This is a genomic window from Candidatus Hartigia pinicola, from assembly GCA_020541205.1.
Lineage (GTDB): Bacteria > Pseudomonadota > Gammaproteobacteria > Enterobacterales > Enterobacteriaceae > Hartigia > Hartigia pinicola.
Genome location: CP048208.1, coordinates 519,043 through 576,713, shown reverse-complemented (window position 1 = coordinate 576,713; position 57,671 = coordinate 519,043). Strand labels below are relative to the sequence as shown.

Annotated in this window: 14 protein-coding genes; 8 read left to right on the top strand and 6 right to left on the bottom strand. The window is 25.1% G+C overall.

Going from position 1 to position 57,671, the window contains the following annotated elements:
- The first annotated feature begins 4,440 nt into the window (after positions 1–4,440).
- The gene (locus GFV14_RS01200) at positions 4,441–4,851 is read left to right on the top strand and encodes an H-NS family histone-like protein (RefSeq protein WP_457914522.1); all 411 of its coding nucleotides are present in this window, start codon (positions 4,441–4,443) and stop codon (positions 4,849–4,851) included.
- Between the two features lie 497 nt (positions 4,852–5,348).
- On the opposite strand, the gene galU is transcribed toward GFV14_RS01200, so the two are convergent.
- Complete coding sequence (gene galU / locus GFV14_RS01195; RefSeq protein ID WP_457914521.1) at positions 5,349–6,281, bottom strand: UTP--glucose-1-phosphate uridylyltransferase GalU; 933 nt, start codon at positions 6,279–6,281, stop codon at positions 5,349–5,351.
- Positions 6,282–7,630: 1,349 nt separating this feature from the next.
- Between galU and tkt the strand changes: the two genes are divergently transcribed.
- Positions 7,631–9,634 carry a transketolase gene (tkt, locus tag GFV14_RS01190; RefSeq protein ID WP_457914520.1) on the top strand — a complete coding sequence of 668 codons (2,004 nt, stop codon included), beginning with the start codon at positions 7,631–7,633 and terminating at the stop codon, positions 9,632–9,634.
- Positions 9,635–10,837: 1,203 nt separating this feature from the next.
- On the opposite strand, the gene mltC is transcribed toward tkt, so the two are convergent.
- The 3 genes from mltC to mutY all read right to left on the bottom strand — a co-directional run bounded on the left by mltC (position 10,838) and on the right by mutY (position 13,422).
- Positions 10,838–11,905: a membrane-bound lytic murein transglycosylase MltC gene (gene mltC, locus GFV14_RS01185; protein WP_457914665.1), complete on the bottom strand. Its 1,068-nt coding sequence runs from the start codon at positions 11,903–11,905 to the stop codon at positions 10,838–10,840.
- Between the two features lie 181 nt (positions 11,906–12,086).
- Positions 12,087–12,359, bottom strand: coding sequence for an oxidative damage protection protein (locus tag GFV14_RS01180; RefSeq protein ID WP_457914519.1), 273 nt, complete (start codon positions 12,357–12,359; stop codon positions 12,087–12,089).
- On the bottom strand, positions 12,352–13,422 hold the full coding sequence (gene mutY, locus GFV14_RS01175; protein WP_457914518.1) for an A/G-specific adenine glycosylase: 1,071 nt from the start codon (positions 13,420–13,422) through the stop codon (positions 12,352–12,354). The genes GFV14_RS01180 and mutY overlap by 8 nt, the downstream gene beginning before the upstream one ends.
- A gap of 354 nt (positions 13,423–13,776) precedes the next feature.
- Between mutY and trmB the strand changes: the two genes are divergently transcribed.
- Positions 13,777–14,496, top strand: a complete 720-nt coding sequence (gene trmB, locus GFV14_RS01170; RefSeq protein WP_457914517.1) for a tRNA (guanosine(46)-N7)-methyltransferase TrmB — start codon at positions 13,777–13,779, stop codon at positions 14,494–14,496.
- 11,260 nt (positions 14,497–25,756) lie between these two features.
- On the opposite strand, the gene prmB is transcribed toward trmB, so the two are convergent.
- Complete coding sequence (gene prmB, locus GFV14_RS01165) at positions 25,757–26,686, bottom strand: 50S ribosomal protein L3 N(5)-glutamine methyltransferase (RefSeq protein ID WP_457914516.1); 930 nt, start codon at positions 26,684–26,686, stop codon at positions 25,757–25,759.
- 5,502 nt (positions 26,687–32,188) lie between these two features.
- On the opposite strand from prmB, the gene infA reads away from it, so the two are divergent.
- Positions 32,189–32,407: a translation initiation factor IF-1 gene (gene infA, locus GFV14_RS01160; RefSeq protein WP_457914515.1), complete on the top strand. Its 219-nt coding sequence runs from the start codon at positions 32,189–32,191 to the stop codon at positions 32,405–32,407.
- Between the two features lie 6,727 nt (positions 32,408–39,134).
- Here the strand turns inward: infA and mfd are convergent.
- The gene (gene mfd / locus GFV14_RS01155; RefSeq protein ID WP_457914514.1) at positions 39,135–42,584 is read right to left on the bottom strand and encodes a transcription-repair coupling factor; all 3,450 of its coding nucleotides are present in this window, start codon (positions 42,582–42,584) and stop codon (positions 39,135–39,137) included.
- Between the two features lie 334 nt (positions 42,585–42,918).
- Between mfd and lolC the strand changes: the two genes are divergently transcribed.
- From lolC to GFV14_RS01135, 4 genes are all read left to right on the top strand, one after another.
- Positions 42,919–44,121 carry a lipoprotein-releasing ABC transporter permease subunit LolC gene (gene lolC, locus GFV14_RS01150; RefSeq protein ID WP_457914513.1) on the top strand — a complete coding sequence of 401 codons (1,203 nt, stop codon included), beginning with the start codon at positions 42,919–42,921 and terminating at the stop codon, positions 44,119–44,121.
- Positions 44,114–44,815, top strand: coding sequence for a lipoprotein-releasing ABC transporter ATP-binding protein LolD (lolD, locus tag GFV14_RS01145; RefSeq protein WP_457914512.1), 702 nt, complete (start codon positions 44,114–44,116; stop codon positions 44,813–44,815). Before lolC ends, lolD begins: the two co-directional genes overlap by 8 nt.
- Positions 44,815–46,062 (top strand): lipoprotein-releasing ABC transporter permease subunit LolE, encoded by a 1,248-nt coding sequence (lolE, locus tag GFV14_RS01140; protein WP_457914664.1) that lies wholly within the window; start codon positions 44,815–44,817, stop codon positions 46,060–46,062. The genes lolD and lolE overlap by 1 nt, the downstream gene beginning before the upstream one ends.
- Positions 46,063–49,146: 3,084 nt before the next feature.
- A complete protein-coding gene (locus GFV14_RS01135; RefSeq protein WP_457914511.1) occupies positions 49,147–50,433 on the top strand; it encodes a NupC/NupG family nucleoside CNT transporter in 1,287 nt (428 codons plus the stop codon).
- Positions 50,434–57,671 lie beyond the last annotated feature (7,238 nt).

Here is a 57,671-nt window from a genome sequence, read left to right as displayed (position 1 = left end):
CTATAAAAACTAAATTAAATTTCTTTAGAATGTTCATAAAAAAGTAAATAACTTGTAACTCATATTTCAAATAAATATAATATAATGATTATACTGACAAGTATATCGCATACACTCAAAAATTTTAAAAATTTCTACGGCTACTTTCCAGTCTTCCACTCTCAATTCAAAGTGAAAATAGTGTAGAACATAATATCTTTCATAATATTAATTATTATCTCTAATTGTATTTATTGTAGATGCCATGAAATTAGTGAAACTTTTCTAGATAGAATTATGACTTCCTTAATACTTGCATTGACATATGACACAATCAAAGAATTATCTTATCAAGAGAACATATAAATATATGGCCATAACATACTTTATTTTTTATTATCATTATAAGAAAAATTCTTTTATTATGATTATAGAATTTGCCATTATGTATAAACTGCCAATTACTAAAGTATAACAAGCATCGCAGAATCATTTATTATATTATGAAAATTCTTATCCATTACGTATTATAATTAATATTATTATATGTATTACTATTAAAACAATTAAGGATATATCAGTTCTGCTAAAAAAATATTTTACAAAAAACAAATGAAACCTTAATGTACTGTAAATTATCTATTATTGTGTTTTTATACAAATCTTAATCATCAAAAGTTTAAAATTGTTCTATAAACTATATCAATAATACATCAATACACAACCGTCAACGTTTCCAAGACCGTTCTAAATAAAATCGTTGACTATTTTTTACTAAACATTAACATCACTAAACCACGATTAGTAATAATCGTTGAAATATAGATCACAAATGTTTCTAAAAAGATACTTATCTTTTACTGCTATGCGAAAAATCAGATATTATTCCCAATCATTATAAACACTCTTTCAAACGATACTTAATATGATATAATCACAATATTCTGGAAAAGAATATAAACTTCTAACATACAATTGCGTTATCTGTTTAGCTAAATTGTTATGGAAAATACAGAATTAATGATTTAAATAATTTTTTGACCTAAAATACCATATGCAATTCAGTTCAATGAGACGATACTACATTATTTAGTACTAAAGTGCAAAATAATAAAATAAATATCTCTTACATACTATCATAAAATATACAGTAAATTTATATATGATCTGTAATAAATACATAAAATAGTTACTTTTTGATTGTTATTCCTTTCATACACATAGCAATATATAAATTTTAATGTCCTTTTATATTAAAACATTATTTTAATGATGTAAAAAATATAATAAATACTAACAATAGTAAAACTATACTCTTAAAACAAGATGATAGCTAATATAAAAGCTCTACATCTAAGATGTATGATATAGTCTAATGCAATTATTTTTATGACATATAAACATTAAATCAATTAACACATCGAAACATATAAAATTAATGTATCAATTAAATTGAATAAGCTAATAACTTATATAATTTGTTTATAAAATAATACAACATTTATAATCATATAAACAAAAAATAGAATAAATTCAAAAATATAAAATAAAATATATTTTAAGATCATATTTAATATTTTTCTAAAAAAAAGACCTAAATAATTAATACTAAACTAACAAAATAAAACCAAGAATTAAAATAACTTTTACAATTTGTTAAAAATTCTGTAAGATTTTTTACTTAACTTAATGTATAATAAATATATTGTTACTTTAAGATAACTTCATAAATATAAAGATATATAATCTGGAACTATTTTACTTAAATTATTAATATATGCTGATATATCTTTGAATGAACATTAGGATTTTCGCCAGTAAAAGATTATCAAAACATGTTGTCTATTTATGAAATTACTCATCATCACTGCAATAGTATTAAGTCATCCTTAAATTTTATCAGATCGTGTTTTTATATGCTAAATACTTTTACTAAAATAATAAACTCTTATAATCTATATCTGTGTTTTTACGATTTTTCATATTAAGAACTAAACATTAGTATGTTTTTTAACTAATGCTAATATTTTAGTTCGCTACATTAATACTTCAATCTTTTTCCATTACGCATTCTCTTTCTGTAGATTTTTATTTTTAAATTTCATAATAATATATATTTCTTTTTCTAAAAAATTTCTTAGAATAATACCAATTCTGAAATCACGTAATAAAGTAGAGAAATTAATAAATATTTTATACATGAACATCTTAAGATTTGTATAATTTTTCTCATAAGCAATAAGCATGTAATTTATTAAAATGTTTCTTGAGTATTATTCAATATTTTAAAATCTTATAATAATAAGATATACAAGATAATTGCATTTAAAAAATTCTATACAAACTTTTTCAAAGGTTAAAGTCATATCAATTCATTCTGGTTTAAAACTATTTACTTCAACAATTTTGTAATTACATTCACTCTATAATATTCCCGAAAATAATAGGAAATGATAAATTATTTAAATGATGTTAAACAATTAATAATATTTAACTTCAGATGAATTAAAAATTAGTTTATTAGATTAATATTGTATTACTTCACTAAAATAATATAGTTTAAACTTCATATCAGTTTTTTATTTTTTTAACTTTACCTTATTGTTAGCTTATTAAAATAAGTATTTGTCCTAGCAAAATACATGAGTCACGAGAAGCGCATGAAAATGGGTAAATAATACAATATATTAATTGTAATCTTTCAATTTAGTATAATAAAATCGATAAATTATTTTGTGACAATTTTGCAACTAAAATTTAAATACATACCTCAAATACGACTCTCTATACTTATTCACTTATCTTCTACATAAATTTCTCGCCTCATCTCGTAAGGATGAAAATGACTTTTTAAAAAATCATGCTGATACGTCATGAATATACAAATATAACTACTATTACTTCTGTTAATATATAAATAAAACTTGAGAAAAAATACTCATGATGCACACCAGGTATTATCATTTTAAAATGCTTAATAGCTAAAATTTTAAACTGTAGATATCATAAAATATATCAACATATTATTTTTCTATTGTAAGTAGCAATGATAAAAGTATCATAATCTTGTACTCAACTGTGATACTTTTTACCATAATCAGTACAAAAATTTAAGACATAAAATAATTGTAAATTAGATCAAAGACCATGTCTGATATAACCTGTTATTTTATAACAATATATATAATACCAATATTTACTTAACCTAATTAAATATTAAATATCAATTATAAATGCAAGCATACATTACAGGGGTAATTTTATTTCATACTATCATTATCTATAATTACTAAATGCATTGTCAAAATTGTTATATCTAGTAAATTGTACGTACATAATTAAAATCATTGACTTCTTGATAGCTATATGACTTATCATACCTTAATATTGCTCATGAAATTATCATCTTATATAGATGTGCATTAGAAATGTATGAAATAAAAAAATTCTAAGATATATAATAAAGATAGTACGATATTTAATTAAATAATAAAAAACTGCAATTCAGAAGATCATAAATAATTACAACAACAAAATCTTACTTTTTATGCACGATAAGCTAAGTTACTAAATATTTAAAACTAAGTTGTTAATATTGCAAAAATTAGATACAGCCTTAATTGTTTTTCATCAATCACATGACACTAATGAGATGAATAATTTATATCAGTCATCATTTAAGTGAATGCCAATTAAAGTTTTCCTAACAAGACATATACTTTTACTAAAAATTAAAATTTTATTTTTTAAAGTTATTAGAAAATCAGAAGCTTTAATTTTAACGACTACATCATAACCTCTCACCCAAATAATGTTAACCTTACTATTACTACTGTTATTTTTGAAGTGTTTTTAAAACTAACGATAAATTACGATCTTTATACTTTCTGCTTCCAAAAAGAAAATTTTAAAACCAAGTTACTCAACTTTTCATTAAATAATTCAGCTCTTACTGTATTATAGTTATAATAACAAATTATTTATTATCTTTACATTAATAATATATCATAAAAATCTCATTAAATTAACATTCTCCTATCTAAATCATGATAAGACTAGCTGATGTCCTTATTTTTTATTTAATATCAAAAATTTTTTTAACACTAAATAAAATAACTTATTTTTATTTTCTATAAATAGAATTTTATCTTTACATATATAGTTTTTTATTTTTTAATAAATACTTTTAAACTAAATTTATTATAAAAAATTATTAAATAATAATGCATTCTTAAATATTTTTATATTTTAAATTATAATATATAAAATTTTCACATAATTTAATTCATGTTTATTAGTTCGAATCTTTTTATGTATATCAATAAATAGTTAATATTTTATAAAATTTTACTCGATCATGATCAATATTAAACTAATATTGCAATTTAGCTATTGCAGAAAATAGAATAGCATTCTAATATTAGAATAAATTGGCCAATAATTAAATTTGAGATCAAGAAAATGAGCGAATATTTAAAATCATTAAATAACATCCGTACTCTTCGCGCTCAAGCAAGAGAAATTTCTTTAGATGCACTAGAAGAGATATTAGAAAAACTTACTGTCGTTGTGGATGAACGACGTGAAGAAGAAACTAAAATTCGCGCGGAATTAGAAGAACGCAACCGTAAATTAGAAAAAGTTCGTGAAATCATTCTAGAACAAGGGGTTGATCTAAAGGAACTTCTACAAAAAATGGATACAAATAAGGGTGTAAATACACGCATCAAACGTGCTGCTCGCCCTGCTAAATATAAATATATTGATGAAAATGGCGAAGCTAAAACATGGACTGGTCAAGGTCGTACTCCAGCTGTCATAAAAGTTGCTATCGAAAAAAAAGGTAATTCTTTAGATCATTTTTTAATCTAAAATCTTTCATTTATAGAAACGCTCATTTATAATGGCGTTTTTATATTTATCATTTATATCAATTAATCTTCAATCTTCTTTAAAATAAAAATAAAAAATATTCTTATTTAAATTAAAATATTTTTATCTCGAGAGATTTTAATTATTAAAACTAGTATTAGAAAATAGATAATATAATTATATTCATAGATAGAATTTAACACTAATTATTTATTATTTTATATAAATACTTATTTATCTTTTATTAATTCACTATTTTAGTAAACTTAAATATTAAAAAGAAAAGTGTTTTAAACTTATTTATTATCAATTGCTTGATAAAATTTAAATACATACATCTTATAAAGATGATATATGTATTTAAAAATATATAACTAAAATCAAAAAATATATTCATTAATGGACATTTAATGATTTGATAACATTAATTATTAAAATAAATCTAATTTATTTAAGTTTATCTTTTATTAATTATTTATAATAACCAAGAAATAATTTTATGCATTACAATTATTTATTTTAATAGAAAGATTTTTTATCCACTGAGTAAAATCTTCACCTAATATATCATGTTGCAAGCCATATTCTACAAAAGCTTTCATGTAACCTAATTTATTACCACAATCATAACTTTTACCATGTAAGTGATATGCTTCTACTGGCTCAGTATTTTCTATCATTATTGCGATAGCATCTGTTAGTTGAATTTCATCACTAGTGCCTGGAGCAGTTCTTGATAATGCCTCCCAAATTTTTTCTGATAGTACATAGCGACCAACAATAGAAAGATTTGATGGTGCTTCTTCTTGATTAGGCTTTTCAACCATACGTATAATACGTTTACTATCACCTGGCAATAAAGACTGCCCATTGCAATCAACAATACCATAATTTGATACTTTATTTTTAGGAATAGGTTTAACTAATATTTGACTTGCGCCTGTTGCCTTAAAATGATCTAACATTTCACTCAAATTATATTTTGTTAAATCTGTACTGTAATGATCTAAAATAACGTCAGGTAAAATCACAGCGCATGGTTCATCCCCTACCAGGGGTTTGGCACATAAGATTGCATGCCCTAAACCTTTAGCGATCCCCTGACGCGTTTGCATTAAAGTAACATGTCTAGGACAAATAGACTGAACTTCATCAAGTAACTGACGCTTAACTCTCGTTTCTAAAATTGCCTCAAGCTCAAAGCTAGTATCAAAATGATTCTCAATAGAATTCTTAGAGGAATGAGTTACCAATACTATCTCATTAATTCCAGCAGCGATACACTCATTCACAACATATTGAATTAAGGGTTTATCAACTATTGGCAACATTTCTTTAGGAATAGCCTTAGTCGCAGGCAACATTCGCGTACCAAGACCTGCTACAGGAATTACAGCTTTCCTTACTGTTTTACTTATTATCTTGATCATAAATTTAGAATCCTTCTAAAAATCTATGCAGTATTTTTTTTCTTCATCACAGCAAATCATCAATAGTAGCTTGAAAACTCAAGTCGGATATTAAATACCTTTCATAGTTTCCATGTTTAGTAATATTTTTCTTGTTAATCAATAGAAATTCCAACACTTTAAGATTATTAGTCAACTTAAAATATAAAGTTAATTGTTTTCACTATTTCAATAATTAAGAATGGCATATGATGTATATTACTTATAAGACATTTTTATTATTATTACCAAACGTTTGAATATATTATTTTATACATAACAGTTTTTTTTCTGCAAGCTTAGAGGGATTCCAAGGGCCTTAATTATCCATACTATTATTATTTAACTATCATTTTATAATAACGATCTTAAATATTGATGATAATACTTAGCTTAATATTAATAAAAATTAATACCTGAATGATTGCCTTTTTACGAGTTATATTTATAATCTTAAGACTTTCGCACTTACATCATTATAAAAAAGAGTCTGAATATTTTTTTCAAACTACTTAAATAAAGATCATGAAACATATTTCAATTTCGCCCTACTCAGCTATAATCTTTTTTATATTAGTTGATTTTTTAAAGTTTCAGATATTAATATAAATATACAGTAATCTTGCTGAAAACATCACTATAGAATATACTTCATCTAGCAATGAATTTTTAGGCAATAGATTTTTAGAATACATAATAATGCAAAAACACCTAGTACCGATCGACTTCACAAAGTTTATTACATTTCACTACTGAGCAATATTTAATGTTTAAAAATATTTTCAGCTATTATCACTGATAATACTAAAATTTCTTATTTTGATAGCGAATATAAAATAATAACATTATAAAAACTATTAATATTTTTATTATTTTCTATATTTTATAGTAAAATAAGTTAATTATTACTAATATCTCTAGATTTTAAGATTTATCAACAATCTTGTTCTCTAATATTATATCAGGTTTAGTCTGAGTAATAAATAGCGTCACAACTATTTTTAATGATCTTATTATATAATAGAAAGTCTTTCGTACTATAATATGCTAATTATGTTTTAAATATACAATTGTCTACTTATGCAAAACATTTTATGTGAAGTACATAGTAATCGATATAAATTATAAATTTCTTTGAATAAATAGTCTCATTCTTCAATTAAGTGAAACTACACTTTCTGAATTACCACTTAATTTATGAGCCATTCTCAGTAGCTAATACTGTTTGTACAAAACAAATTTCGGTAGTTTTAAGCTTAATAATGCTAATCATTGTTCTTACATTATGAACATTAACCTAAGCATATTTTATTTAACCTGGAGTTACACTAATGAAAGCTCGTAAAACACTTGCTAATGCTATCCGATTTCTCAGTATAGATGCAATTCAACAAGCAAAATCAGGACATCCTGGCGCACCTATGGGCATGGCTGATATTGCTGAAGTTCTGTGGCGTGAGTACATGAATCATAACCCTGCTAATCCAATCTGGATAAACCGTGATCGTTTTGTCTTATCAAATGGTCATGGATCAATGCTTCTGTATAGCATACTACATTTAACTGGTTATGACTTATCTTTAGATGAGTTAAAAAATTTTCGTCAACTTAACTTTAAAACACCAGGCCATCCTGAATACAACCATACTTTAGGGGTTGAAACGACTACTGGCCCATTAGGACAAGGTATTGCAAACGCAGTGGGTTTTGCTATTGCAGAGCGTACATTAGCAGCACAATTTAATCGTCCTGGTCACTCTATTATCGATCATCATACTTATGTATTTATGGGTGATGGTTGTATGATGGAAGGCATTTCCCATGAAGTGTGTTCACTAGCAGGTACATTACAACTTAATAAACTCATTGTTTTTTATGATGATAACGGTATTTCTATCGATGGCCATGTACAAGGTTGGTTTACTGATGATACCGCAACACGCTTTGAAGCTTATGGTTGGCATGTGATCCGTAATATTGACGGTCATAATACAGATCAGATCCATGAAGCAGTTACTACAGCACATAATGAAATAAATAAACCAACACTAATTATATGCAAAACCATTATTGGCTTTGGTTCACCAAATAAATCAGGTACAGAGTCTATACATGGAGCACCTTTAGGTGATTCTGAAATTATAGCTACTCGTGAAGCATTAGGTTGGAAGTTTAGTCCATTTGAAATACCACAAGAAATTTATCAAGCATGGTCTGCACGCGAAACAGGAAAAGAAAAAGAAAAGAAATGGAATGAAAAATTTGCAGTATATACTAAAACATTTCCTGACTTATCTAAAGAATTTACACGCCGTATATTAAGAAAATTACCTAGCAATTTTGATAAACAATCGAAAAAATTTATTCAGTATTTACAAGAAAATCCAACGAATATTTCTAGCCGTCAAGCATCACAAAATACATTAGAAGTTTTTGGGAAGATATTACCTGAGCTTATGGGAGGCTCAGCTGACTTATCACCAAGTAATTTAACTATGTGGTCGGGATCTAAACCTATAAATCAAAATAAAATAGGTAACTACATCCATTATGGTGTTCGTGAGTTTGGAATGTCCGCTATCATGAATGGCCTTGCATTATATGGTGGTTTTATACCTTACGGTGCAACTTTCCTAATTTTTCTTGAATATGCACGTAACGCAGTGCGCATGGCAGCCATAATGAACATTCGTAGCATCTTTGTTTATACACATGACTCTATTGGTTTAGGTGAAGATGGTCCAACTCACCAACCTGTTGAGCAATTAGCAAGTTTGCGAACAACACCAAATATACACACATGGCGTCCTTGTGACCAAGTCGAATCTGCGATAGCATGGAAATCTGCTATTGAGCGTAAAGATGGCCCAACTGCACTGATTTTCTCTCGTCAAAATCTCGAACAACAACCACGTACTACTCAACAAATAACAGACATTTATAAAGGAGCTTATATTTTAAAAGACTGTGAAAATGAGCCAGAACTTATTTATATTGCAACAGGCTCAGAAGTGACATTAGCTATAAAATCAGCAGAAAAATTATCTGCAGAAGGTTATAAAGTTCGTGTGATTTCTATGCCATCAACTGAAGTTTTTGATACACAAGATGAGATATATCGTGAAACTGTTTTACCTTCACAAGTTACTAAACGTATTGCAATTGAAGCAAGTATTACAGATTATTGGTTTAAATATACTGGATTACATGGAGTGATCATTGGTATGAACTCATTTGGTAAGTCAGCACCAGCTGAAGATTTATTTATAGAGTTTGGTATTACTGTTGAAAATATCGTCTTAGCAGCAAAATTGTTACTAAAATCATCTAACTAACAGCTATTTCTACCTAAAATTATTAAGATGTATATCAATATCAAGTAAATTTTTTTATAAGTACAAAACTCTCTTTTAAAAGAGATTTTGAGCCTTCATTATGCTAATAAGAGAAGATAAGAATAATATTTATACTAAGATTATTAATGATAACTAATATGAAATAAACACACATAAATTTTATGTGTTAAGACTTATTTTCTGTATAGTTTCTATTTTATTATTGTATTGTATACATATACAACTTCACCTAATACTCAATCAGTTGAATTATTTGGTTTTTATTTTAAGTTATATAAACATTTTAACTACTCAGTGAAACACGTTATTTCTTTAATAATTACAACATGCTAAGTATGTCTTTTAATCAATAGCAACTTAGTAAATTTTACACTAAATAGTTGAAGTGCATATTTAAATTTTTTCTTACAATTAGCTATACTAATGACATTTTTAACTCAGATAATACTGTTCAACTTTTTCAGTTTGAAAAATAAAATCAAAATATAGCATGTGTTGGATAAACATTATCTCAAATTATCGTTATTATTTTATGAAAATTACCTCATAATACTTCATGTTAATCATTATCTATTGCTAATAACTCTTTATGCATGTAAATCATTTTAATACAAACTAACAGATATTAAAAAATATTTTTATTTATGCGGTGAGTGACTGTGACTGCAGTAACATAAAGTAAATTTTAAATATCTACCGTAATGCATTGTATAAAATCAAAAATCTCTTACCTTCTTGATAGGTTTTACAAGACCCAATTCTTTCTATTAATACTAATTTTATCAATTATCATAAATTTTTGAAATGCTTATCTCTATTGATGGAAAATTTAAAATGTTCGTTGTTAACGCTATTTCTGATATACTAGGCTATAACTTTAGAAGTTTTTCTTTCTAATATTTTCAAAAAAAATATATATTACTTTACTACAACACAATTAGTTAGGATGTATTACAAAAAATAATTTGTAGAATGGATAGAATCGCAAAAATGTTTTATACACATACACTGTTTAAAGTGTATACATTTATCAGCTGAAAAGCATTACGTTGTAATGTATTAACAATTTTTTATACTAGTATTATTATTAATTTCTAATTCTAAAAGAATATATGAATTCATTAAGTGTAAAAAAATTACATAAGATTAATAATAAATATTTAAAATTTTTAAAATCTCATTTTAATGAAGATAATGTTTTTGAGCTTTATTAACTTTAACAAGATAATTACGAGACTCAGAAACTGGGTGCTTGCTTAATAACATTTCATAAACTTGTCGAGAATTTAATTGATTAATCTTCTTCACAGCATATTTTTTATCACTATGAAAAATGCGTAATACACGACTTGCTCCACTATTATATGCAGTGATTACAGCATAACGACGTGAGGCTTGATTTTGAATATCGCCCAGATAGTTATTTTGTAAAATAGCAAGATAAGCTGTACCCATATCAATATTTTTTTCAGGATTAAAAAGATAGTTGCGACTAGGTACGCCAGATATACCTTGAGAGAGAAAAACATCTTTTCCTGCAGTATGTTGCATAATTTGCATTAAACCCAATGCATTAGAACGACTTACTGCGTAAGGGTTAAAGCTCGATTCAGTTTGCATGATAGCAAGAATCAAAGACTCATCAATACCATATTTAACTGAAGCCTGTTTAATATAAGATAGATATTTACGTGCACGCGTATCAAGATGATGAGGAACTAATCGCATAGTAACACGCCAAATAATATGCATTCCTGACCGCCTTCTCTGTATTTTATTGTTCACTAAATAATCTGCATATTTCATCGCATGCCCCTCCCAATGAATAAGTTGAGAATTATTATCTAATACTTGTTCAAATAAAAAAGGCTTTTTACTATGAGTAGTAGCATTAGTATAAGAATATAAGTCTATAGAGTTCGGATTGCCACTCATTAATAAAGTCGTGATAATAGCTTTTTTTAGATATTTTTTGGGTTCTATAGAAGAAATAGTTTCTATTGTGATGATCCCTGCATCAAAGTTAATATGACTACGAGTACGATATGCATCAGTATACTTTAGATAATCCTCAGAACCTGCAACAAGAACCTCTTTGATTCCCCAAATATTTTCAATATTATGAGCGAATTGACCCATAAGGACATTAAAACTATTAGTATCTTTTAGATAATTAAGACTAAACCCTTGTTGTCTAGAGCAGGATATAAGAAGAGGTACTAGCAATGTTAAAACTAACAATCTTTTCATACTTATCCATAGCATTAAAGAAAAATCTATATTCGTCATACTTCGAACTGCACTATTGTGAATGTACATTCAAGTTCCTTGAGTAATATAGAGTTTACCTACGATTCCCTTTGATACATTTACTTCTCGTCTGTATAAAGCTCAAATTATTTAAAAGTATATTTGCTTATAAGGAGATTAATCAATTATTTTTAGGTATGTAGGCATTAATATTAACCCCCCTTTTTTTAAATAAAAATTTTATCATCTCTTCTTCTAACATTTTAAGATGTTTTGAGTTCAGAGTATTCAGTTTTTTATCATTAATCAGCATGGTTTGCCTTGTCATCCATTGACTCCATGCTACTTTTGAGATTTCATTAAAAATACGCTCCCCCAACTCACCAGGATAAATCTGAAAATCTTGCCCATCAGTATTACATTGTAAAAAAGTGCAAAAAATTTTTCTACTCATGGTTTGTCCTCAGAATATTTAATGGTATAGCAAGCTGTTGTAATAAATTTTTAATCGGTGATGCCAGGCCAATTGTTGCACCACGATTTAAATCGTACCATAATCCTTTGTCATTATTAATAAATGAAGTCAATGTCTGAATACTAACTTTTATAGGAATAATATCTAAATGAAAATGGCTAAAAGTATGACGAAAAATCATTAATTTTTTTAATGTATCATGATGAATAACTGAATTAGTCAGCCATTCATTCATTAATTCTTGTGTATCAAATTGTGGAAATGAAAACAGCCCCCCCCATATACCAGATAACGGACGTTGTTCAAGCCAAACTTGATCGTTATATTGTACAATTAATACCCAAGATGTTTTTTTTGGAAGCTTTTTTTTTAGTTTTTTTTCTGGATAGAATAAGAATGAATGATTAGTATAAGCCACACAGACTAAGTTTAATGGACATAATTCGCATTTTGGTTTACTACGAGTACATACTATTGCTCCTAAATCCATCATCGCTTGATTAAAGAACTCTACATCTTTTTCTGGTGTGATATGAGTACTAAGCTCCCAAAGATAATTTTCAACATTTTTCTTACCAGACCACCCTTCTACTCCATAACATCGAGACAGGATTCGCTTCACGTTTCCATCAAGTATTGGATAGTGCTGCTGTTGTGATAAAGACAAAATAGCCCCTGCTGTTGAACGACCAATACCTGGTAGGGATACTACATCTTTAAATGCCGTAGGAAATTTTCCTTGATAACGTTCCGTTATTTCTTTTGCTGCTTTATGAAGATTCCGTGCGCGTGCATAATAGCCAAGCCCAGTCCATAAATGCAATACTTCATCAAGAGGCGCATTTGCAAGAACTTTTATATCCTGAAAACGTCGAATAAATTTTTCAAAATAAGGAATGACTATGCTAACTTGAGTTTGCTGTAACATAATCTCGGAAATCCAAACATGATAAGATGTTTTTTCTTTTTGCCATGGTAAAGCTTTACGACCGTGTTTGTTGTACCAACTAAGTACTACGTGAGAAAATTGTTGCGCTTCCATTGATTGTATTTTTATTCATATATTTAAAATTGATAAACCTTAATGATCAGTATTATTATAGATTGCAACATAAATTTCAGTAACTGTACATTAATTATTGTATAATCAAATATAAACTTATAATTTTTACTAGTAATTTTCTTGGAGTTTTGAAAAACCTTCTATTATTTTATCATAAAACTTATAATAAACTTTTCATTAATAATTTTACTGATATATTAAAATAATTAATACACCTAAAATTATTCGAGTTATCTATAAGCGTAATTAACAATAGATTGAAATATAAAATATTACTTTTAAACTAACTATATTAACTTAATTATACACTAGATTCTTAAAATATTTCTTATAATGTTTAACAATGTCATCTCCCCTAAATATAATAAAAAAGGACGGATTATACGACGAATTTGTAGTTTTGTCCGCCGTTCAGGATATTTAACTCAACGTCAAGACAATGCACTAAAAAATATATGGGCAGAAATGGGTATTGATTTTATTGCAGAACCTTTTGACTTGACTACTATGTTTAATAATCAAAACCCTATTGTATTAGAGATTGGTTTTGGTATGGGTACTTCTTTAGTTATGATGGCATCTAAAAATCGAGATAAAAACTTCTTAGGAATTGAAGTGTATACACCCGGTGTTGGGGCATGTCTCGCTTTAGGAAAAGAAGAAGAAGTAACAAATTTACGTATCATATGCCATGATGCAATTGAAGTACTTGATTATATGATCCCAAATGAAAGCATATCAATAATTCAGCTATTTTTTCCAGATCCATGGCATAAAGTGAAACATAATAAACGTCGTATTGTTCAAATGCATTTTGCTAATAAAATCCGTCATAAACTTGTGATCGGTGGTGTTGTCCATATGGCAACAGACTGGGAACCTTATGCGAAGCATATGCTTTCAGTTATGAATAATTCTATAGGCTATAAAAATGTATCATCATCCGGGAATTATCTGCCTCGCCCAAAAACACGACCAGAAACAAAATTTGAACAGCGTGGTCTTCGATTAGGTCACAATATATGGGATTTAATGTTTGAAAGGACTAAATAATTATTAAAGCAAAAACGTAATTTTAGTCTATGTAAAACATTACATATTAATATACTCAAAAAGATAAACATTATCATACCATATAGTTTTGAAGAATATACATGAATCCGAAAAAGTTGATCCGGAAAATCATACTTTAATTGTAGCAATTATTCAAGTAAATAAATTTGATTTTAAAATGAGAAAATACTATAGCCAGGCTATATCATGTATTTACAAAATTAGAAATATATAAAAAAATATTTCATTATAGTGAAATATTAACTAATATAAAACATAAATGATATCGTGATTTCAGAAATATTTAATATTTTATAAATATAAGCTGTCACCCATTTTAATCTATATAAAATAATTAAAATATACATCTAAGAGATACAGTAAGCTATAAAGATAAAAATTAATAGCAATATAGAAATTATATCATTGAATAGTTCAACTAATAAACTGTATTTAAAAAACACAATTTATACCCTAATTTCTATTATTACAACATAGTAAATATCTTATTTTTTAAAAATTCAACTCAATCGAGTTAATTTTAATATTTCGTTTAAATATCATGCTTCTTTTTCCTAGAATTATCATGACATCTAATATAAAAAATATTCATCCAGTAGAGATGATTGAATAAATACTAACGAAGCTAATAAATGATAGTTATTTCATCTTTTAAATTACATCTCAATTAGTCATTCTTACGAATGATAAAACTTAATAATGTTACACTATGTTATAAACACGTTGTTGTAACTTTGAAAATAATAACATTATTTTATATAGTAAAGCTTTTAAACTTATTGATAATCTTTAAACTGCATTATTCTAATATCTACTATTAGAATAAAAAATAACCATACCAACATTATTTAAATAACATTTTACATATCAAATACTTGTTACTTAACAAAAAAAATAAACATTCAAGATGGTTATTATTCATGGAAAGATTTAGATTCTTTTTACATATTTTTTAAGAAGTTTCTGATAGAATATTCCACGTAAATGTTTTAGAATAAAAATTATATTTATTACCACTTCAACTTTACAAAACAAAAAACTAAAAAATAATAGAGTGGTCATTTAAAAAATATGCTTAAATAAATTTTTATCATCAATACTCAGAAATACTGATTACAGTTTTCTTACATAGAACAATATATCAATGTAAATAATCAAGATTTTATTAATGCAATTATAATCAAGATAGATTATATTACGGACAAAACTCTGTAATAATTGTTTATCTCACACAATAGTTCATGAATATACGTACAAAATTTGTTAAAAATAATATTTATATAAATTAATTTTTTTTGGATGAGACATGTTATATATTACTTTATGTTATTAAAATAACATAAAGTAATATATTCTATATCTTTCATGTCATCTCTAATTTTGATATATTCATACACACTTTAAAAAGTTCCTTAAAATTAACATCAATACAAAAAACAGTAACAATGTTTAAAGGCTTGACTCTAGTTTACAAATTTAGTATTTACTGTCTTATTCTTTCATACGAAATACTAAATATTGTTTGAAATCAACTATATTTTTAATTAATTTTGAAAAATTTTAAATATACATGTGTATTTAACATTTTTTTATAACAACAATAAAGTATGCTCACTTATGTCATGATCACTACGTAAATCACCAAAATCAACACGCAATAATTAGCAAACACAACGATCTAAAAAACTTCAGTTATTAAATAATTAACATCGATAAAGTTAAAAATTGAAAAACACTACTACATAGAGCTAGATATTAAAATTATTTTATTTTTTACTAGTGAGTATAGTACTGTATTGTGGTTGTATACACACAGATAATTGACTCTATTAGTAAATAACATGTTATTCACTCCACAACAATTAACTCATTTCTCAATCTTTACACATAAATTAGTATATATACTACAGAGTAATTATAATATTACTAAACCTTCGAATATTAAGTTAAAATATAGAGAATATGTATTTCATATATTTGAAAGTAATTACAATAATCAAGGCTTATAAATTGCAAAATTTTTAAGAATCATACTTAAATATATTTACCTATTATAAATATTTTTCCATGAAGTACTACATTCTTATAGTGACACAAGACATGTTGATGCACGTAAAACATTTCAAAGTATTACTTACAAAGCTATTACAACTCTTCCGATTTTTCACCTATAATCAAGATAAAATATGCAAACTACAGTTAGATATATATAAAATATACGTTTTAAATACAAATTAAAATTATTAAAGAAAGATTGATTAACTTTTAGTAGTAATGAGTTCAATATTACAAACAGGCTATGTTGCTCTTTTTTTCTTGAAAGTATCTTTTAAAGCTTTTCAATTTACCTAAAACAATAAGATTTAATAAGATAATATTATTAAATTTGCATTTAATATTGATTTTTAGTACTATTATCTTTTTAAATAAAAAATTAATATCATGATTTATATACTATTTTTTAATAAATCTAAATAGCATCGCTTTCAGTTATTAAGTATTTTTTAAAAAAATCTATAATTACTTATTATTCTGATTAATATAAAGGCATCAGTTTAAAAGGTAATATTTTAAGAAATATTGCCATTATTTATTTTCAATATTTAGTTTTAATAAGAAGTAATAAAACTGAAGATTTAGTGATTCTGCATACTATAATCTTGTTCAATCTAGTCAGTGTTGCACTATCTTTTAAAAAATACAATGATAAAAGTAAAACCTATTTTTATTCTTAAATATCTTTTATTAAAAAAAGTTTTTAAAACATTAATTACGCTTCACTAAATGAAATAATTTAATGAATATAAATAGAAATCAGAGAAAATCTATTAATGCATTCGTACATTCTATCACCATCATAAATAAAATCAACCTCCAATCTCGACATTAATATTAGAATGATTTCACTTATTTTTAGTGAGTAATGTAGAAAACTCTAAAAATCACCGGAAAAATCCTCAAAGATTTTTTTACAATAACAACTGAACCATTTAAATTCAAATTATAATTTTTAACATCATAAAAATACTCACCAAAAGATTAAGAATCATTAATATTTGATTATCATATGTAAAAGTTATTAACTGAAATATGATTGATAAATTACAATCACAACTATTTAAATTTTTAATTTATTAGTACAATTTTAAAAGATATGCTTAATATTAATTTTTTTGTAATTAAAATCATATATCTTCTAGTAAAAAAACATTATAAAACAAAAACAAATAATTAAAAAATTTTATTTAATTACTAATTAATATCCTTACAGTTAAAAATATAAAAATATGTATTTTATTTATATACAATGTTAAAATAGATATTTAAATATATTTAAATATATGGATAGAAAATTTTCATTCATGAAATATATATATTAAAAATATATTATATGATCTTTTCGTAATCTATACAATAAAAATAAAATATAATCTTTATTATTTTATTGAATAAACACAAAAGATATGTTATACTTATTTTAAGTAACAGCTTATCAGCTTTATCTTTAAATTTTTATATTCATTATTTTCTCAATTATATTACTACTAAAATATATTACTGTATTATACAATTTAATTTAAATAATTTTTAATTTTTTATATTTGTAACCAAGAGAGTAAAACTAGTAATAGTATATTTACTATCATAATTATTAAATTCTTACTTTTTTATTAATTATTATATAATATATTATAAAATATTTAATGAAATTTAAATTGATTTTTAAAATAATTCATTTAAAAACGCCTTAATTTATGCATGATCATGATTCATTAATTAAGTTTCATGCTAAAATTACTTATTTATTATCAATCTTATTACAAGCTTTTTTTAGAATAATTTATTATTATTTTCCTAGAAAATAATTGAAATAACTTTAATTTTTTATACTTTTTATAATTATGTAATACTTGGCCATAAAGTATAAATATCTTAACCTTATAGTATTTTTTTAAATATTTTAATCTTAACAAGATTAGATGTAAATTTTATGAAATCATTGTATATGATGACTATTTTAATTAACACTTATTAAATACGTTAAATATGTAGTTAAATCACTGTTTTACTTTTATTTTATTGATCAATACAAAATAAAATTTTAAAATTTATTAAAATAAATATATTAAATATAATATTTTATTATATTATAAAATAAGTAATGACAATTGACATGATGCATATTAAATATTATTCATTTAAATTACAAATAAAAATAATTCAGATCATATCAATAGATATTTATATTAATTATATATAAAATATATATACATCAATATTTATTTTTTATTATTTTTTATATGATTTTTTATTAACTTTCAATTAAATTTAATAAAAAATTTATATAAAAAATATTAATATCTTAAAGATTTTTTTTTATATCTAATCATCTTGAAAAAATTTTAATATTGTATACGTATAATCTTAAAATTTATTTATCATATTGATACATAATTAATAAATTAATTATAGTGAATCTCTTTGATATTTAAAATAATTAAAATTAAATCTCAAAAGATAAAAAATAAAAAAGATAGAAATTATAAATACAATTATAATTGTAATAACTAAGCTAAACTAAACTAAAACATCTAAAAATTACAATCTAATAAAAATGAAGTTATTTTTATTTTCATTGAATTAATAAGTAAAAATTAAATTGACATTTTATATTTATCTATAATTAATTTCTACAAAAAAATAAAATTACGCCTAAGTAATTATACTGTCTCACAGAGATTTCTATTTTTTTATTTCAATTTCGGGGATATGATAAATTCCGCATCAGTCAATTTCTCAGTAAAAATATTACCAATTAATAATATTCATATTTGTCTTACAACTGACGCTGTCAGGATACTAAGATTCTATGGAACGACTATTAGTATAAGTGTTTTATTTTTAGCTATTCATGCTTGTATAGGTAGCTTAATTATTCATGTTAATATTAAATTTTTCAATGATTTTTTTTATCACTGTTTACTTATTTTATGTTTTTAGTTTCAAACCTAACAGCGGTTTTACTTAAATAATTAAAAAATTTTTAGTAATGTAAGAATAGCTAAATGATTTTTTGTATTTTCACTATGTATTTAACTTTTTTAGTTCTTTGAACTGTTTTACTAACAATATGTAGATTTTTACGAAACTAATAAATTTTAATGCATGACCTCAGTAGATGTTAATATTCATATTAATTAAAAAGATTATGGTAATCATTTCCTTTTTCTAAAAATATATTATGAAAGTCATGAGCATACTAGCGTTACTTTGTTTGTCCTGCTAACTTTTTGTTTATATAAGATGCTATACTGGAGTGATAATATGTTAAATACATTAACCGTGAGAATATTTTTACAACCATAAAATACTAACAGACAACGTCTGTGACTGATACTCTGGTTAATGATTTCAGTAATAGTGTTTTTGTTAACGATTCCTATCACATTTACATTTTTTATTACTAAATGCAAAGAGTGTAACGAGATACAGCAGAATAACAATGTGCATGCATATTAGCATTCTCACATATTTAACAGTATGCACTGTTATTTTTTTGTATTAGGCTATGTATTGTACTTAAACTCTGTATTACACTTTATGATTAGACGATCTTGCAACAGAAAAATACAACATCAGTATGATAACTATATTTAGAATATTTTGATCAATTTTCATCTAATTTTTTGCTGTTATCATTGCTTCTATTACTATAATTAAATCATTTCTTAGACTTTCTTTAGGTAAAAGAGAAAATTTAAACAGCTTACTTGAACGTACTTAGTATTCAAAATACAAACATTAGTATTCACGCATTAAATGCGTATTACAATTATTTTTATTCTACTAACAATTTGATTAATGTTAAAATCAAAATCCAAGTTTCATTAAATATTAGAGAAAGTCTTGGAGCTCAAATTATTATAAGTGATTATTCTTCATAGCAATTAACGCGATGAATAAAATGTCTTAAATGCGGAAATACTCTAATAAAATAAGCAATATTTTATTGTAAGCATAAATCTTGTTAGTATTTCAACAAAAATTTATAAAATACTCTTCTAAGAAAGATTTATAGGCTGATAATTTCAGTGACAAGTAACTCTAGCAGTTAATTAAAATATAAAAACTACATAAAGAATAAAATTTTACACTGGTACATACTTACCCTGCCTCCCAAAACTATCAAAATATAAAATATCAATGACTAAGATGTTCAACACCTAAAAAGAAATGCTAAATATAATTAGCATATATCATATCTTTTCAATTAATATCAATTCACCTCTCTCGTCAATCGCAAAACCACTGAAAGAAAGTTAAAACTCTCTAAAAAACTAATTTTATAACATTTACTTATGTCCATAACTTTTATGTCTGTCAACATTTATGATTTATTATTTTAATTGAGATAAGACATAGAATAAATATCGTTATTATTATCATTGACACTACTCATCTATATTAGTGCTATTAATGTTTATGTTATTTTTTTAATTACCGTGGAAATAATCAATATTTTTTACTTATCAAAAAATTAAGTAAAATAAATTACTTTTTATAAACGAGTATTATTTTTTTACTCAACCTATATCTACTTCTATATAAAAATAAAATGACTTTTTCTAAATTTAATATAGTAAAGATAATCTATAAAAGCGTATTACTCTCTCAAAAGGTGCATGTATTATAAATAAAGATTATTCAGTCAATCAAAAAAGTATCTAATTCAAGTCTATTATCTATATAAACATGTAGTTAATGTATAAGTAACGCTATAAAAAAACTAAATGATCTATTTTTCTTTCTTAATGTAAAAACGCATTAGTCTTATTTAGTATAATAGAGATTTGCTAATATTGTAGCGCCATATAAGATGTTATGACATAAAGGGTAGAGAAAGGTCTTATAAACTAAAAGTGTATTATTGAGACCACTACATCTTCCTTAGTGTATTACTATTATATACCCAAGTAATTTGTGATAATGACAATATAAATATCTAACTTATAAGTATAATTGATTAAATTAATATGTATGTATGAGCTATAAATAAGGATCCCATGCTGTACAGCTGTATGATAACGGTACTAAATAACAGCACTGACAAGATCAAACATGCTGTTGTTATAATATATGATGATAAATATAAATGTCTTATAAATAAAATAAATATATTATTATTTTAATAACTGGCGTCATCATTGCTCTTTATAAAATGAATATATCTATTTTAAATACTACGGTTGATTATCAATCAGACATTGGTTACAATCTTTGATTGCTCTTGCAGATCTTACAGATTTAAGAACAATAAGTTCTGAAAGAATCTTTATTACCAATTAAAATTTCTATCAAATATAAATCTTCTTTTAACTTGCAACCATGTTAATGAACCAATGCAACTCACTTGCATTGAATACAATACCCATAGATTCACTAAAAAAATCATACAATGCATGTAAGTTTACATCATATAATGACTTCAGAACTTTACTTAGATAAAGTCATTGAAACTATACACGAAACAAATAAAGATCTCCATACTAAATAACGTCAAAAATCTCAAAATGATGTCACTATTAAATTAATATACAGAAACAATTGCGTTATTATTTAATATTACAATTATTTTAAAATAAAGGATTCATTTTTTCGTTTTTATTATTTATATTCATGCTTAATTTTTAAATAACAATATACTTTTTAACTATTTTTAAATTTTATTCATATCATTTCACAATATGGCTAAAATAAAAATTAAATACATTTAGTTCAGCCCTACTCAAGCGCTGCTCTTAAATTATCATAAAAGAACAAATCATTCTCATGATTTTTAGGTGTTGACTATAATTTTTCTTTAAGAAAACAAAAAAAATAATTAATATTGATGTTATTAACGCTGAACATCAGAAGATTATAAAAATATTATAAAATTGACATAATTTATTATTAATTTTGTAAATCAATGATTTATTTAATTTTAAAGTTTTTAATAAAACAAAAATATCCTTATATAATAATATTTTTAAATACTTATTTAATCATTGTTAATATAAATTATTAATTTTAAATATTAGTAAAGTAAATAATAAACATACTTATTCTAAGGAAATTTCAAGAATAATAAGAACATACTGTAAAATAATTATTGATATAGTGAATATACTAACAATTACAATCGATATTGCCGTAATTATTATTGAGCTTCTCAATAAAAATGTCACCTTAGTCTCATCAAAAGTATCCTAAAATACTTTAATATAATACATGTATTTTTTTAACCCCGACTTAGTTTTGATTAAGATAATTAAAATTTAATAAATTTTGAGGAATCTATGCTAAATCTTACTCTAACGTAATAGATATTGAGGTATTCTGATTCAAAAAACTATTGATAAGTATATATTATAATTACCTACAAATCTCTAGAGACAATAACGAGAAAAACTAATTTAGTCATGCTAACAATTAAAAATAAATTTTATATTTTTTCTAAAATACATTTTTAAAACTTACTTTTTATTTTACACGTATTATTTAATATAAATAGTCTGTTTAAAGAAAGTCTTAGAGAATTCAACAACATCATCCTTATTTTAAAATAATCGATCAATCTTTCTATCTATACACATAAATTCTATCAAGCATTGTGTCATGATCAAACTTTCAAACATCAAGTCACAAAACATAAAGTAATAATACTTTAGAAAATTTCAAATAACTATATTAATTAAAACTGATAGATTTTTCTCAATGTTTTAACAAGCACATTTAGATCTTTAACTGTTGTTAAGTATGTTACTATAAAACCCCTGCATTCTTCTATTGATAAAAAGAATCTTTTATATGCTAATAACGATCTTGATCGTTGACTCTATATTAAAATATGTATAACCAAAACAATCAAACACATACAAAACATTTGTTTTAAATTCAAATTCAAATTATTTTAAAAAAATTAATAGCACTGAGATAACGATAAATGAAAATTATAGGGTAGTTATTTTATTATGTACACTTACTTACAGTACCTTTCAAAACTTCTCACGTTTCATGAAAAAACTAAGATTTAGTAAAAAAATTCTATTTCACTGAAAATTGATATCTATCTTTAACACTATCATTTTTCTATTTCATGATTCAAACTCACTGAAATAGTGGATTTTCTGCATTCATCTGGAATAGAATCATTATAAATTATTTAATATCATTAAAACTATGACTATACATATAGTTAATATTATACTAAAATATCTCACAGAAAAAAATGAGATACACAGTATTATATTTTATATAAATCGTTATAGTATTTATCTTTCAAGTCCTAATATAACTATGTCAGTTTAAATCAAGTCTTAATTATAACTAATAAAATTTAACTTTATTTATATGTTACATAAAACACATAATTTCAGTAATTTTAAAGCATTTAAACTATTTGATAATTTATAATGTTATAAATGATGACTCTTTCTATTTTAAAAACTTTGTACTCTTATCGTTATTCTCATTATTAAAAGATAAGTTAATATTTCATAAATAAATCTATTATGAGAAAATTAAAGATAATTAGAAAACTTATCTATGAATTTGTATACTTTAGTATAATCACCACTGAAGTTAATCACCAGGATTAAGATGAAGATAATAACTCATTCAATTCATTTATTACAATGAGAGTAGAAGCTCTTCAGACAATGAAACGAGCACTCCAGAAAATACATTTAATTTCACAACTTAATTTTATAAAACGAACTATTTTTTACAAAAAGCATGAAAACACTTTTTAAAAAATGAACATAGTTAAGATTTTCTTACTGATAGCTAAGATTGACTAACTGAGATGTAATTTTGAAATAAAAACTGTCACCATGAAGCTGGTGTATTTATATTTTTTTAAAATATGCCTAAGTATTCTTATCTCTTATTTAAGATAAAATACTTCTACGTAAAAAATCCTTATGATCTCAAGTGAATTTTATAAGCCAGTAAAGTAATTCAGGTTTGATAATACTAATTATGTGTCTTTGATCTAAAAAAAATCTAGGAAAACAAGATTACTCATAAAAATTATGATCAGTGTTCACAATTTCTCGTGTTAAATTAAACCATGTATTATGATAAATTCTTAAATTTCTAATACAATTCCATTCATTATATGCCAAAAATAAAAAGACATCTAGATAAATTTTAATATAAAAAAATTACTGGTATCTGTACAGAATATTACGTAAATAACTATTAGAGAAAAATCTTTATAAATTATTTATCATTATATCAATTCTTTAAAATTAATTAAAATAAAGCTCTAGAATGACAAGACTCTTCAGTAAATTAATCTTACTATTAAGCATTCATAATCTTAGTATTAATATAATTGAATATAAGCACTTCTAAACTAAATTAAATATTTTAGTAATCACACTGAAGTTAAAAAAACATCGTTTTTTCTTTAAACTACAAAGTAGCTTATCAAGCTTATTTAACCAACTAAAATATTGCAAAACAATCGATTATTATTCAATAATTGAATCATATTTCATTATGAATTATACTAGTTCTATATAATAGTCAAACAAATATCAATACTCATTTTTTTGTTTTTCATCTAGATGTTTTAATAACGTCTCCTATAATGATATACATAACAATCATCTTAAACCGATTAACAATCGTCATTTAGATAATGACGCTAAGAAATGTTGTCGAAGATTGAATTCTTAATATCTCACTATTCTCAATGCTAATTTGATAATCGCCATCATATTATAAATCATGGTTAATATTTTGAATTAGAAAGCTGATGCTACTCTTTATTTGTTGTATTATTTAAGTTACTTAACAAATTTTTATTTAAGTGACATTATAATAGACTATAAGTATAATATATAACCTCTGCAAATAATGACGATAGAGATTGCTTTATAAATTATAATTCTGTAAAAATTAGCTAAATAGTATCAATGTTATTCAACGATAGATTTTAAATCGAAATAGTAAAATTACTTAAATCTATTCATGAAAATAGATCATCAATTTTTATATTATTATTTTTATAGGAATATTAAAAATAAAAACTTCTGAACAATTAATGCGTACTTATTATTCCTCAATTAGGTATTATCTCAATAAACAAAATGTTATTCTATCCAAGATATTATATACGCTCTTCAGAATTGCATTTCTAGAAAGAACTTTCTTTTCAATTATCAGGTACTAATAGTACTTATATGACTTAGGCATAGAGTTTAAAATACGCATGATATTTAATTAATTCTTCACGTGTTAACATAAACACTCCATCACCACCATGCTTAAAGTCTAACCAGATAAACGGAATCTCTGGATATTGCTTAACAAGCCTTATCATACTTTCACCAACTTCACAAATTAATATACCATTTTCTGTTAAAAAATGAGAAGCATGCGCAATAATACGAAACACTAACTCAAGACCATTCTTTCCTGCTGCCAACGCTAACTTAGGTTCACTATGAAATTCTTTCGGTAAATTATTTAAATCTTCTTTGTCAACATAAGGTGGATTTGTAACAATTAAAGAATATTTCATACTTGACATGTCTTGAAAAAGATCAGAGTGAATAATTTTAATTCGATCTTCAAATCCATGATTGAAAATATTTTTTTCAGTAACTTCTAACGAATCTCTTGAAATATCTACAGCACTTACTGCAGTATTACGGAACTCATAAGCACAAGAAATTGCAATACAACCACTTCCTGTGCACAAGTCCAAAATAGTTTTTGGCTCATTTCTCATTACACCGACAAAGTGATTATTAATTAATTCACCAATCGGTGAACGAGGAATGAAAACACGTTCATCAATATAAAATTCATGACCACAAAACCAAGAGCGATTAGTTAAGTAAGCAACTGGAATACGTTCATTAATACGACGTAATACACGTTCAACAATACGATACCGCTCCATTGCAGTGATGCGTGATGTCAATAATTTATCTGCTAAATCTAAAGGTATATATAGCGTTGATAATACAAGATATAATGCTTCATCCCATACATTATCAGTACCGTGACCATAATAAATATTTGCAGCATTAAACCTATTTATCGTCCAATTTAAAACGTCCTGAAGGGTATGAAGTTTAGTCAGTGATTCATTCACAATCATTTTTTTCAAAAATAAGATGTCTCCAAGTTAAATATAGCTAAAATTTTAAGTTTTCTACAAAATAAAAAAAATAAATTAACAGTTAACATGAGAAACACCTCGAAATGATTTAAATTAAATTTAAAGGAAAATTAATTTCTTTCAATAAACACTGAGTAAAATAAAATAGCTATAATAATGTAATTTTTAAAAAATATTAACATTAATAAAATTTAAAACATATTAGTGTATAAAATATCACTATATTATTGATAATGCAATAATGAAGAAATAAAGATTACACCTTAATTTTATCTACAGTCACTTAACTAAATTAATTTTTAATATATCTTACAGTTATTCTTGATAATTATTTTATTTATAAAACATCTCAATCCATTATGTGCAATAACTAAACTAGTTAAATATGTAACACAATACATATCTCTTGAAAATAACTTCATCAACTAAAATAAAGAGCATCAACATGATTTCTAGAATAAAAAAACTATGCTAAAACACTTAACTAAGAGTGTTCAATTACTGTCTATCTCTAATATCATTTTTAAATCATCACTAGTATGATACAGTATAATAGTCATAGAAACATCACTATAAATATTTTTTTGGGATGAAGTATTTCATCCCATCTAAATAAACAAAATCATTATTATTTTATTATAGTGATCTAGGCATATCCGTTACTCTTAAATAAGTCAATACCTTTAAAACTAACTTTGTATATATTATTGCATAAATTATATTTATGCAATTTAACGATTGTCGTTAATATTTTTTATAATCACTAGCATATTTAAAATATGTGTCACTAATCTCTGCACAATTAAGAACTTATGTGTGTCCATTACGTTGAAAAATACTTTGATTCCATCAATAAATAAAAGTTAATATCAAATGTAAAACATAAAGTAACAAGATAAAATTAAGTATAGTATAACTAATAGATTATGGCATATTCATTTTTAAAGTTTTTTCACTTTTTGTAATACCAATAAATTTCAAACTTCTAAAATAAACACGATTAATGAATATGATGCGATAATTCTTCTAATTAAATACATAATTAAAAATGATCATAATAAAATCAAAAAATAGTGAATTACTGATTAAGCATTAAAAAAATCAACTTGAATAAGTTTTGAGTTAATTTATCAAAAAATATACAGACAATGAAGTATAAGCGCTAAAAAGAAAATATCATGTAAAAACATGACTGTGCAAGAGTGCACTCTAATCCTTAGAAATCAAAAAAATAGCTTTCTAGCAAAAGGTAATTTTATTAATCTTTTATTATGACAATATCAAACATGACTTCAAAATCAATATCGAAGAAAATAAGGTTACCATCAATTTACATTATTAATATTGCAAAATATGTACTAAGTGTTATTTGTTTATTGCATATTGTAATATATTATGAATAAAAAATGTTATAATTTAAACGAAAATTAAAAACGAGTTAAATTCAATTAAGTAATTACAAAAAATATTTTAAGAAAGTAAGATTATGCTAAAATACCTATCATATTCAAACTGCATATACTATTTCATTAAATAAATGTAGTATAAAAACTATTAGGTAAAATATGAATATTAACCCTGATATTGTTTTTTAAATAAATCAGATTTTTTGACAATCATACTTCAACTGTTTGTTGTGTATAATATTTTTAACAAAAACATATACAAAAAATAATATAATCAAAAGATTTGCACCAATTTATAATTAGTATAATCATACTAAATTAATTCATTGATACAATAGATCACAAAATAAAAATTGACTATTTTTAAAAAATATGACTACTAAAAATGTATAGCAAAAAATATTACGTTTCACTATTTAGCATAATAAAACGTCTGAAAAACAAAATAATTATCATTATACTCATTTAATTTTTATAATCAAATATATGAAAATATTAGAATAATATAAACTAATTCTAATAATTAATTTTCATAGTGAAATAACATAAGAATAAATTCAATGTTTTAACATAACATAAAGACGATGAATTCTAAATTTATATAACACAATTAGACATTTAAATCTTTCTCACTGTGTTCTCAGATTCAGAGACGTATTTTCCATAAACTTAATTGTATATTTAGTGATTCACTATTACTACAGTCCGAATAAAGTATGGAAATCATAACATTTTATAAGTTAGAAAATTATACTAATGTATCACATATACGCTTCAGGGTATACCCATGTAAACAATATCTCTTCATAGATATTGTACGTGAGAAATATTTTTATTCAACTTCAATTTAAGTAAAAACTTTTTATCTGTACGATTTTTCGTCGTAATTATAATTCATGTGACTTAAAATAAAGTGTTTAGCATAATATATTTAATAACGAAAATCATCATATTTTTACAAACTGTATCTCTCTTCTTTACTTTTATACAAAAGTACTATTAGTAATTTTTGAAAAACTGTTTGTCCAAAGCTTATCCAAAACATCTTTTAACGACGTTGCTAGTCAGCTTAACTTCATGTATCGCAGTTTCTTTTTTCCCACAGTCTAAATAAAATTAACATACACAGTGTTTACTAACAACTCCCTCTTAGCATCATGTCTCAATAGAAAAATCTTTTTAAAACACACAACTCAACACAAAAACTCACACATATTTATTTTTATAAGAGTAAAATACTTTCTTCTGAGGAAATAGAATTTAATATATTTCAATATTTCTCGATGAATTGCAGTGTTGCATGTTAATCTTGTTTTAAGAAAGAACATGAAAATTTGTCTAAATATGTTTAATAAGAAGTCAAAAACGTCACAGAGTGATCCTGATTATAATTTAAAAGATGCAGCTGAAGTAAAATTTTTAGCAATATTTTAGTAATTAATATAATTACTACCATCACTGATTATAATAAATAATACTAACAACAACGTCTTCAATCTTAGAGTAAAACTAGAATAAATCAAGTATCATAAATAATGATGCTAAGTTTTAGACAAGAACTTCACACGTCTTTTATTCTTGTGAAGACATTTATTAAGAGTTCATCTTAAATCTATACAATAACAATATATTTTCTCTATCATTATGAATATCATTATCTATACTTCCTATATCTTTTATTGACACATCATTAATACGCAATCTAAAATTTACATAGGGTTTTAATAACAGAAATGCAGCTTCTCATAACTTTTAATATTTTCTTAAGTAAAAGGTAATTTACTAATTGCCAGTCAAACAAAAAAGTTAACCTTGACTACCGATTTTATATCATAGAATAAACAAATATCTCTAAACACTTTAATGATTATCTTTACAACATATTATAAATTAAAAACTTAAAATGTTCTTCTTCTATATCAACCACACTAACATTAAAATTTTTTTCTATTTTTCTTGTACAGAAGTATTCTGTTCCAAAAATATGGACTAGTACATGCTAAACTTGCTTATTTTCTTGGCGAGTTATTAGTGCTTTCATGTTCTATTCTAGTTGTCGATAGACATTATACTATGATTTTGTAAAAATAAATCACGATGTATCACTCTTAAATTATTAAATATTAACATTTAACAGTGATCACATAAATCTTGAAACTCTGAATTGATTAAAAATTTTTGTGAAATAAAAAAACAATAAATACTAGATAAATCAACTCAACATTAATATTTAAATACTGATTCAAATTCTTTTATATATCAATATCAGTAATATTAATCTATACAATGAAATATACATTTAACCATTACATCTTAAAAAATATTATAAGAACAAAATAATTATATTGTAATTTTTTAATGGAGACACGAAGTATATAATATAAATGCTTTAAAAATATTTTACTTGCTTATATTATATCTAATTGCTAATATATTTTTACTTATATAATTAACTTTTTATATAGAGTACAAACTATAACAGCGCCAATCTTATCAAAAAATATTATTTCATTTATTAATGAACGTGCATAGAGACACCATTAAGTAATAAAATTGATGTCTCGTGTAATGTCAACAACACCTGACGATCCATTGCTTATATTATAACCTTTTAAAATAATATCTGTCTTATTAACGATTTTTTTATTAATAATCATGACACTGTTTGTTTAATCTTTTTAATATTAATAATACAGATTTTACAATCTATAAATTTTCATGCTAGTTTTAAAAATCTTAAGTGTATTTTAATTATTTATTTTAAAATAGTTTTAATTTTAAATGATAATATATACTGGTAGTATTTCTGTAAAATATTAATAAAAACAACCTTTAATCACAAAACGTTTTTTGAAAATGCATAACAGTATACAAAAATTCTATATACACTCATCTTAAAACAGATTCTCTATTTGAATTTTGAAGAATAAACATAAAATTTATCAGAATCTTTTTAAATTAACATCCATATTGTAGAATTTTAATTTTCATAGAAAATATAAAGATCGTTATCTTTGAAAAGTATTTTCAATAAACTCTTAAAATAAATTATATAAGAATAGTTTCTAGAAAATTCAAAACACTTAACTCATGAATAAATCAATATAGATTTCAATTATTTATCCTAAATAACAGTAATGAAGAATCACTTTCACGCTATTGTATAATAAACCTTAATAAACAAATAAACAGAAAGTTACATGTTTCTAGAAAACAGCATCGTTCAACTTATCAATACAACAATGCATTAATCAATCACTCACTCTAATACAGCTTGTATACAAAGTACAACAGACATGTATACAACACTTATCATAAGCATGATGAAAGCATAGAATAATATTTTATCAGCCTCTTTTAAAGTTACAATTTCATTATTTTTTAATTCATATGAAATCACATAAATTTATTTAAATTTATGTTAAATTCTTTTATCGTAATCACTTCATCTGTTTTTTAATGAAAATATTGCATATTTCATTCAATGAAAATTTTTTACAATACATGTATGGCATCATGATCTATTATATCTTTATAAGATATAATAAAAACTTATTCTATGTTTAAAGAAAAATTAGATTTTACTTGAGATAAAAATATCAAAAATAACACTAAGAATCTATCGCACATTTAATTAAAACTTGGTATGATACTCAACTTAATTGAAAGTATATAGTATGAATATAAGACACTGATTTATGTCAAATCTATATTTCATGAAATCAATAATCTATCTAAAATAGTTTTTCTTAAACTCTATTTGTATTTTTTATACTGTAATAAGTAGTTTTTAATAATTAAATACTAAACTAATAAACCATTTCATTAAACATAAAGTTTTGTTTGATTTTTTTTAAAATTGTTTATTGTAATTATGATAAAATCATCAAATTTGTATGCCATTTTATACAATCTATTAAAACACTAAATGTTGGTCATGTAATAATTTTTATTTTAGTAATTGTGTGCTTTAACACTGTTCAAAAATAAAAGTATTTTAAAATACAAGATTACTTTACTTAGTAAGTATTTTTAGGCATTATCTTAAAAGTAAAAATTATAGTTATTAGACATAGAGGATTAGATGACAAAAGAAGATAATATTGAAATGCAGGGTATAGTATTAGATACTTTACCAAACACAACGTTCCGTGTTGAATTAGAAAATAATCATGTAGTAACTGCTCATATTTCAGGGAAGATGCGCAAAAACTATATTCGGATTCTCACTGGCGACAAAGTAACTGTAGAGTTAACACCATATGATCTGAGTAAAGGTCGTATTATTTTTCGTAGCCGCTGATTTTGATTTTTAACAGACTTAATACTACCATGAATACACCTTGACTAACGAACACACTCATAGTTTACTTGCAAACAAGACTATATCCTTTGAAGATTTCTTATGTATATTATTACACATATATCAACGTATTACTTTATTATCAATCTTAATAATGTCAAATTATTTTAATCAAAAGATTCAAAAAAGTAACTTTTAATAGTGATTTCAGTGTTCTTTAATAATGCCTTCCAGAAATCCTTAGACTCGCATTACTTTATAGACAGTATGTGACATAAACAACAATGCAATACTGCGATAACTTTAATTAGTATTTAACTGTAATTATCACTTTAGAATAGTTGGATCCACTTTTAGATAATAATTTTAACTTATAATGAATTACATTACATTGCATTATCTAGATCATTACAGAACTTACGTTCATTTTTTAATAAATACATCTAAACATCGCTATATTATCCTACCCCCCCGGCATAAAGCATTCTGATAATAATCATATAACAAAAATTTTCTTTAAACTGATGATTATTCAATGAATAAGCTAAAACTCTATCACTAAAACATTAACATTAAAGTATTTAATATATGAAAGATATACCTTTTACATTTAACTGAGAAACACAACTAAATGAAGATGTATGATAACTATATCCATAAATAAATTTATTTTAATCAAAACTGGTATCTCTAAAACGAGAAGAAATTATAAAGCTTACTAGTATTATATTTTATATACTCTGACACATTAAAATAAAAGACCATGTTACATTAGTCACTCAAACTAGGTAACTTATTATCTTAATTTTAGAAACGATTGTAAAGCCTATAAATCAGAAAAAACCGACAAGTTTATCTTATTTTCCACTCTACTTCATAGTATTTTAATGATTTTATTGAAATATAATATTGTATTATATTTTTCAAAAATAATATGTTGTATAGATCTGCTATTGTCATCTTTTTCTTACTCAAAAACGATTGTTTAAAAAATTAGTAGAACGTGCACTATACAAACTGTATCTCAGATACATCAAAAATTTTATCTTTTACTTTATATTACGAAGCGTATTTAAGATCTTTGCTTTATCCATCTATATTCTATATTGCACTTTGTCATTTCTTTATACGCGTTATTATATTTCAATACATATGCAATACTTTTTAATGATATAGTTTTATTAAAATAAAATCTTCATCAAGAATATATTATTGTTATAATGATAAAATAAAAATGAACAGTTCTTTCGAATATATTAGCCTCTAAAAAAGCAACCTACTGGACGCTGTGTTCCTGTTAATTACAATTATTAAAAAATTATTTATATGTTATTCGGAAATAATTTTTTACTATATACGTTCTATGCAAAATATTCTAATTTGATTCAAAAATATCCTTATCTTAGATTGATGCATGTACAATATAGTGAATAATATTGAAAAACTATTCAACACTATTCTATGCAATACAAAAATAATAAATGCTATATTAAAAATTAAGGAGGTCTCGGATATTTTTCACAGAATTGACATTTTTAATATATATTATCTAAAAAAAAGAAAAATATAGATTTAAAACACTTCACAATTAAGCATTGATTAAAGATATAAAATCTATTACTTTTTCTATCAATATAATTTAACTCAATCTCTGTTATATACTACCCGAAAATTTTTCACTTTCATGATGAATATTTTCTAAAATATTGTTTAAAAAGATAAATAATTTTGTATAAACTCAAAATTATCAAAGCACTTTATACTAACAACAGTTTTATCAACATTGTAGTATTTTTATAATCTATATCTCTATTATTAATAGCTTTTTGCTTTTTATTATTGAAAAATATTATTGGTTTTTCGAACATCACTAAAAATCTTATAACTATATTTTAACAGTTTCACACTAATAACATTGTTATATAGTAATCGTACTGAAAATTACACAACATATATCTTATATTGAAAAAGTTTTAAGGATATATAGCGATATAGATAATCAATCATAAACATTAAATTTACTCAGTGAATTTATTTTTACTATTAAAAATATTAAATTTTTAAATATTTCTTGATTAGTGTCAGCAATGTAAACTCTTATTTTATCCTATTTATACAATTTATAAAAATTATGACACTTAAAAATTTGACTTTTTTCTTAGAGTAAAAATATGTTTATATATTAACTTCTGATTTTAATAGTTCTAAAGGTTTTATTTTTAAAAAATTATATTAATCATTTTACTTTTAAAAATTTAAAATTAAAACTACACTACAAGTCTTGATTAAATATAAATAATTACCTAAAAAAATTAATATAGATCCGTACTCCAAATCATTCGATTAAAATGACATGGGAAGTCAAATATGCTAAAAATATAATAACTAACATAATTTAAAAGGTAAAATTTTCCTGTTTAACCAACCAATTAGATATATCATGAATATAATTGATATTGAACGGTTTTACAGAACAAAAGTATTCTTATTTGAGAACATAGTGATGAATTTTAAATTAAATATATGCTATATATGACTTTTTATTAAAAAATTTTATGATGCTTTGATAAGAATATTATATAACTTCCTTATTATACTTAAAGACAACTTTATAATATTAAAGAAGAAACTTGAAAAATTTTTTTTAGTTCTTCATTAAAATAATTTTTTTAAAATGTACTAAAAATTTTTCGTTATGTATCTTCTTGCACGTTACTAACGTTAATGAATCAAACATAACTATCAATAATTTATATTAAAATTAATATCAAAAACATACTACGTGTATTGTTAATTATTATATTAATTATTGCTTAACCATAATTACAATATCATTCAACATGAAATTTCCTTATATGATTTCACAATCATTTACCTCAAACTTTATAAATCTCACTTCTTTATAAATTTTTATATCAAGATTATGACATCAGAGTATAATTCACTGCAGTATTTATGTTATAACATAAACAAGTTATTATATTTATTTTACATATATATTATGCTTTTTATATAATATCACACCTCCAAAATCCAACACAATCAAATAAATAAAAATACAAATAAAGAGTTAAATAATGCTAAAAGCATTTAATGTCATCCGACTAAACAATAAAGGTGACGATGTATTGTTATATTATTCTTATACAAAATGAATAAATAAAAAATGTAGAAAACTGTTTCGTTAAATCATGTTAGTAAAAGAGGCTAAAGTAAGTATATTTATCTAATGATATAATTTATTACTCTGAAATCTTATAATTAATACTTTATAATCTTTAGAAATTATCTGTACTACTTTTTATGAATCTCAGCTTTGAAAAACATTGAACTACATACTCAAATGTTAATCCAATGATTTAAAAATAAACTTTTTAATATCAAATACATATCATTATTGTAAAGTCATAATAATATATATAGACATCCATGATTATTATTTTTTAATATCATAACACCTTGATTAAATGAAAATTAAAATAGCTTAAGCATCGGTCAAAACTACCAGTGAAGACAATAATTATAATTATTATAGCAAGACATTAAGCTAAGTATTTATTGTCACTTTGAAATATTGTAAATCTTATTTAGTGTTATTTCTTAGTAAAAGCATAATAATGTATACTAAATTAAAATACCTCATACAAATCTTTAGAGATTTTTTTGCACTTCTTTTACATTCGTTATATTTGTTCAGCTAATAAAATATACAATTGATCTCTCTAATACTTTAAAGGTATAATATAAGTTTAAGTTATACAGTTTATTATAATTTCTCTTTCAATTACTATGTAATTATGTGGAATATACACATTTGCAAAGATTTCACTCATATAATACTATCCCTAAGATAATCTTTTTAAATGTAAGTGATTTTTTATTTAATCTAAACATTCTCTAAGCGTTTTCTATCAGTAATGATACTTATCTACAATTATAATTGTAGGAAAGAAATATTTAATGTCTACAGAAATCTATTATTTAATACCGTAAACTTTTTCTATTAATATAACAATCTTTTAACAATCTGTATCTGTATTCTTTAGCAGCAAGCACTATAAAAATAGTATGGGTATTCCACCATTGTTGATAAGGGTTTCATTAACCAGATTTTGAATAAATTTTTAATAACTTGATCTCTATTTTCTAAAATTTTACATAGAAAGACACAATAACTTTTCTAAAAAAATTAATAATAAACATCTATTACTAGTAGCGATTTCAAGAATATATAAGAAATAAATAGTATTATTTATAGATACTGCTTATTAGCAATTTCTGTCTTCCTTACATTAAGAAAGAAGATTTCAATTTATTAAAATATTTTTGACTGATGACAATACTGTAGGTTTTTATTATTCAATAAGTCTTTGTAAGAAGAATGATATTCACAATATCTTTAAAACAGTTCTTAAATGCAACTTAATTTATAAAGTATCCATTCATTTCTTAGGAAATGATAATCAATAAAAAATAAAAATAAACTTAATTTTGTCTTATTTTAATCATCACTTTAAAGATTAAATGTTATTTCCGAATGTACTAATATATAAAATACATTAATAACTTTTTAATGATTCTCTCCATGTTAATTATAGTAGATCCGCTCAACGCAGACTAATTTATCTTCTAAATTAACTTGACAATAAAGAAAGACTTGTTTGAGATATTAATTAATGAAAGCTCGGCTATCGCTCACTAAACTAGTCAAAGTTTAAAAAAACTTAAATGCAATAAAATACAACACTATACCATCAATTATTTACTTCATTAGTTGTTATTAAAACTTAATATTAAATAAAAAATAATCGGATAAACCTTAAGAAAGTCTAGCGATAATAGTATTAATATTAATCCGCACTTACAACTTGTACTTTTATTTTTCTTACCATCTTATCACGATAATATTAATTTAAAAAACAAGCAATAATAACTTTTTCCAATACTTTTGAAAAAAGTAAAAATCAATACTATTAGTAACTCATGAAAAACTATTGTTTTAAAAATATGTGTGCACTTAAAAAACATAGATGTTAAGATTAAAATGTTTACAAGTTTCTCTTTGAGAAACTTAAAAAATGAAATCTAACTTCATCTATGATTGCACTTCATAATAACGATTTAGTCATGTAGTACATTAGTGTAATATAAAAATTTTAAAAATGCAACATTATTTAATGATAATTAATCATATATAATTTATATTACCAAATATTTCTGTTATCGTTTTTAGTATAAAATTTTTCACAAAAACATGGATAGAGTCCAACCTAAAAATCATCTTTACAAATTTATATTTCCTAGAAAAGTTTTCGGTAGTCTCACTAAAAACATAAAAACACTATCTTTGTAGTGAAAAGACATGTACAGCATACTGATATTAAACTAATCTTCTATACATTAACTAATATAACTATATAATAAATATAGATTATTCTGAAGACACTAAAGACTGTTACTATTGAATAATATCTAAAAAATAAAACTCGGGTATATAAATCCTGAATAACAAAATACAATCATTAAAGATAAGTTTTATATATGAATTGATATAAACCATCAATTTTAAAATTAGTCTTAATCTTATTTATCATTACACATCATGCAACTCAAATTATTAAATTTACTTTTTAAAATAACAATTCTGATTATTTACTTACTGATGAGTGTATCAATTACGATGCATTAACGTCTATCATAAAATATAATTTTTCACACATCTATATTACTAATTTATTACAATCTAATGAAACTAATAATAAAAATGAAAAGATAAAAACGTTTTTAATTATATAATACTAAACGGGAAGGCCAGAATTTAAATATTAAACAGAAAAACACAATAGTTGTTTGCAATAAAATATCTTGACTATTACTAAACAAGTTAATACATCATTCATTACTTACACTGAATCCTTGATATTAGAAAGATCATGTGAGGCACAAGAATTAACTATTTCTACGCTAATAATAATTATAGCTAGTGACTCATATTAGTAATAGTAGAACTAAATTTTGACAACAACATAGAGACATGACATATTACATTACACTATAAATCGAAAAAACCAATATTTTCAATTAACTATTGACTATTGTGATCATTAATTTCATACTTTCATGATGAACTACAGTTCAAATAATGCAAATCTTACTATAATTTTATTTCTTTACTCAAGAAATCATTATAACCAAAATTACATTATACTATTAACAACTTCCTGTTCTAAATATAATACTTAATCTGGATTAATAGGGCATTAATAAATTATTCATTGCTTAAAATTACAATACTGCTTAAACAAAAATATTATCATTGTTCACAATACATACTAAACTTAGCTAATGATTTTTTGATTCAATAGAATAAAATACTTAGGATATTCAATAAATTATTAAGATTTTTCTCGTTAAATTTTAAGATTTATTTCATTTGTTTAGATGAAAGCCGCATGAAATTTAATAAAAGTATTGCATCAAAATCAGTATACTAAGAAAATTAATGAAATTAATAGCTATAACACAAGAGATGCATCTATTATTTTCCATATTTTTATACATATTGAAATCTTTTAACTAAAGATAGTAAACCTGTGTTATTTAAAATAATTAAATCATTAATATAGATAATAAGAGTTAGCCTTTCTCATTGTATAAGACTTATGCTTTTATATTCAAGAATTATACCTCTAGGCTTTTAAATTATATTGACAAACATCATTGTACCTCACACAGTTAAAATATTTTCAGCAAAACTACTCAATAGTTGATTAATAAATTCTATCCGAGTAAATCGTTCGCTTAAGTTAAGAATAAATTTTAATTTATCTGGACCATTTAGACGAAAAATTTGTGGTTGATTTTGCAGTAAACTTATCAAAAAATTTCGTGAAACTTTATTTTTTTCTCCAAATTCAATAAATCCACCTTGCTCATGAGCCTCAATACGCCGAATCCCTAATTGTTCAGCCTGAAGTCTTATTGAAGCAGAAGCAAGTAAAAATTTTCCAGCATCTGGTAACATACCAAAACGATCGATTAATTCTATACGTAATTCATTAAGCTCATCTTCTTGGCGGGCACTAGCAATTAGTTTATAAAATGATAAGCGAACATTAACATCGTGAATATAATCATCAGGCAGTAACACAGGTACACGTAATTCTACCTCTATATGCTGATTGATAAGATCCTCTAAAGAAGGTTCACGACCTTTCTTTAATGCATCAACAGCTCTCTCTAATAGTTCCATATAAAGAGTAAAACCAATAGTAATAATTTGCCCACTCTGATCTTCACCGAGTAATTCTCCCGCACCACGAATTTCAAGGTCATGAGTAGCAATGGCAAATCCAGCACCAAGATCTTCTATTGAAGAAATCGCTTCTAAACGTTTATGAGCATGACTAGTCATAGATTTTAAATTCGGAATTAACAAATAAGCATAAGCTTGATAATGAGAGCGGCCCACTCGTCCACGTAATTGATATAATTGTGCTAGACCAAAAAGATCAGCACGTTCAATGATAATAGTATTAGCAGTTGGAATATCTACACCTGATTCAATAATAGTCGTACAAACTAAAACATTAAAACGTTGGTGATGAAAATCATTCATAACTCGTTCTAATTGAATCTTACGCATTTGGCCGTGCGCAATCATAATATGCGCTTCAGGTACTAGATCTGTAAGTCGTTTTTTAGCTTTCTCGATATTTTCAACATCATTATATAAATAATAGACTTGACCTCCACGCATAATTTCACGCAGAATAGCTTCACGAATAATTAATTCATCATATTTCCGCACAAAAATCTTTACTGCTAATCGATGAGCTGGTGGAGTAGCGATAATAGAGAGATCACGCATACTACTCATGGCCATATTAAGTGTACGTGGAATAGGTGTTGCTGTAAGTGTAAGAACATCAATATTGGCACGCATAGCCTTAATACGTTCTTTATGACGCACACCGAAACGGTGTTCTTCGTCTACAACTAGCAACCCCAAATCATACCAAATCAAATTACTTTGCAATAATTTATGTGTACCAATTAAAATGTTAATTTTACCTTGAGCTGTGTTTGCAAGAATTGATTGTTGTTCTTTTAAAGTATTAAATCGAGAAAGCATTTTGATATTAATAGGCCAATTAGCAAAACGATACCGGAAATTATCAAAATGTTGTTTAGCAAGGAGGGTGGTTGGAACAAGAATGGCAACTTGCTTATTATTGTTGACGGCTAAAAAAGAGGCTCTCATCGCCACTTCAGTTTTACCAAATCCTACATCACCACACACTAATCGATCCATTACAATTGGTTGACACATGTCGCTCAGTACTGCATTGATAGCGACCTTTTGATCTATGGTAGTTTCAAATGGAAAACTTTGGCAAAATTCTTGATATTGATCTTTGTTATATTTAAATGAAAATCCTGGTTTTGCAGTACGCTTCGAATAAATATCAAGGAGTTCAGCAGCTACATCACGAACCTTTTCTACAGTTTTTTTCCGTGCAAGCTCCCAACTATCACTACCAAGACGATGAAGTGGTGCGTTTTCATCCGATACTCCTGAGTAGCGGCTAATAAGATGCAATGATGAAACAGGAACATAAAGTTTATCACTACCGGTATAAGTGAGAATCAAATATTCAGTCTCAATTCCACCTATATCAAGAGTCATTAATCCTTGATAACGACCCACCCCATGTGCAATATGCACTACAGGCTGACCGGGGCGCAATTCAGCTAAATTACGGATCAATGTATCGCTATGAATAATACTACGATCATTATTACTGCGAAAATGAGTTATTCGCCTCCCTAATAAGTCGCTTTCACAAATTAAAGCTCGATTTTGATCTGCTTGAATAAATCCATATTCCGTAGCCCCTGTCATAACAGCGAAACGATTTTTAAGTGGACTTGAATAGCAGTTAATAATATCAGGATAAATCTGACATCGCTTTAATAATTCGCTAAGAGTTTGACGTCGTTCTTCGTTTTCAACAGAAAATATTACAGTACCTTTAAATTTTTCTATAAATTCACATAATTTTTTTAGGGGCTGTTTACTTTTTCCTTGTACAGTAATATCTGGCAATGGAAAATAATCTAAATTAGTATTTGTAACTCTATTAGGTAATTTTTCAATCGAAAGTTTAATATGGGGCCATTGATTAAGTAATGAGTTAAGTTGCTCGACAGTCAACCACAAATCAGCTGGTGGTAGAAGTGGGCGCATTGGATCAACTCTTTTATTTTCATAACGTTTTTCTATATCTATTTGAAAACGTTCAGCAAATTCTTGATAATTTTGAGAAATAAACAAGGTATTAGCGGGTAGGTAATCAAATAAGGATGACATAGATTTCCTAAAAAATAAAGGCTGCCAATACTCAATTCCTGTTGATAACATTTTTTTACTGACTTGCTGATATATGTGATTAGAGCCACGCTTAACTTCAAAACGTTCTCGCCATTTACTACGAAAAACTTCAATAGAATCTTTATCAGTTGGAAACTCATGGGCAGGTAGTAAGTTAATATTACTAACCTCTTCAAGTGTTCTTTGTGTATCAATATTAAAAGTACGCAAGCTATCAATTTCATTGTCAAAAAAATCAATACGATAAGGTAATAAACTTCCCATTGGGAATAGATCTATTAATGCACCGCGAATTGCATATTCACCATGTTCAATTACTTGCTCGACATTGCGATAACCTGCTTGATCTAGCGTATTACGTAATACATCTCTTGAGACATGATCGCCTTTTGCCATAATTAAAGCATGATTATTTAAAAAGTCTGCAGGGCAGACTTTCTGCATTAAAGTATTCACTGGAAGGATTAAAGCGCCCTTTTTCATCATAGGTAAATGGTATAGGGTCGATAATCTTTGTGAAACAATTTTTTGGTGCGGAGATAAACTATCGTAAGGTAAAGTTTCCCAATCAGAAAGAACGTCAATGTTCCATTGAGTAAATTGTTGAATTTCATTTTGTAAACGTAACGTATTGTGCATATCACTCGTGATAATAACAATAGGGCCTGGATGACGTTTTATTATCTCTCCACATTCAACTGCACTAGCAGACCCAATCAAACACCCAAGATGAATGACGGTACTGCTATGCGTTGGGAGTTCATAACGAAATTTTAAAGACATAAAATATTTAGTTTCTCATTACATAATGGTTAAATAGCGCAAGATAACTCTGAACATACCCGTAATAATTTAAACTGCATTTTTTATTACAATGTTGTTCAAACGAGCTACATGCTGTGTACTCTGGTACATTTTTATTGGTATCATTTTACTGGTTGAGTTACTAGCTTTCTACTTAATGTTTTCTAAATTCTTTAAGTACAGTCTCAAAGAATTATCACCAGATCCAGTCAATAACACAATTTAAAACTAGAGATACTTAGTTCCATTAAGTATTCGTAACCTTTATTATCCTTGAACACTTTTCTTTAGCAACATAGGAATCATAAATTTTATGCATTATTGTATCTCAATCTTTATAGGTCTACGATACATGTTCGGACCAACAACCGATAAATTTAAGAGTTTTACATCTAACTTATCCACAATTGGAATTACATTAGGAGTGTTAGCACTTATCATAGTAACTTCTGTGATGAACGGTTTCGAACGCTCACTCCAAGATAGCATACTTGCTTATATTCCGCAGGTTATTTTGACATCACCTGATGGACATATTGACCCAAAAAAATATCCATCTTCAAGCCTAATGAATCTAAAAGATGTACATCAGATTACATCAATTGTACAATCTGATGTAGTTTTACAAAGTCATTCAAACGTTGGTATCGGAATCATGATTGGTGTTGATACAAATGAACAATCACAACTATTAAGCCATCTGATTGATAAAGAGAAAAATGACTTAGTTATAGGTCAATATTATGTTTTATTAGGAAAAAAATTAGCAGAGAATCTTAATTTAAAATGTGGTGATGAAGTTCGCATTATCATTCCAGGAGTAAGCGAATTAACGCCGATGGGTAGTATTCCAAGTCAGCGCTTATTTACAGTGTCTGGTATATTCAAAACTAATAGTGAGGCAGATTCTACTGAATTAATTGTCGAAAAAGATGATGCCGCACGAATTCTGCGCTATCCTCAAGGCCATATTACTGGCTGGCATTTATTTCTTGATGAACCATTAAAAGTAGAAAAACTAAGTCAACAAAAAATACCTCATGGATTAGTATGGACCGATTGGCGTGAACGAAAAGGCGAATTTTTTCAATCAGTGAAAATGGAAAAAAATATGATGATACTGCTTTTAAGTTTAATTATTACTGTAGCAGCTTTTAATATCATTACATCTCTTTCATTATTAGTTATGGAAAAAAAATCAGAAATCGCTATTTTAAAAACATTAGGTTTAAAAAAAGTGCAAATTTTAATTATATTTATGTTTCAAGGTGCGGGATCAGGCATTATTGGTAGTGTAACAGGAACATTGCTTGGAGTATTATTATCAAGTCAATTAAATTATCTGATATCTTTACTGAGTATGTTACCAAAAGGAGTAGAATTACCAATCGTGCTTGATCTTCATAACATTTTAATTATTTCAGTTTTCGCTATACTTACTTCATTACTTGCAACGCTTTACCCTGCTTGGTATGCAACAACAGTGCAACCTACCGAGGTTTTACGATATGAATAAACGAAAACTTCTAATCTGCAAACATTTAAGTAAAACATATCAGCAAAAAACATTATCAACAGAAGTATTAAAAAATATCTCATTCTCGATGAACGAAGCTGAAATGATAGCTATTATCGGCAGTTCAGGATCTGGTAAAAGTACTTTATTGCATTTGCTTGGAGGGCTTGATACACCAACTAAAGGTGAGGTCATTTTTCGTGGCCAACATATCCACAAACTCTCTTCAGATGAACGAGCAGTAATCCGAAATAAAAATTTAGGTTTTATCTATCAATTTCACCACCTACTCTCTGACTTTACTGCATTAGAAAACGTTGCTATGCCATTACTTATTGGTGGGGTAAATAAAACAAACGCTTTGACTCGCGCTGCTAAAATTTTAGACATAGTTAGACTTACTCATCGTTTAAATCATAAACCTTCTGAGCTGTCAGGTGGTGAACAACAACGAGTTGCGATAGCAAGAGCATTAGTCAATCAACCTACTTTAGTACTTGCTGATGAACCATCTGGTAATCTTGATTTACAAAATACTGATAGACTGTTTGAACTATTAAGTGAGTTAAATCATCAACAAAATACGGCATTTTTAGTAGTTACACATAATATCAAACTAGCTCATCGCTTCTCCTTTCAATTTGAGATGTGCGATGGATATCTTCGACAAAACCCTACACTGGAGACGTTGTAATGTTTTGTTTGCCACTAACTTTATTAACTGCACTACGTTTTAGCCGTGGTCGCCTTCATACCAACATAGTTTCTTTAGTCTCCGCCTTCTCTATAATAGGTATTGCACTAGGTGTAGCAGTGCTAATTATTGGTTTAAGTGCTATGAACGGATTTGAACGTGAGCTTAAGAGTCGTATATTATCTGTAGTGCCTCATGGGCATATTGATGCTATTAAAAGTCCTTATCAAAATTGGCACTATGCCGAAACGGTTATTCGTAACACCCCTGGCGTTAAAGCGGTCACTCCTTATATCGCTTTTACAGGATTATTAGAACATGGAGTGGATTTAAAAGCAATTCGAGTAATTGGAATTTTCCCTGAACGAGCGTCTCATGTGAGCACCTTGCCAAAGTTTATACTCAATAATGCTTGGCAATATTTTAAAGCAGGTCATAAATCTATTATCCTTGGGAAAGGTATTGCTAATTCCTTACATGTGAAAGTAAAGGATTGGATAACTATTACAATCCCTAATGCTAATGTAAGTTTAAACATTCAACAACCAAAACGAATTCGTCTACAGGTTTCTGGTATTTTTTGTTTAAGCGGTTTACTGGATTATCAATTGGCATTAATTCCATTAGAAGATGCTCAAGAGTATTTATGTTACGGAAAAGGCATCACCGGTTTTGAAATTAAAGCTGAGAATCCATTTAATGCTGATAAAGTTGTCTATGATGCTGGTATGAAAACAATGCATCATGTAATGATAACAAGCTGGATGAAGGATTATGGTTACATGTACAATGATATTCAAATTATTCGCAGTATTATATATTTAGCACTAATTTTAGTAATTAGTGTCGCATGTTTTAACATTGTTTCAACATTAGTGATGGCTATTAAAGATAAAAGGAGTGATATTGCTATTTTACGAACAATAGGAGCTAAAGATAAACAGATTAGAGCTATTTTTTTATGGTATGGTTTACTAAATAGTTCTGTTGGATCAATGCTTGGTGCAGTACTTGGTATAGTGATATCTCTAAATTTAACAAATACTATTAAAGGATTAGAATACCTAATTGGTCATACAATATTATCAGGTGATATTTATTTTATTGATTTTTTGCCTGCACAATTAAAAGTATTAAATGTGGTATTTGTACTGCTAATTACTGCATTCTTAAGTTGGATCGCAAGCTGGTATCCAGCACACCGAGCAAAAAAACTAGACCCAGCGCGTATATTAAATTATAAATAATCTTTGATTTTTAATGAGTTAACAATTTATTACTGATTGATATCGTAATTGTTTATATGACCAATGAAAGAAAGAATATCTTTTTATATCTACTATCTGAATATCTTATTACTAAACCATCTAGATGTACTAAATATATTCATCATTCTATCAATGTTTATCACGCTAATATATTAATCACAATAACACATTCAGACAAAATGAAGATTAATTAAAAAATTAATCACAATATACCTGTAATTTAGAAACTTAATAGTTAGTATTACTTGTAATGAAATATATTTTAACCCTAGGCGTTGTAATTTTATGAGATAGATGACAACTAAGATATTAATAAAATTTTACACAAAATATAGTAGCCTTTAGTAATCAATATTATGATACTTCAAGTTATTGTTAATTTTTAATTTTAATATATTTTTAATCTTATGTTATATATCTTATTTTTACAAATAATAACTTTACTTATAAGTTAAATGTAACTAAGTATTTCAGTATAAGAGTCTTTAAGTTTTTTACTTTAACCTAAGTTTATTATTACTCAAAAGATAAAAATACAGTATACTATTATTGAAATTTCATCATTAATTTAAATATACTAAAAATGTTACATTTCTGTTAATTTTGCAATAGATTTTGTTATAAAAATCAAAAAAATAATAAATATGAAAAAACGAAAATATTCCTATAAATAAGTTGTAAAATTACTTCTCAGTTACAGTTAGAGTAATCGCATTATAGCTCTTGTGATATTAAAACGCATTATTTCTAATATATCATTAGATTAATTGACTTATAAATAAGACCTAATTCTATCACTAATAAAATTATCTAAAACTTAAATAAAATATTTTGACATAAAATTATACAAAAGTATCTATATCATATATATAGATAATAAATTATTATAAACATACTATAATTGTTCAAACACATATTTGAGTAGAAAATATTTTTATAACAATAAACACCAGAATAGTTATAAATTTATTCAATTACTAAATCATTAGCCTGTATACTGTTATAAAATTTTTTTAAAAATATAGAAAACTTATTCAAATAATTTACATTCAGTTATACTGAATGTACGACTCAATCAATTAGAAGTTAATTTTTTAAAAACAGTATCTAGAACTAACAATCTAAATTATTATAAAATATATTTATTATAATTTAATAAATTAAATACCCAAACAATAGATAATATTAATATATAATTTGATAGATGTGTTATCGTAGTATGATACATAAAAGTCATTAAATAAACTATACGAACATTATCAATACAAGATACCTGAATAATTAATGTAAGTCTCTTAAAAAATTTTATAAAAATTTTCTTTAATTCCCGCATTTATATTAAAATCTTCAGTATTAAACATTTTATATAATATAGCGCAGATATAATGTACACTTTAGTCATTTACTACATAGGAAATAATGTGTTGATATTATTAATATGATATATTTTTACTAAGCTATAAAATTAGTACTGACAATATTTTTTTAACAAATAGGAAGAGATTTATTTTTTTTGTAAATTTAGCTTTAAAAATGTATATTTCTTTCAATTCGATCATGGTCAATATTGAAAAATTATTACTAATAGTAAAGATCAATTTAACTAGTAATGAAATAAGTAATTGATAGTTTTATTGAAACCACTTTGTAGTAATACAAAAAATTAATTTTAAATGTCTCTTAATGTAAGTTAATAAGGTAACAACTAACCAATATAATTAGTATATTCAAACAACCTTTAAGTATGCAACCTATAAATTTTTAAACAACCTATACGATACTTCAGAAGATTCATTAATATAACAACTGCACCATATGTCAACTAATCATCATACTTTCAAAGTACAGTTAACACATAACTATATTCATGTAACATGAATAATTGATTTATAAAATAACATATAAATTATTTATTTATATATTATTTTTAAAAAATCACCATTAATTAATCTTGTTAATTACGCTCACAATTTATATACAGCATACTAATTTTTATTAAATATTCTAATAGATTTGAGTAAAAACACTCTATATTTTTCACTAAGTATAATTATTAAATACATTCATTCAGCGTTACTGGTTATATCGATATCCATATATGTATCGATACGTATTTTAATTTTTTTCTTTTATTCAATTGATACAACTCACATTTCATCCATCGAAAATCATGGAATATTAGATACCATAATTTTTACGTTCAGTACTAATAATTTTCAAATATATTAAACCTTAAGTCGTATTTATCAATTCTTTAATTATATGTTTTATCTATTTGATCGAGATACTTTATAAAAATATCACCAAAAAAAACTATCTGATTATTTTACACAATACAGATTGTAACAACATTACAATAATATAGACAATTAATATTAACATTTTATATACAAAATCCACTGCTTAAGACTATGATTAACTTTCTAGATTATTATCTTATCACTCTTTATACTTATAGTATTTTTTACATATTTTCTGTGAATTTTTACAAACGTAAGCATTTATAAAACTTCACACCTTTTTACAACTTTTTTTGTCATCACGTGTCAGCGTATAATTAAATATCCCTAACAATCTTGCAGTGATTTCTTTCTTTCCTTTATATTTGAAACGGATACGACAAATATATAAGTTTCAGTTTGTTCAAAAAACAACTAATTATCCTGAATATTAATAATAGATTTTTAGTCATACACAATTATTACTACAAACATAACAAAATTAAATAGTAATTTTATAAAGTACTATATTGTTATTTCATTAGCTTCAAAATAAATAAATTAATCTATGAACGTTTCAGTATCCAAAAGTATTATTAACTTCACTTAACTATACTAGAGATTTATTGATAAATAAGATACATAAACGTTTTTGAAAGTGCATATAAGATATACTGTGATTTATATCACAATACATGATTTTTTGTTACTTTTTATACTATATATTTGTGATGCAGATTGCTTATTATTGCATGGAACTCGCTATAATTACCTCAAAAAAAATCAAAGGGAACGCATAAGCTTCCTTTTATATCTATTACACTCAGTTAACAGGAATTCTTCCATGCAACTCATTATGAGTCTGGTCGGAATGGCGGTGCTAATTGGTATTGCCGTGCAATGTTCCAGCAATCGCCGTGCAATTAAACTCCGTACCGTTGGCGGAGCTTTTTTTATGCAGCTCGCACTTGGTGCTGTAGTCTTATATATACCAGCAGGTCGTAATATACTACAAGCAGTCTCTGATAGTGTTTCTAAAGTTATTAGTTATGGTCATGATGGGATCAGTTTTATCTTTGGCGGTCTTGTTTCTGATAAAATGTTAGAATTATTTGGCGGCGGTGGTTTTATTTTTGCCTTACGTGTTTTGCCAAATATTGTTTTCTTTTCTTCTTTAATCGCAGTACTGTATTATTTAGGTATTATGCAACTAATCATTAAATTTCTTGGTGGAGCTCTACACAAAGTCCTCCGTACATCAAGAACAGAATCTTTATGTGCAACCGCAAATATTTTTGTTGGACAAACAGAAGCTCCGCTTGTTGTACGTAATTATATTTCTACAATGACTACTTCTGAATTATTTGCAGTTATGTCTGGTGGTTTAGCATCTGTAGCTGGTTCTGTGCTTGCAGGCTATGCTCAGATGGGCGTACCAATGGAATATTTAATCGCAGCATCATTTATGTCAGCTCCAGGTGGTTTATTGTTTGCTAAATTGTTAATTCCTGAAACAGAAAACGTACGTGATAATATCAATGCAACTGAACTAGTTTTAAAAGAAGAGCTTCCAATAAATATTATTGATGCCGCAGCATTAGGTGCAGAGTCTGGTATGCGATTAGCATTGAACGTAGGTACAATGTTATTAGCTTTTGTTGCTTTAATAGCATTAGTGAATGGTGTTTTAAATGGCATTGGTAATTGGTTTGATTATCCAGATCTCTCTCTTGAGCTAATTCTTGGATGGGTGTTTTCTCCTATTGCTTACTTAATTGGTGTATCATGGAACGAAGCAAATATTGCAGGTTCTTTTATTGGACAAAAATTAATTATTAATGAATTTGTAGCCTTTATGAATTTTGGTGAGTACATGAAGCCTGATGCAGACGTGCTTGCAGCAGGCAAACAAGTGCTTTCAGATTATTCTAAAGCAATTATTTCATTTGCACTATGCGGTTTTGCTAACTTAGCTTCCGTAGCAATTCTAGTAGGTGGTATAGGTAGTATTGCACCAAACCGTCGCAGCGATGTAGCTAGACTTGGTATGAAGTCAGTGCTCGCAGGTACTCTCTCTAATTTAATGAGTGCAACAATTGCGGGTTTTTTCTTAACCCTTGCAATAATATAATTTTCTTATTTTTAAGGAAGGGCAACTGCTCTTCCTGCTTTAATTATATTTTCATACTTTTAGATAAATAAACTGAATTTTCTATAACTTAAAAAATGAATACATATTTTTAAAATACTACGATAAATAAAACCTAGCCTAAAATAAACGATAATTTTAAAATTATTAATAATTTTTTATATGGAAACACAATCCTGGAAGGATACATATTAACTTTCAGCATGTAATAATATTTATGCATCATTTAATGATTTATAAGTAGCAATCTAGCATATTATACTAATTTAAATTCTTATTCAGAGCCTTTTAAGGAAAATAACTTGTTAAGTATCCTATTAAAATAACAGAAACGTACAAAAATAACATCAATCGAAAAATCTTTTAATAAATAAAACTCTGTTCTCACACAGACACTAAAAACGTATATATCCTAATTAAGTGCATTAGTATAATATGTTCTATACACTACTTCAGGTTCTCCAAAAAAAAATTTTAATATAACTCACTCTTCTTCAGTAATCTTTTAAAAAATACAGTTAGTGAGATCAATATTAATAAAGAATAGCAAACTCATACTACTTTAATTATTATTAAGAATCAAAGTATTAATTAAGATACGTAAAATTATATAAAAATTAATATAGTACAATGTATTTTAACATCATCAAATATTATAGTAGATACTTAAGATTAATTAATACAGCTAGAGTCAATTACAAAAATGTTATAGAATAAAATATCACTTTATGATGTGCAAACTAAACAAAAATCACTAATATACCGGAAGAATATCTTCAAACATAAAGATTATACGGATAGAATATTTTCGTATGATATATATTATATACTAATCAAAATCGTTGAAATAATAAAACATAACTAACTAGATACTTTTCAATATGATCTACAAAAGATTATGCTATTGTTCTTACATTGGATTAACTAAAAATATTATTACATCTCAAATAAAAATAACAAGCATTACAATACTCATCTTTAACTTAATAATTTACTACCAATAATCTTCATATTACGCAGAAACAATAATAAATCAGCTTTAAAACTAAACATATATCAAAAATATTATGTTTGATGAGGGGCTGCATTTTTAATTCAGTATATAGTAAATCTTCAATACAGTAATATTCGTTAATGCTCTGTACGAATTGATTAATACCTAAAGCGAAAATATTATAATTTATAATGGTATATTTTAAAGTACTTAGTTTGTCATAACACAATAGAGATAATAAATACAAGTATCTTTCTAGCAGATGTCTACTGTATAAATTAACTTACAATCTTATTTCAATAATTGAAATTGAAATTATTCATTAAACCAGCAATTTACAAGCGTTATATAAACTAAAAAAATCAGCATAATAATAAAGCAAAATTATACTAATATTATGATGAAAATCATTATTTATAAAAAATTAATTAGAATCTTATACAAGAGCATACACAAAATAATCCGTACATTACTTTTGATCCGATAACATATACGTTATACCATCAAGAAAAATCTATACAGCCAGCTTCATACAACTTGTTGTCATCATGAATATCTATCTCAATAATAACAATCCACTATAATTAGAAACAATATAAAGTGCTAGGAGTATATTCAAACTAAAATAAAAATAAAAGATACTGTTTCTTTTCAGAAATATAAAACTTTATTATAAATGCAACACGTTAGTAGATCACAGATAAAATTAAGCAAAATTATTCTATATAACTACTTTTCAGTAGTTGATTATTTCTTTAAACATTTCATACTTACTAGTATACAAATATTTATTAACCAAGAAAAATTCTAATAAAATAAAGATTTTGATCTTACATGACTATTATAGTTGAAAAAATATTTTAGTATATTTAAACATTATAAAGAGCTATATTGCATTAGCACTTGTACCTCAATTGATATCAAGAAAGTACTTCATTAATAATCAGTTGGTAAATTTGAACGGTATTACAACTATTTTGCATCCTGAGTAAATAAAATAAGTAATTTCGAATTAACTATTTAAGAAGAATTCTCGTTTCTTGATTTTTAATAAAGTGACAAAGATCGTTGTCTAGCTAGACAAGCTATATTGTAAGGATTAAGAACATCTACTTAACTCAAGAAAATTATTATACACTACAGTTACCCTTTAATATTTTTTAAACACATAAAGATACTCATCAATATTACCGTATAAATACGCAATATTTACAAGAAATTAATTGAAAATATATTATATTTTTAATTAATTTCTTATTCGAAAGAAATAAGTAATATCTTAGTAAAAAATTTAAATCATATTAACATAGAAAAATCACTAGACCGTTTCGAATTATTTATTATTTTATAATCTAGGACTTCTAGATAAAATTATTTAATACACACTACTTAAGACTAAACGTATAACACATGCAACAGTTTTCAGTTTTAATATCAGCTTCTTTACAATCGAGAAATATATCTATAAAACATGAATTTTGCTCTAATAAAATAAATAAACAGATTCAGTGTAAATTCAACGAGTAGTCTTGAAAATTATAAATAATCCTTTTAAAATATGCGACAATAAAGAACAAGCCCTATAAAAGTCTTGTAAAACAATAAAATAAAATCATAGTATCGACCATTGTTCAGTTCAAAATAATATTCAATCAAATATTTTGTAATAAATATTAAATTAAAATATAACTGAATAGCTTTTCATTTATCATTCCCTACAATCTTTTTCTCAAACAGGAAAGTAAAATACTATTTAAGTTAAAATAAGTTTACTATTATAGACAATAGTTTTCAAACGATGCTGTCATTTTCTACTTTTAAAAAATTCTGCGCCGCGTAAAAAGAAAATAAGCCAATGAATAATAAAGAAACCTAGTCTCAAATCATGTCCTTAATGAAAAAGTTATACTATTTCACTTATATAGGAGAGAAATCTAATGTAGTACTACAGAAAAACCTATGTTCCATTAGATCAAACATACAGTCACTTACTAACAATTTCAACCCAGCACATAAAGTAAAACTTTTTATCTATATACATGTTTAAAGCTAACAAAAGTTCTTACAATAAACAGTTTATTTTTCTACCATTATCAGTACAACAAAGTAATAACTCCTTACAATACGATTATCATATAAAATAACTACAAGTTTTAAGGAAAAATCTATGAATACTAGAAAATATTTCTTTATCATAATAAATAACATTGTACAATCACGAGGATTGATATACGATGATTAACTACTTATTAATACTAAAATTAATACTCTAGATAACTCCAATGTTTTGTATGTAAATATTATCAATATGGCTCTTAACTTAAAATTCGGAACATTTTAGAACTTCACCGTCTGTATTTTTAAATGAGTCATTTAGTATCGTCACTAAACATTTTCTATTATACAGAAAAATTACAGTATATATTAGTAAGGTTAATAGTTTAAAATTAGTAACTAAAACGGCCTAATCGTATAACCATGCAAATGAAAGTAATTAAAAAATATCAAGAATTTTGTTTCTTCTTTGTTTCTGTAATATAAATAGCTAAATTAGTACAAGTATTTTAGGTTAAGTCCATTATTTTCTTAAATAATTTCTCAAAAAAACTACCTCTATTAGAGATAGAAAACATTTAGCATATATAAATATAAATATTAAAAGTAAAGCAATATAATAAAAAATTAGAGTATTTTAGTGATTACAATCATGATACACTCTAAACAATCTATCTAACTAAATACTATTAACTCACTATGACAAGATTTAAATTAACAATGTTCCTGATATATAACATGATAATAACTATTGTTATAAAAATCTTTACTTAATGCACTACTCACTCAGATATGTCATAAAATCTTACATCCTTCCTTCGTAATATAAGAAAGGAGTGAAATATCTTTAATAAATTAGTTAATATTATTAATGCATAGATTTAAACAAAGCTTTCTAAGCAACTAATATTATTGCTCTAACCTATACAATACTACCTAAATTAATAAATCTGAAATCATGAATGCATTTTAAATTCATGAATAGGATAATCAAGATAGTTTATGACACTGTTTACATATCAGCAAGTATGTGTATTTTACAAATAACATTAAATGTAATATACGCATTTAAAGTCGAAAAATTTTTAGCATTGAGTAATCAACAAATATTAAAGGTAAAAAGACTTTCTAAACAATATAGGTGACAATCTAGTTTTTGCACAGCACACCTTGATCTAAGAATAATACTTTTTTATCATTAAACTAAAATAGTACCTAGCTTACTAAGTTTTTTAGCATGGTATAATTTTTATTTGAAGCTCAGTTAATGTTAATCTAATTAAGATTCTAATTATCATATTTTATTAGTATTTTCCTAATTTGTTGCTAACTTAGATATAATTAGCATTTAATAAAAACTTATTATGTGGAAAAATCAAAAAAAGGTTTCTCACAATATCTATGACGTACTTTAACTGATAATTAAGTAGGAGATGCTAAATATTACTCTATAGAATATTTTCCAGAGAAAATCAGTTATTTAATCTGAATTTTAGAAATCTTACTGATTTGTATATTAATTTCATAAAGAAGTGATTAAGTGGTATTAACAAAAACTTCATGCTCAAAGAGAGAATGTTGCGTAGTTTAATAAAAGTATCAAAAACAGTTTCACATAACTTTTCAAGTTATAGTCCTTCTCGTGGATATTTATCAAATTTGAAAAAATTATATTGAAAATATAGGTATTGATATTGAACTACATATAATATCTTCTAAACTTTTAGTACTAACAAAACTATCTATTAGAATTTCAAGCATATTTAACACTGATAGTATATCTACTATTTTAAACATAGTATCACGCCTAACTGTATTCATTAAATACAGAAATAACAAGAATCTGTACAACATAAAATTTTAGGATAAAACTATACTATGGTACATTGTAGTTTTAAAATTATATGTTCTCACCAGTCGAAATGAGACTTACAAAATAGAAAATTTTAAGTTTTGTACTTTTGAAACTCATATAATATACTAGTATGTTATATACTTTAACAACAGAAAACTAGAAAGTTTCAATCATTTTGTCATATGACGTAAGAAAAATTTATTTTAGCTAAGTAATAAGTTTTAGTAAACTAAACGATAATTTAGCAATAACCATATTATAATCACGCTATTATGAATGAGTCAGAATCTAAGTTTCCAGCACATCTGTATAAAATTATATAACTTTACTACACATTAACATTTTGTGATTTATAGCATTACTATAATCAAGTGTGTAAGTTTTAATATTTTTAGATAACTAAATTTATTTATCAAAACTTTAGATTATGAGATTATTTTCTTAGATAACAAAATGACAAAAATGATTTTGTAATTATAATTCTTTTATCATATAAAAGCTAGTCCTACAAAAAAAGGTAGATCATGTCTAGATTTTTTTGATTCAAAATGACACAACGTGAATGTGTAAGAATTAAAAACCACTAAACTTTCTTAAAATTAAAAGTAAAGTGTAAAATTTTAAATAAGACACAGTAAGCAATTTTCTTACTTCAAAGCGCAGGTAGCTTTTAAATCAGACAACTAGCTCTTGCCAGTGCAAGAATAATTTGTTTCCTGCAGTGTTTTCCTCCAAGACTATCAAACGTAAAAAAACCGATCACCATCCAGAAATCACGATATTAACTCTGATACTAAGAGACATTCTAATCTTTAGTAATATAACTTAATACCTAAAAAAATCCTTACTATGTCATCACGCCTTTAACTACTCAAGATAATTTTAGTATTAGGCAGTTATGCAAAATAACAGTATAGCCACATATCAATAATCAATATCAATCATTTTAGTGAATAATCTATTTTTATATTATTGTATAGCTGAAGGTAAAAAATTAATGATATCGTCAGAGACGTCCAGTGTACTTCTGCATATTATATACACATGCTCATCACTACTATATGTCTCATGCCATTATTATGATATTTATTAAATTATAAATAATGTATTATTAGATTGAATCTTGAGGAAGTATAAGTATTACTATCACGCCACTTCATGCAAGCAGAAACAGAGCTACTTGTCATTCTTATCTTACTGAAACTGATCAAATAAATGATACCTTCACTGAAATACATACCTGGTATAACTTAAAAAAACATGATAAAATATATCTTAAACTATTACATTACTACACTATAGTATAAACAAAAAGGATAATTTTATAAGAAACAGTCAATCATGCTTTTTATCTATTAGCTTTACAAGACCACCTAATCAAACTATCCAATGAATTAATACTAAACTATAATAAATACATACGAAGAATGAACCTTAGTTAGTGATCACACTTTATTCTAGACATCGAATTTCTTTTTTTGAAAGAATAATTATAGATCCAATGAAATATTTTCAACAGAATAAATATTCAACTCAAAAAAATCTTGATAGAAATATAGAATTAATAAAATAAGTAAATTGCAATAGCTTCACAAATCGGCTAACAAATGTAGATTAAGTCTAAATATACTGACACTATCGACAATAGAAGAGTAAGGCGGTAGTTACTAAATTAGTATCATATCATCAAAATATGATACTAATATTCAGTTTATTAATTTAGAAAATATTCAGTATTTCTTCTACACACAAATAAGACGATTCAGTTTATTTGAATAAACTTCAACAGGTATTCTAATACTTATCAAAGTGCTTACACATACGTTATATATTTTCAATACACTAAATATATGATCGAAAATCTACCTATTAAACATATATGAACAATATGAAATACATAATGACTTTACTGTATTAAAATAATAATTGATATATAAAAAATATTATTTTCAAATTTTTTACATGTGTCACCGCTATCTAATCATACATTTCTAAAATAAAAAAGTAATACGGATTTTTCTTAAGTGTTATTATTTATTATTACTGAAATTGTATAAAATAAACTTTACATCTTTATCAATCTGCATTATTTAACTCAGGAAAAAATTTTAGCTAAATTATAATATTATTATTACGTCATAGTTATTTTTAATGCTAAATACATCAATGATCAAAATAGTAATCGCATTCTATTATGCGCACTCCTGACACAACCTGGAAATTACTAAGCATATTTTTTTGAATTCCTATTATATAAAAATTATTTATATTATTAAAATTTATTTCTTCAAAATTTAAAATAGTTATATAATCATT

Coding starts and splice junctions, on each gene's coding strand:
- GFV14_RS01200 (WP_457914522.1), top strand. CDS start 4,441: ATGAGCGAATATTTAAAATCATTAAATAACATCCGTACTCTTCGCGCT.
- galU (WP_457914521.1), bottom strand. CDS start 6,281: ATGATCAAGATAATAAGTAAAACAGTAAGGAAAGCTGTAATTCCTGTA.
- tkt (WP_457914520.1), top strand. CDS start 7,631: ATGAAAGCTCGTAAAACACTTGCTAATGCTATCCGATTTCTCAGTATA.
- mltC (WP_457914665.1), bottom strand. CDS start 11,905: ATGAAAAGATTGTTAGTTTTAACATTGCTAGTACCTCTTCTTATATCC.
- GFV14_RS01180 (WP_457914519.1), bottom strand. CDS start 12,359: ATGAGTAGAAAAATTTTTTGCACTTTTTTACAATGTAATACTGATGGG.
- mutY (WP_457914518.1), bottom strand. CDS start 13,422: ATGGAAGCGCAACAATTTTCTCACGTAGTACTTAGTTGGTACAACAAA.
- trmB (WP_457914517.1), top strand. CDS start 13,777: ATGTTTAACAATGTCATCTCCCCTAAATATAATAAAAAAGGACGGATT.
- infA (WP_457914515.1), top strand. CDS start 32,189: ATGACAAAAGAAGATAATATTGAAATGCAGGGTATAGTATTAGATACT.
- mfd (WP_457914514.1), bottom strand. CDS start 42,584: ATGTCTTTAAAATTTCGTTATGAACTCCCAACGCATAGCAGTACCGTC.
- lolC (WP_457914513.1), top strand. CDS start 42,919: ATGCATTATTGTATCTCAATCTTTATAGGTCTACGATACATGTTCGGA.
- lolD (WP_457914512.1), top strand. CDS start 44,114: ATGAATAAACGAAAACTTCTAATCTGCAAACATTTAAGTAAAACATAT.
- lolE (WP_457914664.1), top strand. CDS start 44,815: ATGTTTTGTTTGCCACTAACTTTATTAACTGCACTACGTTTTAGCCGT.
- GFV14_RS01135 (WP_457914511.1), top strand. CDS start 49,147: ATGCAACTCATTATGAGTCTGGTCGGAATGGCGGTGCTAATTGGTATT.